47 protein-coding genes and 1 tRNA gene are annotated in these 45,876 nt (G+C 54.9%); 30 read left to right on the top strand and 18 right to left on the bottom strand.

Features of this window, described 5'->3' with window-relative positions:
* From ABJF76_RS01620 to ABJF76_RS01595, 6 genes are all read left to right on the top strand, one after another.
* Window positions 1–831 (top strand): molybdopterin cofactor-binding domain-containing protein (locus tag ABJF76_RS01620; protein WP_413822489.1); only part of this gene is annotated, 831 nt, incomplete at its 5' end.
* 44 nt (window positions 832–875) lie between these two features.
* Window positions 876–1,751, top strand: a complete 876-nt coding sequence (locus tag ABJF76_RS01615) for an AAA family ATPase (protein ID WP_413821795.1) — start codon at window positions 876–878, stop codon at window positions 1,749–1,751.
* Window positions 1,748–2,929, top strand: a complete 1,182-nt coding sequence (locus ABJF76_RS01610; protein WP_413821794.1) for a vWA domain-containing protein — start codon at window positions 1,748–1,750, stop codon at window positions 2,927–2,929. Before ABJF76_RS01615 ends, ABJF76_RS01610 begins: the two co-directional genes overlap by 4 nt.
* Window positions 2,926–3,705 (top strand): XdhC family protein, encoded by a 780-nt coding sequence (locus ABJF76_RS01605; protein WP_413821793.1) that lies wholly within the window; start codon window positions 2,926–2,928, stop codon window positions 3,703–3,705. Before ABJF76_RS01610 ends, ABJF76_RS01605 begins: the two co-directional genes overlap by 4 nt.
* Window positions 3,698–4,303 (top strand): nucleotidyltransferase family protein, encoded by a 606-nt coding sequence (locus ABJF76_RS01600; RefSeq protein WP_413821792.1) that lies wholly within the window; start codon window positions 3,698–3,700, stop codon window positions 4,301–4,303. Before ABJF76_RS01605 ends, ABJF76_RS01600 begins: the two co-directional genes overlap by 8 nt.
* Before the next feature lie 112 nt (window positions 4,304–4,415).
* The gene (locus tag ABJF76_RS01595; protein ID WP_413821791.1) at window positions 4,416–4,871 is read left to right on the top strand and encodes a CoxG family protein; all 456 of its coding nucleotides are present in this window, start codon (window positions 4,416–4,418) and stop codon (window positions 4,869–4,871) included.
* A 131-nt stretch (window positions 4,872–5,002) separates the two neighbouring features.
* Here the strand turns inward: ABJF76_RS01595 and ABJF76_RS01590 are convergent, their stop codons facing one another.
* Window positions 5,003–5,989 (bottom strand): helix-turn-helix domain-containing protein, encoded by a 987-nt coding sequence (locus ABJF76_RS01590; protein ID WP_413821790.1) that lies wholly within the window; start codon window positions 5,987–5,989, stop codon window positions 5,003–5,005.
* 135 nt (window positions 5,990–6,124) lie between these two features.
* Here ABJF76_RS01590 and ABJF76_RS01585 point away from each other — a divergent pair, with 135 nt between their 5' ends.
* A complete protein-coding gene (locus tag ABJF76_RS01585) occupies window positions 6,125–7,138 on the top strand; it encodes an alpha/beta hydrolase family protein (protein ID WP_413821789.1) in 1,014 nt (337 codons plus the stop codon).
* Between the two features lie 101 nt (window positions 7,139–7,239).
* On the opposite strand, the gene ABJF76_RS01580 is transcribed toward ABJF76_RS01585, so the two are convergent.
* The 4 genes from ABJF76_RS01580 to ugpB are packed head-to-tail and all read right to left on the bottom strand — an operon-like array spanning window position 7,240 to window position 11,404.
* Complete coding sequence (locus ABJF76_RS01580) at window positions 7,240–8,295, bottom strand: ABC transporter ATP-binding protein (protein WP_413821788.1); 1,056 nt, start codon at window positions 8,293–8,295, stop codon at window positions 7,240–7,242.
* A gap of 2 nt (window positions 8,296–8,297) precedes the next feature.
* Window positions 8,298–9,134, bottom strand: coding sequence for a sn-glycerol-3-phosphate ABC transporter permease UgpE (ugpE, locus tag ABJF76_RS01575; protein ID WP_413821950.1), 837 nt, complete (start codon window positions 9,132–9,134; stop codon window positions 8,298–8,300).
* 20 nt (window positions 9,135–9,154) lie between these two features.
* Window positions 9,155–10,036, bottom strand: a complete 882-nt coding sequence (gene ugpA / locus ABJF76_RS01570; RefSeq protein ID WP_413821787.1) for a sn-glycerol-3-phosphate ABC transporter permease UgpA — start codon at window positions 10,034–10,036, stop codon at window positions 9,155–9,157.
* A gap of 57 nt (window positions 10,037–10,093) precedes the next feature.
* Entirely contained in the window at window positions 10,094–11,404 is a 1,311-nt protein-coding gene (gene ugpB, locus ABJF76_RS01565; protein ID WP_413821786.1) for a sn-glycerol-3-phosphate ABC transporter substrate-binding protein UgpB, read from the bottom strand.
* A gap of 180 nt (window positions 11,405–11,584) precedes the next feature.
* On the opposite strand from ugpB, the gene ABJF76_RS01560 reads away from it, so the two are divergent.
* The 8 genes from ABJF76_RS01560 (at window position 11,585) to ABJF76_RS01525 (ending at window position 20,353) form a co-directional block, all read left to right on the top strand.
* Window positions 11,585–12,526 (top strand): LysR substrate-binding domain-containing protein, encoded by a 942-nt coding sequence (locus tag ABJF76_RS01560; protein ID WP_413821785.1) that lies wholly within the window; start codon window positions 11,585–11,587, stop codon window positions 12,524–12,526.
* Window positions 12,527–12,941: 415 nt separating this feature from the next.
* Entirely contained in the window at window positions 12,942–14,018 is a 1,077-nt protein-coding gene (locus tag ABJF76_RS01555; protein WP_413821784.1) for a C4-dicarboxylate TRAP transporter substrate-binding protein, read from the top strand.
* A 14-nt stretch (window positions 14,019–14,032) separates the two neighbouring features.
* Window positions 14,033–14,629 carry a TRAP transporter small permease subunit gene (locus ABJF76_RS01550; RefSeq protein ID WP_413821783.1) on the top strand — a complete coding sequence of 199 codons (597 nt, stop codon included), beginning with the start codon at window positions 14,033–14,035 and terminating at the stop codon, window positions 14,627–14,629.
* Entirely contained in the window at window positions 14,626–15,930 is a 1,305-nt protein-coding gene (locus ABJF76_RS01545) for a TRAP transporter large permease (protein ID WP_413821782.1), read from the top strand. Before ABJF76_RS01550 ends, ABJF76_RS01545 begins: the two co-directional genes overlap by 4 nt.
* A gap of 148 nt (window positions 15,931–16,078) precedes the next feature.
* A complete protein-coding gene (locus tag ABJF76_RS01540; protein ID WP_413821781.1) occupies window positions 16,079–16,495 on the top strand; it encodes a VOC family protein in 417 nt (138 codons plus the stop codon).
* 100 nt (window positions 16,496–16,595) lie between these two features.
* The gene (locus ABJF76_RS01535; RefSeq protein ID WP_413821949.1) at window positions 16,596–17,225 is read left to right on the top strand and encodes a glutathione S-transferase; all 630 of its coding nucleotides are present in this window, start codon (window positions 16,596–16,598) and stop codon (window positions 17,223–17,225) included.
* Window positions 17,226–17,460: 235 nt separating this feature from the next.
* Window positions 17,461–18,582 carry a serine/threonine protein kinase gene (locus ABJF76_RS01530; protein ID WP_413821780.1) on the top strand — a complete coding sequence of 374 codons (1,122 nt, stop codon included), beginning with the start codon at window positions 17,461–17,463 and terminating at the stop codon, window positions 18,580–18,582.
* Between the two features lie 1,288 nt (window positions 18,583–19,870).
* Window positions 19,871–20,353, top strand: a complete 483-nt coding sequence (locus tag ABJF76_RS01525) for a DUF1348 family protein (protein ID WP_413821779.1) — start codon at window positions 19,871–19,873, stop codon at window positions 20,351–20,353.
* Window positions 20,354–20,728: 375 nt separating this feature from the next.
* Here ABJF76_RS01525 and ABJF76_RS01520 read toward each other — a convergent pair whose 3' ends face one another.
* Entirely contained in the window at window positions 20,729–21,181 is a 453-nt protein-coding gene (locus tag ABJF76_RS01520) for an RrF2 family transcriptional regulator (RefSeq protein WP_413821778.1), read from the bottom strand.
* Between the two features lie 107 nt (window positions 21,182–21,288).
* Here ABJF76_RS01520 and ABJF76_RS01515 point away from each other — a divergent pair, with 107 nt between their 5' ends.
* From ABJF76_RS01515 to ABJF76_RS01495, 5 genes are read left to right on the top strand one after another with little or no spacing between them, the layout of a single operon-like run.
* Window positions 21,289–21,795, top strand: a complete 507-nt coding sequence (locus tag ABJF76_RS01515; RefSeq protein ID WP_413821777.1) for a cytochrome C oxidase subunit I — start codon at window positions 21,289–21,291, stop codon at window positions 21,793–21,795.
* A complete protein-coding gene (locus tag ABJF76_RS01510) occupies window positions 21,792–23,243 on the top strand; it encodes a cbb3-type cytochrome c oxidase subunit I (RefSeq protein ID WP_413821776.1) in 1,452 nt (483 codons plus the stop codon). Before ABJF76_RS01515 ends, ABJF76_RS01510 begins: the two co-directional genes overlap by 4 nt.
* Window positions 23,243–23,830 (top strand): SCO family protein, encoded by a 588-nt coding sequence (locus ABJF76_RS01505; RefSeq protein WP_413821775.1) that lies wholly within the window; start codon window positions 23,243–23,245, stop codon window positions 23,828–23,830. The genes ABJF76_RS01510 and ABJF76_RS01505 overlap by 1 nt, the downstream gene beginning before the upstream one ends.
* Window positions 23,827–24,402 carry a hypothetical protein gene (locus tag ABJF76_RS01500; protein ID WP_413821774.1) on the top strand — a complete coding sequence of 192 codons (576 nt, stop codon included), beginning with the start codon at window positions 23,827–23,829 and terminating at the stop codon, window positions 24,400–24,402. The genes ABJF76_RS01505 and ABJF76_RS01500 overlap by 4 nt, the downstream gene beginning before the upstream one ends.
* A complete protein-coding gene (locus ABJF76_RS01495; protein WP_413821773.1) occupies window positions 24,368–25,171 on the top strand; it encodes a formate/nitrite transporter family protein in 804 nt (267 codons plus the stop codon). Before ABJF76_RS01500 ends, ABJF76_RS01495 begins: the two co-directional genes overlap by 35 nt.
* Window positions 25,172–25,661: 490 nt before the next feature.
* On the opposite strand, the gene ABJF76_RS01490 is transcribed toward ABJF76_RS01495, so the two are convergent.
* From ABJF76_RS01490 to ABJF76_RS01470, 5 genes are all read right to left on the bottom strand, one after another.
* Window positions 25,662–26,486, bottom strand: coding sequence for a tyrosine-type recombinase/integrase (locus ABJF76_RS01490; protein WP_413821772.1), 825 nt, complete (start codon window positions 26,484–26,486; stop codon window positions 25,662–25,664).
* A 150-nt stretch (window positions 26,487–26,636) separates the two neighbouring features.
* A tRNA-Arg gene (locus tag ABJF76_RS01485) sits at window positions 26,637–26,713 on the bottom strand.
* A gap of 68 nt (window positions 26,714–26,781) precedes the next feature.
* The gene (locus tag ABJF76_RS01480) at window positions 26,782–28,164 is read right to left on the bottom strand and encodes a sensor histidine kinase (protein WP_413821771.1); all 1,383 of its coding nucleotides are present in this window, start codon (window positions 28,162–28,164) and stop codon (window positions 26,782–26,784) included.
* Window positions 28,165–28,176: 12 nt separating this feature from the next.
* Window positions 28,177–29,595, bottom strand: a complete 1,419-nt coding sequence (locus ABJF76_RS01475) for a dihydrolipoyl dehydrogenase family protein (protein ID WP_413821770.1) — start codon at window positions 29,593–29,595, stop codon at window positions 28,177–28,179.
* Window positions 29,596–29,602: 7 nt separating this feature from the next.
* Entirely contained in the window at window positions 29,603–30,334 is a 732-nt protein-coding gene (locus ABJF76_RS01470; protein ID WP_413821769.1) for a TVP38/TMEM64 family protein, read from the bottom strand.
* Window positions 30,335–30,643: 309 nt separating this feature from the next.
* Between ABJF76_RS01470 and rpmH the strand changes: the two genes are divergently transcribed.
* The 10 genes from rpmH (at window position 30,644) to ABJF76_RS01420 (ending at window position 39,152) form a co-directional block, all read left to right on the top strand.
* Window positions 30,644–30,778 carry a 50S ribosomal protein L34 gene (gene rpmH, locus ABJF76_RS01465; protein ID WP_413821768.1) on the top strand — a complete coding sequence of 45 codons (135 nt, stop codon included), beginning with the start codon at window positions 30,644–30,646 and terminating at the stop codon, window positions 30,776–30,778.
* Window positions 30,779–30,801: 23 nt separating this feature from the next.
* Window positions 30,802–31,197 carry a ribonuclease P protein component gene (gene rnpA, locus ABJF76_RS01460; protein ID WP_413821767.1) on the top strand — a complete coding sequence of 132 codons (396 nt, stop codon included), beginning with the start codon at window positions 30,802–30,804 and terminating at the stop codon, window positions 31,195–31,197.
* On the top strand, window positions 31,194–31,427 hold the full coding sequence (yidD, locus tag ABJF76_RS01455) for a membrane protein insertion efficiency factor YidD (protein WP_413821766.1): 234 nt from the start codon (window positions 31,194–31,196) through the stop codon (window positions 31,425–31,427). The genes rnpA and yidD overlap by 4 nt, the downstream gene beginning before the upstream one ends.
* 70 nt (window positions 31,428–31,497) lie before the next feature.
* Window positions 31,498–32,376, top strand: a complete 879-nt coding sequence (ttcA, locus tag ABJF76_RS01450) for a tRNA 2-thiocytidine(32) synthetase TtcA (protein WP_413821765.1) — start codon at window positions 31,498–31,500, stop codon at window positions 32,374–32,376.
* Window positions 32,377–32,452: 76 nt separating this feature from the next.
* Window positions 32,453–34,003 carry a putative bifunctional diguanylate cyclase/phosphodiesterase gene (locus ABJF76_RS01445; protein WP_413821764.1) on the top strand — a complete coding sequence of 517 codons (1,551 nt, stop codon included), beginning with the start codon at window positions 32,453–32,455 and terminating at the stop codon, window positions 34,001–34,003.
* A gap of 219 nt (window positions 34,004–34,222) precedes the next feature.
* Complete coding sequence (gene yidC / locus ABJF76_RS01440; RefSeq protein ID WP_413821763.1) at window positions 34,223–36,079, top strand: membrane protein insertase YidC; 1,857 nt, start codon at window positions 34,223–34,225, stop codon at window positions 36,077–36,079.
* Window positions 36,076–36,834, top strand: a complete 759-nt coding sequence (locus ABJF76_RS01435; protein WP_413821762.1) for an MOSC domain-containing protein — start codon at window positions 36,076–36,078, stop codon at window positions 36,832–36,834. The genes yidC and ABJF76_RS01435 overlap by 4 nt, the downstream gene beginning before the upstream one ends.
* The gene (gene yihA, locus ABJF76_RS01430) at window positions 36,831–37,484 is read left to right on the top strand and encodes a ribosome biogenesis GTP-binding protein YihA/YsxC (RefSeq protein ID WP_413821761.1); all 654 of its coding nucleotides are present in this window, start codon (window positions 36,831–36,833) and stop codon (window positions 37,482–37,484) included. The genes ABJF76_RS01435 and yihA overlap by 4 nt, the downstream gene beginning before the upstream one ends.
* Before the next feature lie 39 nt (window positions 37,485–37,523).
* Window positions 37,524–38,387 (top strand): acetylglutamate kinase, encoded by an 864-nt coding sequence (argB, locus tag ABJF76_RS01425; protein ID WP_413821760.1) that lies wholly within the window; start codon window positions 37,524–37,526, stop codon window positions 38,385–38,387.
* A gap of 144 nt (window positions 38,388–38,531) precedes the next feature.
* A complete protein-coding gene (locus ABJF76_RS01420; protein WP_413821759.1) occupies window positions 38,532–39,152 on the top strand; it encodes a ferredoxin in 621 nt (206 codons plus the stop codon).
* Window positions 39,153–39,302: 150 nt separating this feature from the next.
* On the opposite strand, the gene ABJF76_RS01415 is transcribed toward ABJF76_RS01420, so the two are convergent.
* From ABJF76_RS01415 to ABJF76_RS01385, 7 genes are all read right to left on the bottom strand, one after another.
* Window positions 39,303–40,070 carry an amino acid ABC transporter ATP-binding protein gene (locus ABJF76_RS01415; RefSeq protein ID WP_413821758.1) on the bottom strand — a complete coding sequence of 256 codons (768 nt, stop codon included), beginning with the start codon at window positions 40,068–40,070 and terminating at the stop codon, window positions 39,303–39,305.
* A 12-nt stretch (window positions 40,071–40,082) separates the two neighbouring features.
* Window positions 40,083–41,381: an amino acid ABC transporter permease gene (locus ABJF76_RS01410; protein ID WP_413821757.1), complete on the bottom strand. Its 1,299-nt coding sequence runs from the start codon at window positions 41,379–41,381 to the stop codon at window positions 40,083–40,085.
* A gap of 1 nt (window position 41,382) precedes the next feature.
* Window positions 41,383–42,612: an amino acid ABC transporter permease gene (locus ABJF76_RS01405; protein WP_413821756.1), complete on the bottom strand. Its 1,230-nt coding sequence runs from the start codon at window positions 42,610–42,612 to the stop codon at window positions 41,383–41,385.
* Between the two features lie 166 nt (window positions 42,613–42,778).
* Entirely contained in the window at window positions 42,779–43,798 is a 1,020-nt protein-coding gene (locus tag ABJF76_RS01400) for an amino acid ABC transporter substrate-binding protein (protein ID WP_413821755.1), read from the bottom strand.
* 231 nt (window positions 43,799–44,029) lie between these two features.
* Window positions 44,030–44,749, bottom strand: coding sequence for an ATP12 family chaperone protein (locus tag ABJF76_RS01395; RefSeq protein ID WP_413821754.1), 720 nt, complete (start codon window positions 44,747–44,749; stop codon window positions 44,030–44,032).
* Window positions 44,746–45,417 (bottom strand): HAD-IA family hydrolase, encoded by a 672-nt coding sequence (locus ABJF76_RS01390; protein WP_413821753.1) that lies wholly within the window; start codon window positions 45,415–45,417, stop codon window positions 44,746–44,748. Before ABJF76_RS01390 ends, ABJF76_RS01395 begins: the two co-directional genes overlap by 4 nt.
* A partial coding sequence (locus ABJF76_RS01385; RefSeq protein ID WP_413822488.1) for a pseudouridine synthase occupies window positions 45,417–45,876 on the bottom strand: 460 nt, incomplete at its 5' end. The genes ABJF76_RS01385 and ABJF76_RS01390, both read right to left, overlap by 1 nt.

Below are 45,876 nucleotides of genomic sequence, written 5' to 3'. Positions count from 1 at the left end.
ACAACTTTTGCACAAATCCTTGCCTCCGAGATTGGACTGTCGGCAGATAGCATCACGATCGAAGAGGGCGACACAGACACGGCCCCTTATGGACTTGGCACTTATGGGTCGCGTTCCACCCCGGTTGCAGGTGCTGCGGCGGCCATGGTCGGGCGCAAAATCCGCGCCAAGGCACAGATGATCGCAGCCTATCTACTTGAGGTTCACGACAACGATGTGGAATTCGATGTGGATCGGTTTGTGGTCAAAGGTGTGCCTGAAAAGTTTAAGACGATGAAAGAAATCGCCTTTGCCGCCTATAACCAAGCCATTCCCGGTCTTGAACCGGGGCTTGAGGCGGTGAGTTATTATGATCCGCCCAACATGACCTACCCGTTTGGGGCTTATGTCTGTGTCATGGACATCGACGTGGACACCGGCGTCACAGAAATCCGCCGCTTTTATGCGCTGGATGACTGCGGCACGCGGATCAATCCGATGATCATCGAAGGCCAAGTGCATGGCGGTTTGACCGAAGCCCTCGCCGTCGCTTTGGGCCAAGAGATCGCCTATGACGACATGGGCAACGTCAAAACGGGGACGTTGATGGACTTTTTCCTGCCGACGGCATGGGAAGTGCCCAACTACGAAACCGACTTCACCGTCACACCCTCGCCCCACCACCCCATCGGGGCCAAGGGCGTGGGTGAAAGCCCCCACGTGGGCGGCGTGCCGTGTTTCTCGAATGCGGTGCAGGATGCGTTCCGCCCATTTGGCAACACGCACACCGACATGCCGCATGATCACTGGCGGACTTGGCGCACTGCCAATGAACTTGGCATGCACGACTGATGGTAACGGTAAGGCGGGGTTAACCCCGCCTTACGGAGACACTTATGACTTGGACTGACTTAAAAACCGCCTTGGCGGGACAGGGCTATGTGGCCTCAGACGACTTGGCGGTTGCCTTGCAGCTTGCCTTGTCGCTTGGCCGTCCCTTATTGCTGGAAGGGGCCGCGGGCGTCGGCAAAACTGAAATTGCGCGTACGCTTTCGGCCGTCAAAGACACGCGCTTGCTGCGCCTGCAATGCTATGAAGGGCTGGACGCCGCCCAAGCCATCTATGAATGGAATTATCAGCGCCAATTGCTAACGATCCGCGCCGCCGCAGAAGACGGCGAGACGGGCAAAGCCGTCGAAGATCGCATTTTCTCTCGCGATTTCCTGCTAGAACGTCCCTTGCTGGCCGCGATCACACAAGACGTTGCACCCGTGTTGCTCATCGACGAAATCGACCGCGCGGATGAGGAATTCGAAGCTTACCTTCTTGAAATTCTGTCCGACTTTCAAATTTCGATCCCTGAACTTGGCACCATCTCGGCCACCACGCGGCCTATGGTGATCCTGACCTCCAACGGCACGCGCGATCTGTCGGATGCCCTGCGCCGTCGCTGCCTATATACCTACGTCGAATACCCCGATCGCGCGACCGAACTTGCGATCCTTAGGGCGCGTTGCCCCGAAATCGAGGCACAGCTTGGCGAACAGATCGTCGGATTTGTGCAGCGTCTGCGCCAAGAAGAGCTGGAAAAAACACCCGGCGTCGCTGAAATGCTGGACTTTGCCGCCGCCCTCATGGGCCTTGGCATTGCTGACCTCACGGATGACCCGGCTGTTTTGCAAAGTACCCTCACGACGTTGCTCAAGACGCAAAGCGATCAGGCCCAAATCACCCGCGAAGTGGCCGGCCGCATCGCAGGCAAAGCCGCATGACGCGCATCACTAAATTTGCCGGGCGTGATCCCGGGCCAGCGGCGCGGGTGGTCGGCTTCATTGCCCATCTGCGCGACAACGGCTTGCGTCTTGGCGTGGCCGAGGCAGACCTTGCTATGGCGGCTCTTGCAGAAGTTGACGCAATCCGCCCCGATGACAGCCGTCGTGCGTTGCGGGCCGTTTGCACAGGTTGCAAGGAAGAATCCGAACGTTTCGACGACCTGTTCAACAGCTATTGGATGGACATGGGGCGGGTAAAACAAAAGGTTGTCCCGACCCAATCGAGCCCGTCCAATGACAACATGCATTCCTCCCGCGATGCCAAAGGCGAAGACGCCACGACAACTGGGTCCAGCACCGCCCCCGATGACACCGGCGGCGAGGCGGACAGTGACGGAACCGGCAAGCTGATCGCCACCGAACAGCGCAACCTTGCCCGCAAAGACCTGCGCGAACTGATCCGCCCCGAAGACATCGCCGAAGCCGAAAAGGTCGCACGCCGCATTGGCGCGGCCTTGCGCGACAAACGCTCGCGCCGTCGGATCGCGGCCCGCAAAGGCGACCGGCTGCATTTTCGCAAGACCATTCGCCAAAGCCTTGCCACAGGCGGCGAACCCTTGCGCCTGCTGCGCAAGAACCGCCCCGACCGGACACACAAGATCGTCGCCCTGTGTGATGTGTCGGGATCCATGTCGGTTTACGCGCAGGTGTTTTTGGCCTTCCTTGCGGGCCTCATGCGCGCCGACACCGCCGCCGATGCCTATTTGTTTCACACCCGCCTTGTGCGCATCACCGAAGCCTTGCGTGACAAAGACGCGATGCGTGCCATCGGGCGTATGTCGCTGATGGCTGATGGATTTGGCGGGGGGTCCAAAATCGGGCCTAGCCTGATGCTCTTTGCAGATACATACGCAAAGCGTTTTGTCGATGGGCGCAGCGTCGTGCTGATCTTGTCCGATGGCTATGACACGGAAAACCCTGCGCTGATGGGGCAAGCCCTTGAAAAGCTCAAGAAACGAGGCTGCAAGGTGATCTGGTTGAACCCGTTGAAGGGTTGGAAAGATTATGCGCCCGTGGCTGAAGGGATGGCTGCTGCCCTGCCCTATCTGGACTTATTTGCCGCTGCCAATACGCTGGGCGATCTGGCCGCGCTTGATATAGAATTGGCGGCACTATGACCCCTGCAGAAGTCCTTTCGAGTGATTTGGCCGAAGCCGCCCAAGAACTACGCGCGCGGGATGAACCGTTTGCCTTTGCGACCATCGTGCGTACCGCAGGCTCAACTGCGGCCAAACCCGGCGCCAAAGCGTTGCTGAGTGCGGATGGGACAATCTTGCATGGTTGGTTGGGCGGGGGGTGCACACGCGGAGCCGTCAAGCGCGCAGCATTACAAGCCTTAAGCGATGGCGCACCCCAACTGGTGTCCGTCGCACCCGAAGACCTGTTGGCCGAAAAAGGCGTAACTGCTGGTGATGAAGTCGACGGCACGACTTTCGCGCGCAACGGATGCCCATCGCGCGGCACAGTCGATATCTTTATCGAGCCTTGCCTGCCTCTGCCGCAACTGGTCATCATGGGGGCGTCCCCGGTGGCCCAAGCGCTCAGTGCGCTGGCCCCTCAGTTCCACTATTCTGTCGCCACTGCACCAGAAAAAAACCGATCAAATCGCCCTTGCTTTGCGGTGATTGCTACCCAAGGGCAGGGTGATCTGGATGCGTTGAAAGCCACCCTTGCGGCCAAGCCCGACTATGTCGCCTTTGTCGGAAGTCGGCGGAAATACCTGACACTTGCGCAAAAACTGTCGGATGCCGACTTTGATCAAAGCGCGATCGACAGCGTAAATGCCCCGGCGGGATTGGATTTGGGCGCAGTCACTCCAGAGGAAATCGCTTTGTCCATCCTAGCGCAATTGGTGCAAGTGCGCCGATCTGCGGTGAAGCGGCCCCATGCGTGATATCTGTGCAATTATATTGGCCGCTGGCCTGTCGCGCCGCATGGGTGCGCGCAACAAGTTGTTATTGCCGATTGATGGCGTGCCGATGATCCGCCATGTTGTGGATGTGTATCGGGCCGCAATCGATGGGCCGATTATAGCAGTTACCGGCCATGAAGCCGACGCTGTAGAATCCGCTCTTGCCGGTAGTGGCATCCAAACCGTGTTCAACCCTGACTATGCCCAAGGGCAGCCAACCTCTGTGGCGTGTGGATTGCGACATGCGCCAAACGACCACGATATCTTGATCGGTCTGGGCGATCAGCCGCTGCTGACCCGCGATGATTTGCACGCCCTTCAAACGGCGCACGGCGCGGCGGACCCTGCCCGCATTTCAATTCCAATGTCGGACACGCAGCGCGGCAATCCAATTGTCATACCAGCAACGTTAAAGGCCCGCTTGCTAGAAGACCCCAGATCGCCGGGCTGCAAAAAGTTCACCCGCGAAAATCCTGATCATGTGCAATTTCACGCGTTACCTGCCCTCGGCTTTTACGCCGACGTCGACACGCCCGAAGCTTACGATCGGTTGTCCCCCCACGAGGCAAGCCTGACATGAAAACGCTAAGACGGCTTGTCACATATGCCCGCGAAAAATTCGCATTGACCCCTGAACAGGCGGATCAACTGGCCGCGATCAAATTTCCCTGTTGCTAAGAAGGATACTCTCCATGGAACTCGCCGACGAAATCATCATCAACGCACCCAAAGAACGGGTGTATGCCGCTCTCAATGACCCTGACATCCTAAAACAATGCATTCCGGGGTGCGAAGAGTTGATCAAGCATTCAGACACCGAATTAGAAGCCAAGGTTGTTCTGAAAGTCGGTCCTGTGAAGGCCCGTTTCAGTGGGGACGTCCAATTGGACACAGGGGGCGCGCCCGATGCCTTTTCGCTGACTGGGCAAGGCAATGGGGGGGCGGCCGGCCATGCCAAGGGCGGCGCTGATGTAACATTAACAGCCGATGGGCCAGACAAGACCATTCTGCGCTATGAGGCCAAGGCGCAAATCGGTGGGAAATTGGCGCAATTGGGCAGTCGCTTGATCCAAAGCACCGCCAAAAAGCTTGCCGCCAAGTTTTTCAAATCCTTTGCAGATGTGGTCAACGAAGACGCCGCAGTCTGACGACGTATCGCGCAGGGCAGCATTGAGACATGCTGCCCAACTCGAATGTAGTGCCTTGCCCCGCATTCAAGCAACGCCCCATAAAAACGCAATGGACAAACGCATCAGGTGGTTCTAGGCCTGCACGGACCCTACGCCCTTTGACGGGCTAACCATTTGCTGGGGCTGACGCCCGTTATGCGCAGAAACTCACGGTTAAAATTGGACTTCGTATTGAAGCCGGACGACAGCATCGCGGACGTGACGGTTTCGTTCCCAAGCAACGCCTTTTGTGCCGCGACGATCCTCGCGTCGTTCACATACCTAGACACGTTTTCCCCTGTGTTCTGATTGATCACGATGGAAAGCGTTTTGGCAGGAATTCCCAATTTGCGCGACAAGCGTGCCAATGTCAGATCAGGATCAAGGTAAGGTTTCTGTTCGGTCATGAAGGTTTGAACGCGCTGCCATACGGCCTGCTCGGCCTCGCTGTTGGTGCGTTGTGGTTCATCGTCTTCGTCGTCTTCTGTGCGCAGATGGCTCGACAAACTGATGATCCCAATCACCAACAGATTTCCGACAGAAAACAGGCTAACGATCCAAGGTTGCAGATGGCCGAGGTCTGCGGCGATTGCAGCGACAATCAAAACATCACTTAGCGCAGAAACGATCAACGCGGCCCCAATGATTTGCCAAATGCGCACAGGCAGATCGCCATCCGCCAAGAAGGCGCGCGGTTGTGCATCTGGACCTTTGAACGATTGATAGACGATCGCGATACCGTACAAGAAAAACGCGCCCGGCAGAAAAATGTCCAAAAAATCAGGCGCTGTGACCAAAGCGGCAATTGCAGTCACGGGCATCAGCACGTGCAATAAATCGGCCTTTCTTTTTGGCCGTGCCGCCGTCCATTGAAACGCGCACCACGCGGCGGGCGGAATGAGTGTTGCAGTGATCGGCTGCACCAACCGCATGCCCGGTACCTGATAATGCTGCGCCAGTGCAATGATCCCGATCTGCACTGAACAAATCGCCAACAGGACGGCAATCGGCGTCAATCGCCCGCGCGCGACCCACAATCGCACGAACAAAAAGAACAAAACGGCAGAGGCAAAGACGGGGATGGGAAAGCTTGGCATTGCGGCGCTACTTTATGATTCCTGCCCTTTTTTAGTCCTGAAACCGGATCGTGACGACCTAAAACCGGTTTTAGGACGCGCGGAAACCCACTTGGGGGCCATCCCTTGACCATACTCAATCAATGGAGAGATCCCGTGAAAACCCAAACCACAGCAATCGCATTGATCTGCACCGCCTCGACCGCCATGGCCGACCCCGCAGGCCTTAGGCAGACCGAAATGTACATGCCCCATCACGATACAAACGCCAGCGTTACAATTTGGTATCCAAACAGCGGCGGCGGTGATCATGAACGAGTCGCCGAAAACCCCGTTTTCAAAGGCGTTGATGCCATTATCAATGCAGATATCCAAAGTAGCACACATCCGGTCGTGATGTTCAGTCACGGGATGGGCGGCACGTCCCGTGCCCAAGCGTGGCTTGCTTCGGCGCTTGCTGATCGCGGGGCCATCGTGGTGTCCGTGGACCACGCCCATTCCACATGGAAAGACTTCAACATGGCTGAGGGGGTCAAACACTGGACCCGCGCCGCCGACTTAACAGTCGCGCTTGATCAGCTTCTTGCGGACCCGGATTTCGAAGGCCACATTGACCCCAGTCGGATCATGGCCGCTGGGTTTTCCTATGGTGGATGGACAGCACTTTCGCTAGGCGGCATGACGGGCGACCTTGCTGGCATCGTCGAAACCTGCACTGACTACATCGACACAATGGAAGCCTGCGATATGTTGCTGTCCGACAAGGTGAACATGCAAGGCATCGACGCGAACGCTTGGAACCAAAGCTATGCAGATGCACGGATCACGCATGTCGCTGCCATCGACCCCGGCTTTGTGTGGGGATTGCAGGCCTCAAACGTGGCGGACCTTGTCCCTGACGTCCTGATGGTTGGTTTCGGAGCAGGGGCAGATCGGATGAGTGCGACAAATTTTGATGACAGCGGATTGGCCGACCTGTTGCCAGACGCCAAGTTTATGCGCTTTGATCCGGCGTTTCACTTCACCGCTATGCCTTTGTGCAAGCCCGGTGCCGAAGACATCCTGATCGCAGAGAACGACGATCCGGTTTGTACGGACCCTGTCGGTACTGATCGTGCAGCGGTGCATGGCGCGATCATCCAAGCGGTCGCAGACGAATTAGGTCTGTGAACAAAACTGCCGGTCTCGCGTGCACTGTGCAGTTCGGAAAGTGATCTGTTCGTTAGAACAAACAAACACACCAGAGTAGCGGGGCCAGCGCGGCCCCCTACTCAGACGCTGCGGCGCAGGCCGGATTCCACATCAAACACGTGCGCCTTGCCCTGTTCAATGTTGAAACTGCGTGTGCCATCGTTCGACGTCAGCTCATGCACGCCTTGCAAACTTACGGTGAAACTGTCGCCTGATCCCTCAACCGCCCCGTGCAGCAAAGTATTCGCCCCAAGTGGTTCGGCAAGTTTGACCGCAACCCGCAGTGGCCCATCGTCCGCAGGCACAAGGTGTTCTGGCCTGACGCCCAATTTAACAGGCCCATCAGCGCCAATAGCGTCGGCCACGACCTGCCCTTGAAACAGAATTTTACCATCCTGCACCGTTGCATCCACGATGTTCATGGCCGGGCTTCCGATAAACTGTGCGGCGAATAATGTGCGCGGCGTTTCGTAGACCTCAAGTGGCGTGCCGATTTGTTCTGCCACACCTGCGTTCATGACGATCATACGGTCGGCCATTGTCATCGCCTCGACCTGATCGTGGGTCACATAAAGCGAGGTGATGCCCAGCTTTGATTGCAGTTCTTTGATCTCAAGACGCATCTGCACGCGCAACTTGGCATCTAGATTTGAAAGCGGTTCATCGAACAAAAAGACGGCCGGTTCGCGCACAATGGCGCGGCCCATTGCGACGCGTTGACGTTGCCCGCCGGAAAGTTGTTTGGGCTTTCGATCAAGCAGTGGTTCAAGCTGTAGCAGCTTGGCCGCCGCCACCACTTTGGCGTCGATCTGATCCTTGGGCATCTTGGCAATCTTCAGCCCATAACCCATGTTTTGACGCACCGACATATGCGGATAAAGCGCGTAATTTTGGAACACCATCGCGATGTCACGGTCCATAGGTTCCTTGTCGTTGGCAACATCATCGCCGATCAACACATCGCCCGCCGTCAGCGTTTCCAACCCGGCCACAAGGCGCAGCAACGTGGATTTGCCACAGCCCGAAGGCCCGACGATCACGATAAATTCGCCGTCCTCGATCTCGGTTGTGATGCCATGGATCACATGGGTGGCGCCAAAGCTTTTCTTGACGTCCTTAAGGGAAACCGTTGCCATATTTATTTCTCGCTATCGACAAGGCCGCGAATAAACAGCCGTTGCATACTGACCACGACAATCACCGGAGGGATCATCGCAAGGATCGACGTCGCCATAATCACCGGCCAATCCGCCACATCATCGCCCGACGGGAACATCTGTTTGATGCCCATCACGATGGTGTTCATGTCTGGATCGGTCGTGATCAAAAGGGGCCACAGATATTGGTTCCAACCAAAGATAAACAGGATCACAAACAAGGCCGCGACGTTGGTGCGGCTCATGGGGACCACGATGTCCCAAAAGAAACGCATGGGGCTTGCGCCATCGACACGGGCGGCCTCGGCCAATTCGTCCGGGATCGTGAGGAAGAATTGGCGAAACAGAAACGTGGCCGTCGCCGAGGCGATCAACGGCAGGATCAAACCGCCATAACTATTGAGCAACCCAAAGCTTGCTACGACCTCAAAGGTCGGCACAATGCGTACCTCGACGGGCAACATCAGCGTCAAAAAGATCATCCAGAAAAACAGGTTACGTGCCGGAAAACGAAAGTACACAATCGCAAATGCCGACAGCAACGAAATCACGATTTTACCGACGGCAATGCCGATCGCCATAACCAAACTGTTAAACAGCATGGTCGCCACGGGCACATTCACCCCAGAGAACAACGCTTTGCTGTAATTTTCAACGAATTGATCGCCCGGCCAAAGGGGCATCGGCGGGCGGACGATTTCCGGCTGCGTCACGGTTGACGCAACAAAGGCCAACCAGATCGGAAAAAAGATCACCAGCACGCCCAAAATCATAAAGACGTGGGTCAGCCACAGCCCAGCGCCGCGCTTTTCGACCATGCCATGCACTTCGCCCGCCATCAGTAATGCACCCGTTTTTCAATGAACTTGAACTGGATGATCGTCAGCAGTCCTACGACGAACAACAGTATGACAGATTGCGCGGAAGACGACCCAAGGTCTTGGCCGACAAAGCCGTCCGAAAACACTTTGTAGACCAGAACAGTTGTGGATTGTTGCGGGCCTCCGGCTGTGATCGTGTGGATCACCCCAAAGGTTTCAAAGAACGAATAGACGATGTTCACGACCAGCAAAAAGAAGGTGGTGGGCGACAGCAAAGGCAACACAATGGTCCAGAACCGTTTCCAAAACCGTGCCCCATCAATGGCAGCCGCTTCGATCACCGAGCGCGGGACCGCCTGCAAAGCCGCGAAGAAGAATAAGAAATTGTAGCTGATCCGCCCCCAAGCAGAGGCAACAACCACGAGGCCCATCGCCTCGCCCCCGTTTAAAACATGGTTCCAGTCATAACCAAGGTTGCCAAGATACCACGACACAACGCCGACGCGCGTGTTGAACATGAACAGCCAAAGCACGCCTGCGATGGCAGGAGCAACAGCATAGGGCCAGATCAACATGGTGCGGTAAACGCCCGAACCCTTGATCAGCCGGTCAGCGATAACGGCCAAGAACAGCGCCGGAATCATAGAACACAGGGTGACAAGGATGGAAAACAAGGCCGTCGTCACAAAGGACGAGCGGTAAAACTTGTCGCCCAGCAAGAATTCGAAATTTCCCAAGCCCACAAATTGTGAAGACAGCCCAAAGGGGTCAGGAATAAACAGCGACTGCCAGATGGCTTGGCCCGCCGGATAGAAAAAGAAAACGGCTGAAATCACGACCTGAGGTGCGATCAGCAGCAGCGGCAGTATCCAGCCGCGAAACGTTACGCGTTTTTCCATCTTTAGGCCCCGATAATGTGATAGGCAGGCCCGATAACAGGCCTGCCTTCGTTACGTTTAGCGGTTTGCAGTTTCAAACCGGCGCAACAACGCGTCGCCGCGTTCCTTGGCGCTGTCCATGGCCTCTTGGGCGGTTTTGTCGCCAGCCCAGATGCCTTCAAGTTCTTCGTCGATGATCCCACGGATCTGATCGAAGGACCCAAGGCGCAGACCTTTGGAATTGGCCGTCGGTTCATTGGCGGTCATCTGGATCACAGCAACCTCTGTTCCGACGTTCTTTTCGTAAAAGCCCGCTGCACGTGTGGCGACCCCGGCCGCTGCCGTGATGGGCAGATAACCAGTGTTTTGGTGCCAGCTGGCTTGGACATCCGACGTGGACAAGAAGCTTAGGAATTCACCAACGCCTTTATAGTCAGCCTCGTCCTGGCCTTCCATGACCCACAAAGATGCACCACCGATGATGGTGTTTTGCGGCGCATTGCCGACACCTTCCCAATAGGGCAGCGGACGCACGTCAAAGTCGAATTCAGCTTCGGCTTTGATACCGGCATACCCGGCTGAGCTTTCGGTAAACAACGCACATTCACCAGCGCGGAAGTTTGCGCCACCTTCATTGCGGCGACCCGTGTAGATGAATTTGCCATCTTTGGCCCATTCGCCCATGGCCGTTAGGTGTGCGACTTGCGCAGGACCGTTCAAAGCCAATTCTGTGTCGAGCCCGGAAAAGCCGTTGTCTTTGGTGGCAAACGGCACGTCATGATAAGCCGAGAAGTTCTCAAGGTGAATCCAGCTTTGCCATGCAGTGACAAGTCCGCATTCCTCGCCGCCCGCTTTCAATTGGTCCAGAACCGCACCCACATTTTGCCATGTGGACAGATCTGAGTCCGGGTCAACGCCCGCAGCTTCCATCGCGTTGCGGTTCACCCACAAAACTGGCGTCGATGAGTTAAACGGCAGCGACAGCATTTCGCCATTTGTGTCGGTGTAATAGCCTTTGACCGCACCGATATAGGCGTCGGGGTCAAACGCGGCACCGCTTTGTGCCATGACTTCGAAAACCGGGCGCGTCGCACCTTTGGCGGCCATCATTGTGGCAGTGCCCACTTCGAAAACCATAAGAATATCAGGCTGTTCGCCCGCACGGAACGCCGCGATACCTGCGTTCAGCGTTTCTGAATAGTTCCCTTTGTGGCTTTCCACGACGACATATTCGTCTTGGCTTGCGTTGAATTCTTCAACTTGGGCCTTCACCAATTCGCCAAGGCGGCCGGTAAACGCGTGCCAGAATTGCACTTCAGTTTCGGCCATCGCGGCAACTGGCGATAGCATTGTGGATACGGCAAGAGCGCCGATCAGTGACTTTTTCATAGTTCCTCCCAGAGCACCTGTTAGGTGCATTGTCATATGATGTTTTTCGGGCAAAACCCGCATCGGTTATCAGACTACAAAACGATACACCGCCCAAGGTATAATACAAGACGGCAAATCAAGGAAAAGTTATAACACTATGTTATGGCAATTCACCCCTTCTTCGTGTGATGAAGGCGCATGAAACAAAAGCTGCGACTGCGCCAATTCGAAGCCCTTATGGCCGTGATTCATAACAGTACTGTGACAAGTGCTGCCAAAGAGTTGGGAATCAGCCAACCCGCTGTCAGCCGCCTTTTGACTGATCTGAAGCAAACTTTGGGGTTCTCACTATTTGATCGGCGTGGCGGTCAACTGGTTCCTACGCAAGAAGTCCGCTTTCTTCAGGCCGATATCCAGCGTGTTCTCGATCTGATGGATCAGATCGGCGAAGTCAGCCAAAGCATAACAGAACGCAAAGCGGGTCATATAAAAATCGCCTGTTTGCCGGGTTTTGCGACCAGTCACCTGCCAATGGTCGTCGCACAATTCCTTAAGGATCGACCGGGGGTAAGCATCACCATTGAACCGGACCGCCCCGAACGCATTCTGGAATGGATGATTGACGAACAGTTTGATTTTGGGATCACAGACGGGTTCCGTGGGCATTCCGCCGTGGTCAGTCGGGACATTCATATGCGCACCGTGTGCATTTTTCCCAAGGGCCACATTTTGGGGCACCATGACGAAATCACTCCGACCCTGCTTTGTGATGAAAAGATCATCCACACCCGCCGCGACAGCAACTTTTTCCAAAGGCTTGAAAACGCATTTCTGGCAGAAAACACACACTTGATGACACTGGTTGAAACGCGGCAATTTACGGCCGCCTGCGAACTGGTCTCGAACGGGCTTGGCGTTGCGATTGTCAGCGAAATGGATGCGGTGAAGTTTGCCAACCGGAACATCGAAATTCGGCCCTTCGTGCCCAGCATTCCCCACCGACTTTCTTTGGTCCGCCCCATCCTAAAACAACCATCCGCCATCACTTTGGAATTTATTGACGCCTTTGCCGCCAGCCTAGCCCGCTTTGAAGGACCAGCACATCCGACGCAGGGTGCGCAACAAGCGGATCGGCCCTAATTTACTGAGACCGTCACACAGAACCCAAGGAACGCCTAGACTGCCTGTTTTTAGCGTTATCGCGCAGTGCTGTTTTCGCCACTTCATTCAGATCAAGTAACCACCCAAGGCGCCAACGTGCCTCGTTCGTTGCATTAGGTTACATGCTACTCGCCAAAAGATTTAATGATTGGTGTAAAAATAGTGCACCTTCTACCCTTACCTTTAGCACGTTGGTGCTGGGTACGTTGCGGCGCTCTGCCATCTCATTTTGACGGAATGCATCGCACTCTCAGATCACGTTGAAGGGTTGGGAGGCCAAGATCGCGACCAAAGGGAGGGCGCGTGGATCAACCAAAGGGTTGAGTGTTCACACCTCAAAACCCTCGTTGATCATGAGTTCTGGTGGCCTGTCGAAAATATTAGGGAGAGAGACATGACAAACGTCACGCAAAAACGCCTGCTCGCCGCCGCGATCGCTGGGATATCCACGCTGTCAGCGCACGGGGTCGCTGCCCAAGAGAAAATCAATGTGACCGTTCTTTCGGGTTATACGGATCGAACGGCTTGGGTCAGAACACTCAAGGAATTTTGGATGCCTGAGGTCAACAAGCGCCTTGCTGCATCGGGCAACTACGAACTGAATTACCTAGAAGCTTTTGGCACCGTGGTGCAGCCGCGTGGTGAATTTGATGCGATTGGCAACGGTATTGGCAACATTGGTCTTGTTGTTACGGCCTTTCACACGGACAAAGTCCCACTGTCGAGCGTGTCTTATGTCACCCCCTTTGTGACCGTCGACCTTGCCCTGACCTCTGAAATCAACGACGCGCTCACGTTCTCTATCCCCGAAATGCAAGCTGGTTGGGAAAAGTTCAATCTTGAATTTGTCGGCCATATGGGCGCGATCAAATCCTATAACGTCCTGTCTAAGGACCCCATCGACAGCCTTGATGACTTTGAGGGGATCAAAGTGTCTGGCGCGGGGTTGAACCTGCGTTGGCTCGAAGGGCTTGGTGCCACAGGCGTGCCGACGGCGTTGCCAAAGTTCTACCAAGAGGTAAACAGCGGTGTGTCCGATGCGTTGGTCGGATGGGCCGATGTCGTTGGTGCCTTTAAGCTGTGCGAAGTCGCGCCGCATTTCTTGTCGGCCGACATGGGTGCGGTTTCGAACTTCGCGATGGTTGCCAACAAACCGTGGTTTGATGGATTGCCCGCCGAAGTCCAAACAGCCATCCGCGAGGTCACTCCCGAATACCGCAACCTTCTGGCCGAGGTGACAACAGCCGGTGACGCAAACGGGCGCGAGGCCTGTGTGGCACAGGGTGGTTCGGTGCACGAAATTTCCGCCGAGATGCGACAGGAATGGGCTGACACATTGCCCAACATCGCCAAGGAATGGGCAAGCGCGATCGATGGCACGGGTTTACCGGGATCTGACGTGTTGGCGGCCTACATGGATTTGATGCGCGCTGCTGATCAGCCTATCGCGCGGCAATGGGACAAAGAATAGACCAGCGCGCCCAAATGTCAGATACAAAACCATTGCACCCTGTTTGGCGCGTTTTCGGCGCGCTGAACATTGTCTTAGACAAGGCCGTTGTGTCGCTCAATGCGCTTGGCACATTGATCATCATCGCTTTGATGGTGTTGATCTGTACGGATGTGGTGGGGCGCAACGTGCTTGCGACGTCATTGCCGGGCGTGATTGAGCTGGCCGAACTGGCCATCGTTTCGATTGTCTTTTTGCAAATCGCCGACACGCTGCGGTCTGGTAAACTGATGCGATCAGATGCCTTGATCCGCAAGATAAGCCGGGCCTTTCCGCGGGTTGGACTAGTGCTCAATATCGGTTTTGACGTCACCGGCGCGGTGCTGTTTTACTTTATCACATCAGGGGCCTTTGATCGATTTTCCAAAGCGTGGTCAGGCGGGTTTTACACCGGGAACTTAGGATCATTTACCGCGCCCACATGGCCGATGGAGCTTTGCGTCGCCCTTGGGTCTGGGCTGATGTGTTTGCTGTTTGTCACGCAAGCGTTCAAGGGTGGCGCAGCCTTGCTGCGTGGCTCGCCGCCCCCTGCGCCTCAAACGCCTGACTTTGGGGATGAGTACACATCATGACCGGCCTTGAAATCGGCATCCTTTCCGTCGGAGGGATTTTAGCCCTTGTTGTTATGGGCATGTATATTCCCGTCGTGCTGGCCATCGTTTCACTGGTGGGCACATGGTTCATTTCTGGCAACTTTCAGATCGCAATCTTTCTGCTGAGCCAAAAATCGGTCGAGACAATCGCAAGTCAGGAATTCGCGGTCATACCTTTGTTCGTGTTGATGGGTTTGCTGATCGCTGTTTCGGATATTGCGCGCGAAACCTTTGGCGTGGCAAACTACGTGTTTCGTAAAATTGCAGGCGGGCTTGGCATTGCCACGGTGGCGGCAAACGCGATCTTTGCGTCGATCACCGGGGTCAGCATTGCCTCTGCCGCCGTGTTCACAAAGGTCGCGGTGCCCGAGATGTTGCGCTTTGGCTATCACCCGCGCCTTGCGGTGGGGATCGTAGCTGGCAGTTCGGTGCTCGGGATGTTGATCCCCCCTAGCATCTTGTTGATTGTCTACGCTTTTATCGCAGAAGTCAGCGTAGGATCACTGTTTCTGGCCGCAGTGGTGCCCGGCCTTATGTTGGCGCTGTTTTACGTGATCGCAATCCTTGCTGTGGGCAAACTGCGCCCTAAATGGGTCGGGCGTCACCTGCCCCCTCCAAGCGACATTGAGGACATGAACCCCGGCAAAGCCCTGCGCCTTTTGGCCCCCATTGTTGCATTGGTCGCCCTTGTGATTGGCGGCATCTATACGGGCCTTTTCACCCCCACAGAATCCGGCGCGGTCGGTGCGGCAGGCGCGCTCATCTTGACCTTGTTGCGTGGTCGCCTGACCTGGTCGATATTTTGGCGTGTCACGGTCGAAACCGGGCATGTCACGGCTTCGATCTGTTTTATGATCATCGCGGCCAGTATGTATTCGTCGATGTTGGGCCTTTCTGGCGTCCCTTCTGAATTGCAGTCATGGGTCGTCTCGTCTGGCCTTGGCCTTGTGGCACTGATCCTCGTTTACGTGCTGATCGTGATCGTATTGGGAACGCTGTTGGATTCTGTTTCGATCATCCTGATCGTCTTGCCGATCTTCCTGCCGCTCTTGCAGCACTTCAACGTAGACATGATCTGGTTCGGGGTTTTGTCGATCATTGTGGTTGAAATCGGGCTTTTGACGCCCCCCCTTGGAATTGCGGTTTTCGTTGTCAAAAGTTGCCTTCCGGATGAGCAAATAACGCTGAAGGATATCTTTCTTGGCGCCCTGCCGTTCGGGCTGATTATGCTGGTGGTTGTCCTGCTTATTTCCGTGTTTCCAGCGTTGGTTGTCTACTGAGATCGACACGTGAAAACCCGTCGTTCACGAACTGATCTGGAATGCGATCCAACACCCGGCCAAACCCGTCACAGGCCAAAGGCAGTCCACGGCGCACCGCATCAGATACCCGCTTGCTTGCCGTCACAGTCTAGGCCACGCTGCCGATATGAAACTCAAGTTGCACCATATCAATCTATGCTCAAGCAATGTCGCCGCGATGGACCGCTTTTATCGTGACGTTCTAACACTCGGCGATGAAGAACCCGCGGAATTGCCCCCTTTAAACACCGAAAAAGGTCTGGTGGGTGACGTTTCCTTTGTGACGGACGGCGAAATCCAAATGCATCTGACGCCGCGCGATGTTTTGAATTCATTTCGATCCGGTCAAGTCGTAAACCCACTTGAACGCGGCCACATTGCGTATCGCACGGATGATATCGTTGCGTTCATGGCCCATTTGGACGCCCAAGGCGTGCCGTATTCCGACTGGGGCAGCAATGCCGTGAAAGGATGGCATCAGGTGTTTTTCTACGACCCCGAAGGCAACGTCATTGAAGTGCATCAACTGGTCGCCGTTGAATGACGCCGTGGGCGTTAAGAGCTGCTTTAATTGCACCCAACCCATCTTTATTGCCGCACTTTAAAGGATCGTCGGTTTTGTTTTTAGATAGGCCACCATGTCTCTGACCCCCGTACTTTGGACGTTTCGCCGCTGCCCCTATGCAATGCGGGCACGCCTTGCGATTGCCAGCGCCGGGGTCAAGGTCGAGCTGCGCGAAATCCTGTTGCGCGACAAGCCGCAGGCGTTCTTGGAAACGTCCGCCTCTGCGACAGTTCCTGCGCTGCGGCTAGACAATCGCGTTGTGGATGAAAGTAAAGACATCATGATTTGGGCACTTGAACAAAGTGACCCGCACCAGCTTTTGGACATGCCAGACGAAGGTTGGGCCCTGATTGATACAAATGACGGCCCATTCAAGGCTGCGTTGGATCACACGAAATACGCATCTCGGTTTCCAGATATCGATACAGAGACTGAGCGCCACAAAGCCGCTGCGTTTCTTATGGGCCTTGATGGGCGATTGAAGAGGCAGACGTCGTTGTTCGGGGCGCGCCCGACCATTGCTGATCTGGCGATCTTGCCGTTTGTTCGCCAATTCGCAAACATTGATCGGGAATGGTTTGATGCCCAACCTTGGCCCAACCTGATTGCCTGGTTGGATGGATTTTTGCAAAGCGAAGACCTTTCGCATGTCATGACCAAATATCCACCATGGTCAGATGGCGACCTTCCGGTCTGGTTTGGCGGTTAAAAGTCCATACCGAAAGTTATTTTTACGCGCATACGATGAATAGCCAGACCCTACCATTTGGTCAGGCAGAAGTACCGGTTATGGTTCGTCCCCGTCAAAAAATACGACGCGAATTCCAATGCTCTCGGTGTTTACAGCAAGGCGAACCTCCGCATCAAAGAAGTCCCCTGAATCCTAAGCCTTGCGACAGCAAAATGTTGCCCCTAATACTTGTGCGTCATGACAGGGGTGCAACATGCAAAAGACGATCGTCAACAGTTGGAACGAATGGGATCCGTTGAAACACGTCATCGTGGGCCGCGCCGACGATTGTCATATCCCGCCAGAAGAACCCGCGCTTGATGCAAAAGTCCCCGAAGACAGCGATATGCGCGGTCAGTGGGGACGTAGGCCGCAGGAAACGATTGATCGCGCGAACGAGCTTTTGGACAACTTCGCGACGATGTTGCAAGGGCGCGGCATTCGCGTTGACCGCCCAACATCTATTGACCACGCACTGCCTGCTGCGACACCCGATTTCCAAACTGCCAGCCAATTTGGCTGCATGCCGCCGCGAGACGTTTTGCTGACGGTCGGGTCCGAGATGCTCGAGGCGACGATGTCTTACCGCTGTCGCTGGTTTGAATATCTGAACTATCGCCCGCTTATGCAGAAATATTTCGACGAGGACCCCAAGTTCCGTCATGAAAGCGCCCCCAAACCGCGGTTGACGGATGCGGATTACCATCCTGACTATCTCAGTGATAAAATTGGTGTCGAAAAGCGCCTGAAGTGGGCCGAAGAAAAGTTCTTTGTCACCACCGAAGAAGAACCCTTGTTCGATGCCGCCGACGTGCTGCGATTTGGGCGCGATTTGGTTGTGCAACACGGCTTCACAACGAACCTCAAAGGCATTGAGTGGCTGCGCCGCCACTTTCCCGATCATCGCGTGCATACTGTGAATTTTCCGGGGGATCCCTACCCGATCCACATCGATGCGACCTTTACCCCATTGCGCCCCGGTCTGATCCTCAACAATCCACAGCGCCGTTTGCCAGAAGCCCAGCGCAAAATGTATGCGGACAATGATTGGGAAATTGTCGATGCGGCACAACCTGCACACAATGCGCCCCCTCCGCTGTGTTATTCGTCAACGTGGCTGTCGATGAATGTGCTAGTTTTGGATCCGAAAACCGTCTGTGTCGAAAAGTCCGAAGTGTATCAGGCCGAACAGATGGACAAATTGGGCATGGAGGTCGTCGAGGTTGAATTGCGCGACGCCTATGCTTTTGGGGGCGGTCTGCATTGCTGTACGGCAGATGTGTACCGCGAGGGCGAATGCCAAGATTACTTCCCCAAGATGCACAGCCAAACTTAGGCCGTCTCTCGATCCACTCTTCCGGTTCAGCTGACAAGCTTTTCGCTTCGGTCGGATATGCGAACGTGGAAGCCCGAAACGTGACAGTTAGGACGGCGGCTCTTACAACCGGCCCCGCAACTCGGCCGCCGTTAAGTGCTGAAGTGGCCCAGCAGCGAATTCAAGTCCCACATGTTGGTTTCCGTATGTTGATGGGGTTCGTAACCACTTGACCCTCCAATTTTCCCACCCATTTCAATTCTAGCCGTTGAATTTTGCGATAAAATTAATAATACATTCAAGGGCCGCAGGCAACAGAAAGAATATCAAGAAAAGCCAAATCCAAATCACTAAAAGTGAAATTGCCTCAAAGTGAACAGGAAAATTATTTCCAACATAATCCAGAAGAAATAAAGGACCAAAGCTTATGGAAATAAATGATATCAAAGTTATTGCCGGTCTGCGCACTAACATTTTTCTAATATCGTAGATTTTCTTATTAATAACACAAATCAATCTTCGCATGCGTCTTTACCATTCATGATTGCGAGAATGTCAAAATCTAGTGCTGATTTAAACATACGAAATACTGATACATAACAACCTCAAATATATGAATTATCCCAACCAAAACCCAAGCTTTGATAAACATTTGAAGGACAACAAACAAAATCTCACATTCAAGACTGAATATCTCATCCAACTTCGATATAGCATCCAAACAGTAAAACTTGAACCATGTGGAAACTCACTTGCGCTCATGTTTTACACTAGCTCAGACCGTTAGCAATCATACCGGGAAGATAAACTTTACCAAGTCGTGATTTGTGGTAATAATTTCGTCGAAAGTCAACCTAACTGACTAATATTCAACTTAGAACTTTTCTCACCCGCAAATTCGATAATCTCGTTTAGCGTTTAGCCTTTACGAATTCTACGAGGGTATCCGAGATCGATTTGACCGAGAAAGGGATCACTTCGGTTTTGTGGTGTATTGGGTTTAGATCGGATTACAGCTGGATCGACCTAGATGTCTTTGATGATCACGGCAGACCTGTCTTCCATCGCGGCGTTTGTAACGTGCCCGGTGCCTATTTCCTGGGACTAGGGTGGCTGAGCACATGGGGCTCAGGACGTTTTCTGGCGGTTGGTGAAGACGCGGATTACTTGGCAGGCTGTATCGCCGCAAGACGTCAGGTCGCCCAGAAAATGGTTTCATAAATTTGTGAACACACGCGACAGGACAAGCCGTGACTTCGACAGTTTACACCTGATAGATAATAGACAAATGATAATGACAGGCCGCCAAATGACAAATGTAAATACGCCCCGCCCTCCGTTGCCCCCCTTCAGCTATGAGGACGCTGTTACAAAAGTGCGTATGGCCGAAAACGCATGGAATAGTCGCGATGCGGCAAAGGTCGCCATGGCCTATACCCCTGACACCCGCTGGCGGAACCGGTCCCAGTTCATAAATGGCCGTACCGAAGTCGAAGCCTTTTTGATCGACAAATGGTCGACCGAAACAGATTATCGCCTGATCAAGGAAATTTGGGCCCACAGCGACAATCGCATCGCAGTCAGGTTTTGCTACGAATACCACAACGCTGAGGGCCAATGGTTTCGCGCCCATGGCAACGAAAACTGGGAATTCGACGAAAACGGTTACATGGCCGTGCGTCACGCGTCGATCAATGACGTCCCGATCGCTGAAGACGAACGCTTGTTTCATTGGCCAGTTCCAGGCCCACGGCCAGACAACCACCCCAGCTTAAGCGAACTTGGCCTTTAACCAAACACTCAATTTCAATTTTAAGAAACGGCGGGTGTTAAAAATCTCTATCGGTAAAAGAACAAGGTTCGCTTAACGCTTTAGGGCCAGCTATCATGGTTTTGCATCGGTTCATTCGCATCTGTAGCGAACAGTATCTTCCCTAATGGAGTGCCGCCGTGCTTGCAGACATTCCATTCTCCCTCACCTTCAGCTTTGATGCCGGTGCTATCTATCGGCAACAACCCGTTCAGCACCAAAGGGATCGAAACTGCCGATTAATGCAGAAGCGAAAGCTGCTGGCGTATGCGCGATCTCAGGAATGTCGTCGGTTCCAGCACTGTCTAGCGCGGTTGTGCGCACCCTGTCCGCAATTTAACACTTTAGCGAAGTCGTTCAGTTCCGGATGTTGTCGTTTAACTCAGTGAGAACCTTCGTCATGCTTGGAAACACACGCAGAGTATCTTTAATCGAGTATTTCTCAAGCTCGACAAAGAACGCTTCTTGAGCATCTTGAAGAACCATCGAAAGTCCACAGGAGGCGGCCAATGGGCATGTTCCCCCGTCAGGCGCGTGGCAATCAACCAGGGGCCGGTCCGCTTCTAAGGATCGGATCAGCTTTCCCAAATTTATCTCGGATGGGTCTAGTGCCAATCTCAAACCGCCGCCGCGGCCCCGAGACGAGGCGGCATATCCTTCCCCGACCAGCCACGCTGTTACCTTCGTAAGGTGGTTGTATTTGGCCTCATGCATCTCCGCGATTTGCCGGGTCGACATCAGATTATCCGGTGATGCAGTGAGATGCATCAAGACACGGAGCGCATAGTCAGAAAACTTTGATAGCTGCATGAGGCACTCCTTACACTTAAAATTTTCGCATTCCAATTGCGCATTTAAATTGACATATTAAATGCATATTTATAATAACCTCATAAAACCTTTGCTGGGAGATGGGGATGCAAACGACAATTCTGCTGATAACGCTGGTGCTTATGGCGGCCACTCTGGCCATGATCTTGCGCGCACTTTGGGCGACTGACGGCCCGCCGCCTTCTGAGGACGCACCCAAAACCCGCACGCGCATGATCTGGGGTCTAGTCGTGTTTGGGGTGATTGTTTCAGTGGCCTCGTTGCGCGAATGGCCACATACCAGCGCCGGCAGCGACGCAATGGTGGTAAAAATCTCCAGCGGTCAATGGTGGTGGGACACCGACACAACCGAGATCCCTTTGGGTCAGCAGATTGAGTTCCACGTGACCTCCGAAGACGTCAATCACGGTCTAGGGATCTACGATTCGAATATGCGTTTGGTCGTTCAAGTCCAAGCGATGCCGACCTACACAAACAAGGTCGTGCATACGTTCGACACGCCCGGATCGTACCGCATACTGTGCATGGAGTTTTGCGGTATCGCTCATCACGACATGGTTTCCGAATTTGAAGTGCTGGAGGGGAGCTCATGAGCGCGGTTGAAACACAAACGCAGATGGGGGGCACAAACCCACATGCCAACATCATCAAATTCACGATGTTGCTGGGCGGTGTTGTTTTCCTGCTGATGATGGTTTTCGGGTTGCTGATGCGTGCAGCCCAAGGTGGTCTGATCGATCTAGATCCGTCCCTATTCTACCTTTTACTGACAGCGCATGGTGCAGGTATGGTCGGTTCTGCGGCACTGTCTGGTGCCGCCATCCTTTGGTATTTTTGCGCGCGCCACCTTGATTTGCGTGGTAGTATTTACCTCGCATTCCTCGGGTTGTTCCTGCTGGGCGTCGTGTTGATCCTTGGCGGGATTTTCATCGGTCAATACGGGGGTGCCTGGACGTTCCTGTTTCCTTTGCCGGCATCTTCGGGCGGAGCATGGGGCGCAGGGGCTGCAGTGTCGTTCCTTCTCGGTTACCTGCTGATCGGCGTCGGTTTTCTGCTGTTTTACTTAGAGATCGGGTTGAAAGTCTCGGCACGGTATCGCGGATTGCTGGGCGGGCTTGGCTGGCGTTATCTGTTCGGCGGCGCTTCCGACGATCTGCCACCGCCGACAATCGTGGCCGCCTCTTCGGTCGTGGTGTTCAACACGATCGGGATTGTTTTCGGAGCCGCAGTGATCGCCGCGACCATCGTGAACCTATTGTTCCCAAGCTTCGCCGTTGATCCGCTGCTTGCCAAAAACGCGACCTATTTCTTTGGTCACGTGTTCATCAATGCATCGATCTACATGGCTGTGGTGGCAGTTTATGAACTGTTGCCCGATTACACCGGGCGCCCGTGGAAAACCTCCAAGCTGTTTGTCGGCGCTTGGGCCGCTGTCGTGATATTTGTGCAGGCGGTCTATTTCCACCATTTGCTGCAAGACGTGAATATGCCGGCTTGGACACTGGCTTTGGGCCAGATTATTTCCTATGCGTCTGGCGTTCCGCTGATCGGTGTAACAGTGTTTTCACTGTTGCTTTATGTCAAAGGGTCCGGCCTGAAATGGGATCTACCCATCAGCTTGCTTGTGCTTGGCACCGTTGGATGGGGTATCGGGTCGATCCCGGCGATCATCGATGGGATGCTGGCGGTCAACAAGCTGATGCACAACACGCAATGGGTGCCCGGACACTTCCACATCTACCTATTGCTGGGCGAGGTTGCGATGGCATTCGGCTTTGCCGCTTGGTTGGTCAAAGACCGCAGCCAGGCGGAGATGTCCGGCCTCGATAAACTGGTGTTCCGCGCATACACGCTGGGCGGCGTCGGGTTTGTCCTGATGTTCCTATGGTCGGGCGCCAGCTCTATTCCGCGTCGCTGGGCGGTGCATTATGAGGAATGGCAATTGCAAAGCCAGCTTGCCAGCCTGTTTGCCTTGGTGGTCGTTCTTGCGACGGCTGGAATGGTGATCCGCTATACGCTCAGCTTGATGCGCAGGTCGTGATGCGCGGTGCGCTTTATACCATTGGTGCCGCCCTTTTGGGCGGTGCCGCGCTATGGCACGCCACTGACGGGTTGCAGGCGATTACGGCCGAGGGCGCGCGACGGGTCGCGATTGCTCAATCACCCGAACCTGTGTCTCCGATCGTTCTGGAAACCATGACTGGCGCGCATCGCGACCTTGTGGACGGGCGGCCAACGCTGGTCGAATTCATCTACACAACTTGCCCCACGATCTGCCAAGCCTCTGGCGGAGATTTCGCGGAACTGCGCGACCATCTTAGGGCGGCGAATTTGCAGGTTCCTATGATCTCGATCAGTTTCGATCCGATCAAGGATGACCCGCAGGCCCTTCAAAACTACGCTGACATCCACACAGCGACCGGAACTCCGTGGACAGTTGCGCGTCCGAGTCCCGAAGACCTTCAAACCCTGCTCGACACGTTCCGTGTGACCGTCATTCCCGACATTTGGGGCGGGTATGAGCACAACGTAGCGGTGTTGTTGATCGACCGCGGTGGGCGGTTTGCAGGTATCTTTGACACGCGTGCCTTTGCGGACATCGCATCGGCTCTTGAAAGCGCGTTGTGAGCAGGTTCGTTGCCTCCGGCGTTTTGTTCGCGCTTGGCTGTTTGGCGCAGATCTGGGTCGCCGCTGATCCGGTCATTCACGTGCTGGTACAGATGCCGCTGCTCGCAGCTGCGGGTTATGTCCTACCCCGTCGTTTCATCTTGCCACGTTCGGGGGTGGGGCCTGTTTTAATCCTTGCCTTTGTAGCCCTCACGATCTGGATGTTGCCACGTTCGGTGGATGCTGCACTGTCTTCCTACACTTGGCACCTCGCCAAGTTCGTGACGATTCCGCTGGGCATCGGTTTCGCCCTTTCGCTCAGCTGGCCATGCATCGGCCCGGTATTGCGCGGTTTCATCAAGGCCCAGCTTGTCTCCATGCTTTTATTCCTTGGGTTTCTTTATACTCATGCCCCGATCCGCATCTGCAATTCTTATCTAATCGACGACCAACACCGTCTTGGACTGGGGTTTGCTTATGTCGCCATTGGGTTGGCCTTGTACTGGATCGTCCCTGTTTTCATAGGCCCCCCCACATCCGCACAGAAAGGCAATACGCATGACATTCGTGGACACGGTTACCGGCTTTTCTAAAACCGCAGTGGCCAAACGCCAGCATCTGAGGTCCGATCCGCTTGGATTTTTCACCCTCACAATGATGGCCGGAGCCTATGTAGGACTCGGTATTCTTCTGATATTCTCGGTCGGACAAGGGGTCGATCCTGGGGTAAGGCCCATCGTCATGGGTGCAAGTTTCGGGCTTGCACTGATGCTTGTCATCTTTGCAGGATCCGAACTGTTCACGGGTCACACGATGTATATGACCCACGGGGTTTTGACAGGCCGCACTAGCATCGGTGACCTCGTGAAATGCTGGCTGGTCAGTTGGGGTGGTAACCTGATCGGAGCGGCCTTCCTTGCGGTTCTGTTTGTCTATGGCGGCGGCGGCTTGGTGCTTGGAGCTCAAGAAGACAACCTGTTGCACAATGTGGCGGCCAAGAAGATGTCCGCCGACGGTATGGTGTTGTTTTTGAACGGAGTGTTGTGCAATTGGCTTGTCTGCTTGGCCATTTGGACCGCATCGCGCGCCGACAACGATATGGCAAAGATCGCATTGATCTGGTTCTGCCTGTACGCTTTTATCGCCGCCGGTTTTGAGCATTCCGTGGCCAACATGACTGTGTTCTCTGTTGCTCTTCTATCAGAACATCCCGAAAGCATTACCTTTGCAGGTGCCATGCGCAATCTGACCTATGTCAGTGCAGGCAACGCAGCAGCTGGCGCTGGGATCATGGGATTTGGCTATTGGATTGCCGCAGGAAGACCAAACTCCAATTCTGATGCAAAAACAGACGCAATATAATTCCCAACTAGAGGTAAGGTCCCCGGGGCAAGTTGAAGTTGATCATAATGAATAATGTGATCCACAGACTTACCTTCGATGTTTCAATCGAAGGACTATGCAGATGGAATCCAGGCGACCGCTTGCCCTTACCGTTAGAGTTCTCGACAGCCTGCTACCGCTTTGGGCATTCTACCGTACGCGGTACTTACGACTGGAATGAAAACTTTGGCCGCGGCCCAGACCCCCAACTTCCACGGGCCCGTTTTGAGGAAATGTTCCTCTTTACGGGATCAAGCCCGACCCCAATGGGCGGTTTGGGCACAAAGCTTCCCGCCAATTGGGGGGCCGATTGGGACCGTCTGGTACATCCATTGTCTGCTTTTGCTGACCGCTCGACGCGCCTAATCGACACAGCCTTATGCGGCGCGACGCCCAACGCATCGCCAGCTTCGTCATAGCTATAAAGGCGGTGTTTTTTTGATTTTGCGTGTTGAGACACGCTTGGCCATCAGACCTGCCCGCCCTTGAAAGGTTCTGGGCATGTCCAAACCCGTTCCTCAAGATCAACCTCATCCCAACGCACCCCCAACACTTCGCCCGTCCGTGACCCTGTCAGGCAAGTGAACATCAGCACCTTTGCCGCCATAGCATTGCGCGATTTCAGGTCGGCGTAGAACGCGCGGACATCGCGCCAAGCCATCGCCTTGTGATGTTTCACCTTGGCTTTAACCTTGGGCAAGGCTTGGGCGTCTTTGATCGCGGTGACTGGGTTTTCGCCAGATCGAAACCCCTTGGACTTCGCCACATCCAACACGGTCTTTATCCGCTGGGACAGCCGTTTGGCTGTTTCGTGTTTTTCGGTCCAAATTGGCGCAAGGCACATCATGACCTCAGGCTGATCAATGCTATCAATCGGCATGCGGCCAATCTTGGGAAAGGCATAGTCGCGCAAGGTGTTGATCCATTGCTGTCCATGCTTGGCGTTCTTCCAAGTCGGTATCCGGTCGATGTGGACCTGTTGCGCCACCTCTTCAAAGGTTGGCACCTCTTGGCGGGCATTGAAACGCGGGTTTAACCCTTGCTTGGCCATGCGGCGATATTCCAGCGCCCGTTCACGCGCTTGGTTGAGTGTGACCACATCAGCGCCACCTAACCCAAAGTCTGTTCGCAGCCGCGCGCCTTTCTTGTTCTTTTGGCCTTTGACCACAACACGCACGATCCAACGCCGCGCATCGGACGGATCGACCACCAGATACAAACCACTGCCATCGCCGTGCCGCTCAGGCCCAAAGTTCTCAACGAGATTCTTTGTCAGCGTACCAGAAAGGGCCATTCAAAATATCACTTTCCGTACCACTCAAGGAGCGAATATTGGCGCTATCGAAAGAAACTCAGGACAACCGACAAAAACGGGCTAAACTTAACGATACAAAGAGAAAAGGCCGCCCAAGGCGACCAGATCAAATCGTAGAAAATGTGGTAGTGGCGGACCGAGGAGGATTCGAACCCCCGACCCCCTGATTCGTAGTCAGGTACTCTATCCAGCTGAGCTATCGGTCCGCGTTTGGGCGGTTTAGTCCTGTGCCCGCATCTTTGCAAGAGGGATAATTACCAAAACAACGCCTTTGTTAAATCTCTTCGCCCTTGGGCAAGCGAATGGAGAATACAGTACCGCCAGGTCCAGTGCGATCTAGTTCCAAAGCACCGCCGTGGGCGCGGATCAGCTCGGACGCAATTGCCAGGCCAAGACCCGTACCCCCTTTGCTTGCGCCGCCTTGAAATGGGGTAAACAGATGCTCTTGCGCCTTTGGAGGCAGGCCCGGGCCGGTGTCCGCAATCTCGACCCACCAATTGTCATTGTCCTCGTAGGCAGACACGTTGATTTCACCGTTGTCCCCACTTGCTACGATCGCCTGACGGGCGTTGCGCACAAGGTTTGACACGACGCGGAACAGTTGTTCTGGGTCAGCGCGCAAAGTGAATTGCGGCGGTATGTTCTCGGACAGAATCAAATCACCGTCGCCGACCGCCAAACGTTCACCGTCCAACACATCCGCAACCAAATCATCCAACGTCAGTAGCGTCAGCGTTGGGCTCGGTTCTTCTGCCTTTCCAAAGGCCAGTGTGCTTTCACATAAGTGAACAGCCCGCGTGATCGAGCCAACAAGTTTAGGCGCCATCCGCCGCACTAGCGGGTCTTCGGAACTTCCAATCCGGTCTGTGAATAGCTGTGCAGAGGTCAGGATATTACGCAAGTCGTGACTGATTTTGGAAACGGCAGTGCCAAGCTGCGCCAAGCGGTCCTTTTGGCGCAATGCCGCAATCAGTTCAGTTTGCATCGCACGCAGCGCTTCTTCTGCTTCGCGTAGTTCGGTGACGCTGGCACTTGGGGCGATGATGCGTCGCGCATCCTCGGGAGAGGCCGCGTAGTGCTGCATGTGCCCCACAACTCTGCGAATGGGGATCACGATCAGCGCACGGACCGCGATAAATAATAAAAAAGCGGTGAAGATTGAAATGACGGCGGACAGCACCAGAATGCGCACCCCATAGTCTAGCATGGCATCGCGCATCGGCTCCGTCTCGACAGTAACTTCGATCAAGAGTCCGGCTTCCTGCACAGGTGCACCGATGACACGGATCATTTTATTCTCGGGCTCCCGCAGCCGCCGCATCGCATCACGGATCAACACCATCGCCGTACCATCACGCAGATCATAGGTCGCATCGATATCAAGAGGCATCGGCGTCGACAGCATCAGTTGACGTACCTCGTCCCGCCGCAGCACCACGTTAAAGACACCAGCATTTTCTAGCAGCTCTTCTTCCAGATCGCTGTCGATCATGTCGTCTGCCAGCAACGCCAAAGACGCAATTTGTGCGCGTTCCAAACGGTTCTGTAAATAGTCTTCTCGGAACCGTGCAATCGACGGAACAAAGATCATAATTTCTGCCAACATCACGAAGATCGTGGTCAAGATCAGAAAGCGGCCGGAAAGTGTGTTCAACATAATGCTATCTGGTCAGGGAATGAAGCGTTGCACAAGTCCGACCACGCGTTTGACCAGATCACTTTTAAACAATCTTGGCCCAAAATACGCTCCGACGGCCCGTTTATTGACCTCACCGATGGTTGGGTAAGGCGAAACCATTGCCGCGACTTGACTCATTTTCAGATTATTTGCCAACACGAGCGACCACAGATTGATCAATTCGCCCGCCTGATACCCCGCAATCGAGGCCCCAACAGGGCGCCCTTTAACCACCATCACTTTGATCAGCCCGGTGGTCTTACGCTCGGCAATCGCGCGGTCGTTGTGTTCGTATTCAAACCGCACCACTTCCAATTTGTCGCCATGCGCGTCGCGCGCCTGTGCTTCGGTTAGGCCAGCTTGCGCCAGTTCGGGGTCCGTAAAAGTCGCCCAAGGAATGTGCGAAGTCTTCGCCTTGGAGGGCAAGCCAAACAGCATCGAGCGGATGATGACACCCGCGTGGTACCCGGCCATATGGGTGAATTGCAGCCCACCTGCAACGTCCCCAATCGCATAGACACGGCGGTTGGTCGTGCGCATCCCGTCATCCACCTTGATCCCAGTCTTGGTGGTTTCGATGCCAGCGGCATCGAGATTCAGTTCGTCAGTGTTGCTGACACGCCCCGCCGCAATCAACAGGTGAGACCCGGTAAAGCTGCGTTCATCCTGCGCGTGAACTGTAATCTGATCGCCACTTTTTTCGATCCGCGAGACAAAGGTGTCTTCGATGATTTCGATGCCTTCGGCGCGTAGATTGTCCAACACAACCGCGGCCAGTTCTGGGTCATCCTTGCCCAACGCTTTGGCGCCTTCAAGCACCGTAACTTTCGCACCAAGCCGTGCATGCGCCTGCGCCATTTCAAGGCCGATGGGGCCGCCACCGATGACCAACAGATGTTCGGGCTTGTCGCGCAATTCCCAAAGGGTTTCATTGGTTAGGTATGGCACCGTATCAACGCCGTCGATGGGCGGTACAAGTGGCGAAGATCCCGTCGCAACCACAATCCGGCGCGCAGTGATGATGTTATCACCGGCCTGCACTTCTGTATCCGAGATAAAGCGGCCAAATTCGCGGATGACCTCGATCCCAAACCCTTCAAAGCGTTCTTGACTGTCCACTGGTGCAATCGTGGCAATGACGTTGTTCACATGATCCTTAGCAGCGGCGTAATCCACGGTTGGCGCCACATCAGCGACACCAAAAGGGGCACTGTGATTTTGGGCATACGCCGCCTTGCCGCTGGCGATCAGCGCTTTGGATGGCACACAACCATAGTTCAGGCAATCGCCGCCCATGTTGTGGCCTTCAAGAAGGACCACATTGGCCCCCATCTGTGAAGCGCCCGCAGCGACCGACAGGCCACCGGACCCGGCGCCAATCACCAAGACATCAGTTTTGATACGTTTCATACTTTACTTACAGACCTTTTTTACCGCGCACGGCTTTCAGAACGATGGGAAGGGCGGCAAGCGCACACAAGCCCAAAATAGGCAATAGGATCGATGGTTCAAAGATGATCCCCAAGTTAGGTGTCTCTCCGCGATCAAAGACCGCACCCAGCCCCGCACCGACAGAGGTGAAGACGACGGCACCAGGGATGATGCCAAAGAAGGTCGAAATCGCGAAACGGCTGACAGGCACGCCAACCAGCGCAGGCACCAAGTTGGCCACAAAGAACGGTACCGCGGGCACAAGGCGAATAAGAAACAGCATGGACCATTGGTTTTCATCAATGCCCTCTTTCATCTTCTTCACAATGCCTTCGCCTGTATCCATCTTGGCCGCAAGTTTGTCACCAAGACCCCAACGCGCCGCCAAAAAGATGCCGATGGCCCCGACGGTTGCGCCCGTGACGTTGAACAATGCTCCGGGGAAGGTTGCAAACAAAAAACCCCCAGTCAGCGTCATCACGGTGGCACCGGGCAAAGAAAAGGCAACGACAGCGGCATAGGCGGCCATAAAGGCAAACGCCGTCAAAACATAGTTATTGTCGCGGAAGGATAGCAAAGCTTCGCGGTTTTCTGCGAGGGTTTCGAAATTCATGTAATCACGCAACGTGAATGCACCGATCGCGGCCACACAAAGGATGACAATGATGGGCAGCTTGCGCGCAAAACCGCCGCTTGTTGGTTGGCTAGGCTCACTCATCGTCTCTTCCTTTTTTGCTTCGCTCGTCATACGGCCTCTGGCCTTGCACTGTTGTGACGTTAATTTGTCGGCATCACATCCCCGAAAACAGAGGTATCACGGGCGGTTGAACCAATTTACAAGATTTGCGCCCGTTTTTGCAAAGACTGAAACATATGCCACGGTTCGCAAACGTTTTGTTGCAGACATTCTATTTTTCCGTGCCCAAGGGTTTGACTTGCCCGCAGGGGCGCTTTAGAGGACGGGCTTGAAATATCGCCCTGCCCCCGATTCCGTGGGACGTGGGTCATCATATCCGGAGCCAAAGCGATGAAACGCACTTTTCAACCTTCGAACCTCGTGCGCAAACGGCGTCACGGTTTCCGTGCTCGCATGGCAACCAAAGCCGGCCGCAAAATCCTGAACAACCGCCGCGCTCGCGGCCGGAAGTCACTGAGCGCGTAATTCGCGCCAGTACAGGTTTTCAAATGACCCCGCCGAAGGCCCCACTTTCCAACGACTCTGTTGGGATTGGCTCGCCTCCGGCGGGACGTTTGTGTTTACAGGTACTAAAATCGCGGGCGGACTTTCTGCGTGCGGCCCGTGCGCGACGTGTCGTTATGCCAGCCTTTGTGCTGCAATACCGCCCACACGACGACGGGGATTCGATCCGCGTGGGGTTCACCTGTTCGAAAAAGGTCGGCAATGCCGTGGCGCGCAATCGGGCCAAGCGGCGGTTACGTGAAATTGCACGGCTTGTACTGCCTACCCTTGGCACACCCGGCGTCGATTATGTCTTGATCGGACGCGCTAAAGTGACGGCACAACGCCCATTCGAAGACCTGTTAGACGATTTGCGTGATGCGGTGGCACGCGCAACATGAGCCCGCTGGCCTTTATCTTTTCACTGCCCGTGCGCGCCTATCGCCTGCTTTTTTCGCCTTGGGTGGGTTTCAACTGCCGCTACCAACCCACGTGCAGCGCCTATGCTATGGATGCATTACAAAAACACGGCGCGATAAAAGGCTCATGGATGGCAGCACGCCGCATTGGACGATGCCACCCTTGGGGCGGAGACGGCTTTGACCCTGTTCCAGAACGCGATGACCCTTAATCCCCGCCTCTTTTGAGAGGTCTCCAAGCCGTGTTACATTCTGAAAACTAAACCCAAAAAGGCCAGCGCCATGCGAGACGAAAGTGACGACATCCACGCGCTTTTTGCCGGCGCGCCAAGAACAACTGAATTTAAGAAGCTGCGCAAACGCATCGTCCGCAACACCCGCGAAGCCATTCAACAGTATGGGATGGTGGATGAAAACGCCCCCCGTCAAAAGTGGCTGGTGTGTTTATCGGGCGGCAAGGACAGCTATACGTTGCTTGCGGTTTTGTATGAATTGCAATGGCGTGATCTGCTTCCGGTCGACATTTTAGCCTGCAATCTTGATCAAGGGCAGCCCGGCTTTCCCGCAACCGTCTTGCCAGAATTTTTGACGGCCATGGGCGTACCGCACCGCATCGAATACCAAGACACGTATTCTATCGTCATGGATAAAATCCCTGCCGGGCGTACGTTCTGTGCGCTTTGCTCCCGGCTGCGGCGCGGCAATCTTTACCGCATTGCGCGCGAGGAAGGGTGTTCGGCCGTGGTGCTTGGCCATCATCGCGACGACATTCTAGAGACGTTCTTTATGAACCTCTTTCATGGCGGGCGGTTGGCTACAATGCCACCGAAATTGGTAAACGAAGAAGGTGATTTGTTTCTGTATCGCCCCCTTGCACACGTCGCCGAAGCCGATTGCGATAAATTTGCGCAAGCGATGCAATATCCCATTATTCCCTGTGACTTGTGTGGCAGTCAGGATGGATTGCAGCGGCAACAAGTTAAACAGATTCTTGACGGTTGGGAAACCAACAGCCCCGGACGCCGACAAGTCATGTTTCGCGCACTTATGAACGCACGTCCTTCGCATTTGCTTGATCCAAAAATCTTTGATTTTCAGGCGCTCTCACTGCGAACGGATCAAGTTGAAGAAAATTCGAAAGAGATTCCCAGCCTGCGTTAAAGACCGACTTACCTCCTTGCCGTACCTCTTTTCTGGCCTGCTCACCTTAGGGTCGGTCGCTCGAAAAGGGATCATAATGCGTTTTCGCCTGCCAAATTCCGCAACTGAATTTAAAGAACGGATTATTGCCGCACTGTCGGGGCCACAAATGCTGACCTTTATGCCCGCGGTTTGCCTTGCTGGGTTTTGGCTTGGGGGCGAAGTTGCGCTTGTCGTCATCGCATTGGGCGTACCGATCACCTGGGCACTCCTCGGCGGTTTTGAGGGAATCGTTCAACGTCGTATTGCGCGGGTACCCGTGTCTGGCGTGATGGCGTCGGATGCGTTCCGGCCCAAAGTACAAGTGGTACGCGAAGATGCACGTGGTAAAGATCAATCAAGTGCTGTGTTTGCAATCGAACTCGATGACTTTGCGACTCTTGCCGGGCGTTTTGAACCGGAGGCTTTGGACAAAATCTTAAAATCAATCGGGCAGCGTATCCAATCCGCTGCACGGAACACCGACGCGATTAGCCGCATCGGCGATAGTCGTTTTGCAGTCTGTTTGGCCCCCGTAAAACACCTTGATCTCGAAAGTTGCATTCAGTTAAGCGGTCGCATTCAGCAAGCTATTGAAGAACCGATCGGCATAGACGGCACAGCAGTCTACGTGTCTGCGTGTGTCGGATTTTGTCTATTGCCCCGTGCGCCCGGGACGTCAGGGCAGGATTGGATAAACGCCGCCATCGCGGCCCTGAACGAAGCACAAAGACGCGGCCCGACGTCGGTTCGGGCGTATTCCACAGAACTGCATTCACGCCTTAAAAATCGTGCCAATCTACGTGATGAAGTTGTCATCGCACTTGAGCATGGTCAAATACAGCCATGGTTCCAACCTCAGATTTCCAATGACACAGGTAAGGTCACTGGGTTCGAAGCGCTTGCAAGATGGATGCACATTGATCGCGGCGCTATTTCCCCCGCAGAATTCCTTCCCTCCATAGAAGAAGCCGGTCTGTTGGAGCGTTTGGCCGAGGTGATGATGTATCACACCTTTACCGCTCTCAAGGCATGGGACGCCGCTGGCGTCAAAGTGCCCCATGTCGGCGTCAATTTCAGCGGCGCCGAACTTAGTAACCCTCGGCTGGTGGACAAAATACGTTGGGAACTGGATCGGTTTGATTTGACCCCGGATCGACTGGCCGTGGAAATCCTTGAGACTGTTGTGACGAGCGGTTTGGACGATACGATGACACGAAACATAAACGGATTGAGCGAGCTTGGATGTCGCATCGATCTGGACGATTTCGGCACAGGGCACGCTTCGATCTCTTCCATACGCCGTTTCGGTGTCGGTCGGATCAAAATTGATCGCTCATTTGTCATGAAAGCGGACCGCGACCCCGAACAACAAAGAATGATCAGTGCCGTCCTGACGATGGCCGAACGCCTTGGCATCGAAACCCTTGCAGAAGGCGTCGAAACGGTCGGCGAGCACGCCTTGTTGGCGCAATTGGGCTGCGATTACGTGCAGGGTTTCGGCATTTCACGCCCAATGCCCTTCGAAAAAACACTAGATTGGATGCGCGCACACGAAGCAAAACTGCAAGACGCACCCGAAATACCACTGCGGCGTTCCACCAAATAAGCCGCTGCAATTTCCTCACCGTCGGGTGCGCAACAATGTTTGTCGCTCAATCCGATTCTTCATCCGTGGTCGGACATGAACGCAAAATGGATCAAAAAACGCTTACGCGAATGGCGGTGCGGTGTCGCATACCCTTGGAAACTGGGCGAATCCGCTTGACCTTTGGCCCTGCACTCTGTTGAACCCGTCCAAAGTTTCAGACAGCAGGTGGCGGTCCCAATGGACGATCAAAACAAGAACCTTATCCTTGCAACGGCGTTAAGTTTCATCGTGATTCTGGTCTGGTTCGTCCTGTTTCCACCAGTCGAACCCGATACTGCACTTGACGTGACACCCCCACCCGCGTCCTCCGCGCAGTCCGGTGACGCGATTGTGCCCGCTCCGGCTTCGGACGGCAGTACAATTACAGCCGCTCCTTCGGATGATGCCACGACCGAAACCGCTGACGCTCCGCGCATCGATATCGATACGGATCGCATTAGCGGATCCATTTCGCTTGCCGGTGGTCGCATCGATGATCTGCGCCTGAAGGATTACCGTGACACGATCGAACCCGGGTCTGACATTGTCACGATGCTGGCCCCTGTTGGATCCCCTGACGCATATTACGCCTTACACGGTTGGGCCCCCGGCAGCGGTTTGGGCGCTGATGCCGTTCCCACACCCAACACGCTTTGGCAGTTGGTCGAAGGCGAAACGCTAAGCACGGACAGCCCCATAACGCTGGAATGGGACAACGGGGCTGGGCAGATCTTTCGTCGCACCATCGGCGTTGACGACAATTACATGTTCAACATTACGCAATCAGTGACGAACACATCCGATGCCCCCGTGCGTGCCGCCCCTTATGGCATGATCACGCGCCATGGCATCCCCGCAGACACGCGCAACTTCTTTATCTTGCATGAAGGTGCCGTCGCCATGGCCAACGGAGAGTTGGCTGAAACCGATTGGGACGACATCCAAGACGCCGATTTTGACGCCGAGTGGGGCCGCCCCGCCGTGGTGACCAACAATGTAACCCAAGGCTGGGTTGGTTTTACCGACCACTTTTGGCAAGCAATCTTGATCCCAACAGGTGTTTCCAGCTTCGAACAGGCGCTCACCTACGCGCCGCGCGCGGATGTGTTCCGCGCCGTCACACGTCTGCCCACACAGGACATCGCGCCCGGCGCAACTGTCAGCGTCGACACACAGCTGTTTGCCGGCGCAAAAGAATGGGAAGCGATCCGCGCCTATCAAGACGAAGGCGCGCAGAATTTCATCGACAGCATCGACTGGGGTTGGTTCTTTTTCCTGACCAAACCGATTTTCTGGTTGCTGCACGAAATGAACAAATTGATCGGCAACATGGGCGTGTCCATCATCGGTCTGACTTTGATCATCAAGGCGATCCTTTTGCCACTGGCCTACAAATCCTACGTTTCGATGGCCAAGATGAAAGAGCTTCAGCCGCAAATGGAGAAGCTCAAAGAAAACGCGGGCGACGACAAACAGAAGCTGCAAAAGGGCATGATGGAGCTCTATAAAAAGGAAAAGGTAAACCCCGCTGCGGGCTGTTTGCCAATCCTGTTGCAAATTCCGATCTTTTTCTCGCTCTACAAAGTTATCTTTGTCACCATCGAATTGCGTCACGCACCGTTCTTTGGCCCCTTCCAAGATCTAAGTGCACCAGACCCAACCAGCATTCTGAACCTGTTCGGTCTTTTGCCTATCGATGCACCGGACCCGACGTCTGTCATGGCGCTGATCTTTATTGGCGTACTGCCGATCCTATTGGGCATCTCGATGTTCTTGCAGCAAAAGCTGAACCCGGCGCCCACTGACCCCACGCAAAAGATGATCTTTGCATGGATGCCATGGGTCTTTATGTTCATGCTTGGCGGTTTTGCCAGCGGATTGGTCGTGTACTGGATCGCCAACAACACGATCACCTTCACGCAACAATATCTGATCATGCGCAGCCAAGGGTACAAACCAGACCTGATGGGCAACATCAAAAGCACGTTCAAAAAGAAACCTGCCGAAGATGCCGCCAACAGCACCAAAGCGCCCAAGAAAAAGGGCGGCAAGTGACCATGCGCGTCGCCTCGTTGTGTCGCTATCCGATCAAAAGTCACGGACGCGAGCGCATTGAACAGGTGACGTTGAGCGCGGGCAAAACGATGCCTTTGGACCGCATGTGGGCTGTCACCCATGAAGCGACCAAATTTGACACCGCGTCGCCTGCATGGGCAAGTTGCCGCAACTTTATGCGCGGCGCAGGTACGCCGGGCCTGGCCGCGATTTCTGCGACCTTGATCGAAGAAACACGTACCGTCACACTATCCCATCCTGATTTGGATGACATCACCTTTCGCCCGGACGATGCCGTAGATGTCGTCCGCTTTTTGGCGTGGGTCGCGCCGCTGTGTTCGGATGATCGCGCGGGCCCGCGGGGTATCGTCAGCGCACCCGATCAGGGCATGACAGATAGCCCGTTCCCATCGGTCTCTATCATGAATGTCGCCAGCCACGACGCCGTCGCGAAGCACATGCAAACGCCCTTCGATATCGAACGCTGGCGCGGCAACATTTGGCTAGAAGGTCTGCCAGCGTGGGCAGAAATGGATTGGATTGGTCGCGATCTGCGCATTAGCGGCGCGATATTACGGGTGCGCGAACGCATCCAACGGTGTTCGCTGACCAATGCCAATCCCTCCACTGGGGTGCGTGACACGGATACACTTGGCGCGCTCAACACACATTTTGGCCACCAAGACTTTGGCATCAACGCCGAGGTCATGACCTCTGGCCCCCTAACCACCGGCGCACCGGCGGAGCTGATATGACCCAATTGCCCTTTCCCATCGCCGAAACCCCTGATCCACAAACTGAAGAACGCGGTCGCCTATTGTTCGCGGGCGAAACCGAGTTCGTCAAAGGTGTGGTCGCGATGTCCGGTCTGCCACCAGCGGATCGGCTCGAAGTCTGCTTTGCTGGTCGTTCGAATGTCGGAAAATCAAGCCTTATTAACGCCTTGACCGGTCGCAAAGGGTTGGCACGTGCATCGAACACCCCCGGTCGTACGCAGGAAATCAACTATTTCACGGCGCAAGAAAGTCACTATCTGGTCGACTTGCCCGGCTATGGTTATGCGAATGCGCCCCTGCCTGTCGTTGAAAAATGGCAAAAGCTGCTCAAACAATATTTGTCGGGTCGCCAAACCCTGCGCCGCGCCTTTGTGTTGATCGACGCTCGTCATGGCGTCAAAAAAGTAGACGAAGAAATCATGTCCCTGCTCGACAGCTCAGCTGTGACATTTCAGGCGGTTTTGACAAAGGCAGACAAAGTGAAAGCCATCGACCGCGACAAGGTTCTAAGCGTTACCCGAACCGCCTTGTCCAAACACCCCGCGGCGTTCCCGGAAATCGTGATGACATCGAGCGAAAAGGGCGACGGGATCGCCACGTTGCGCGCCATCATTGCCACGCTGGTCTAACCTACGCCGCCCCCTTAAGTTGCCGCAAAAGGTCTAAGGATGAAAAGACAGGATATGAACCGCGATTGGATCGCCACCGCCCGCACACTCAGCGCGGCTTTGCCCTATTTCCAGCGCTTTGTGGACGCGACTGTAGTCATCAAGCTGGGCGGTCACGCGATGGGCAGCGACGAAGCCATGGACGAATTCGCCCGCGACGTTGCTCTCATGCGTCAGGTTGGTGTGAACCCAGTCGTCGTGCATGGCGGCGGCCCGATGATCAACGACATGCTCAAACGCCTTAACATCGTGTCCGAGTTCGTGGACGGCAAACGGGTCACCGATGCTGCAACGATGGAAGTGGTCGAGATGGTCCTTTCCGGCGTTGTGAACAGCCGCATTGTGCAGGCCATTACAGAACAAGGCGGACGCGCCGTGGGTGTGTCAGGCAAGGACGACGGTTTGATCATTTGCGATCAGGAAAACCCCGAACTTGGTCTTGTCGGGCGCCCGACCGAGGTCAACCCGGCTTTGTTACGCGATTTTGCAGACAAGGGGATCATCCCCGTAATCGCGCCCCTTGGAATGGGTCGCAATGGCGAAACGTTCAACGTCAACGGTGACACGGCCGCCGGCGCAATCGCTGCCGCATTGAAGGCTGATCGCCTGCTGCTGCTTACAGACGTGGCTGGTGTCAAAAACGCCGATGGCGAAGTGCTGACCGAACTGACAGCCACACAGATCGGCGAGTTGATTGCGGATGGCACCATTGCTGGCGGCATGATTCCCAAGACGCAGACTGCGCTTGATGCCCTTACAGGTGGGGTGCGGGCCGCCGTTATCCTAGACGGACGCGCCCCGAATGCTTGCCTTTTGGAACTGTTCACCGAGCACGGTGCAGGGTCCATCATCCGGCCACAGTGACGTGCGTTCATCAGCTGGCTGTTGCGGTCTTGGTACTTTGCAATAGGGCGTTGTTGATCAGGAAACAGGGGATCTCGACTTGAAATCGCATCGCCCCCGCCCTGCCCGTTTGTACAGGCTTTTTGACCGACGGATTGCGCGTCAGTGACGGTGCTCGACATTTCCGACACGTTGCGCCCACATGGCCTGTTCATCATGGGGCAAGACGGTGTGCGGATTTTGATTGGCACGGACGCCGAATGGTGGAATGTTTTCACCTCAAGTCCGGAATTTAACGATCAGGTCAAAGACCCCGTAGACCGTTGGTCGAAACGCATTCTCGGCGATTTGGCGACCAGATTGGGCGCTCAGGCATTCTTTCCGTCAGATGGCCCACCCTATGCACCGTTCATTGCATGGGCGCTCGCGACAGGGCGCTTTTGGCAAAGTCCGACCGGCATGATGGTGCATGATACGGCAGGTTTGATGATCTCGATCCGAGGGGCATTGGAATTGCCTACCCCACATGCGTCAACGGGGATACCTAAGGCTATTAACCCGTGCGACAGCTGCGCAGCGCGCCCTTGTGTCTCTGCCTGCCCCGTCGATGCACTCAGCGCAGACATGGCCTATGACGTGCCCGCTTGTAAGACGTACCTTGCTGCGCCGGGTGGAGCAGACTGCATGGCCCAAGGCTGTCGCGTACGCCGCGCCTGCCCAATCAGTCAAAGCTTTGCCCGTTCGGATGCTCAAAGCGCGTTTCACATGAAAGCCTTTCGCGGGTGACCCCAATCTAACGGATCATGGACGCCTCAGAACGACGGCATCTTTATCCCTGAAATGGAAATGGGCTAACACAAAGGCCAGCCCATAAATGCAGGAATGGCCTGCGAAAGTACGTTGTAAGGCGGATTTAAATCCGCCTTACCTGAAAAATCAGTGTCCCAGAATCTGGCTTAGGAACAATTGTGTCCGTGGTGATTGCGGATTGTTAAAGAACTCTTCTGGCTCGTTCTGTTCAACGATTTGCCCTTCGTCCATAAAGATCACGCGGTTGGCAACCTGACGGGCAAAACCCATTTCGTGTGTCACGCACAACATGGTCATGCCTTCTTCAGCAAGCTCGACCATCGTGTCCAGAACCTCTTTGATCATCTCAGGGTCCAACGCAGACGTCGGTTCATCAAACAACATGATGCGCGGGCGCATGCAAAGCGAACGGGCAATCGCCACACGCTGTTGCTGGCCACCTGACAATTGACCAGGATACTTGTCGGCCTGATCAGGGATCTTCACCTTTTCAAGAAAGTGCATCGCAATCTCTTCGGCTTCCTTTTTGGGCGTCTTGCGCACCCAAATCGGAGCCAGCGTACAATTCTCTAGGATCGATAGGTGTGGAAACAGGTTGAAGTGCTGGAAACACATGCCCACTTCCGACCGGATCTTGTCGATGTTCTTGAGGTCCGAAGACAGCAACGTCCCGTCCACAGTGATCTTGCCTTGCTGGTGTTCTTCCAGCGCATTGATGCAACGGATCAGCGTCGATTTACCGGAGCCCGAGGGGCCCGCAATGACGATTCGCTCGCCCTGGTAAACGGTCAGATCGATATCGCGCAGCACGTGGAAAGTGCCGTACCACTTGTTCATGTTCTCGATCGACACGGCGACGTCGGTCGAAATTTTCTGTGCAACTTGAGTATTCATGTCAGCCACTCCTTAGCGGTGATCGGTCGCAAGTTGGCGTTCCAGCCACTGCGAATATTGTGAGATGCCGTAGCAGACGACAAAGAAAAGAAGCGCGGCAAAGCCCAGCAGTTCCCAATAGACCCCATTCCAATCGGTCGAGGCAAGAATGGGTCCACGGATCATACCAAGGATGTCGAACATCGAAATCACCGACACCAGTGTGGTGTCTTTGAACAGACCCACCGCGATGTTGACGATTCCTGGGATCGAAATCTTAAGCGCTTGGGGCAGGATGATCAGACGCATGGCCTGCGCATAATCCAGCCCCAGCGAATCCGCCGCCTCGTATTGCCCACGTGGCAAGGCAGCAAGGCCGCCCCGGATCACTTCGGCGATATAGGCTGCCGAGAACATAGTGATCATGATCACCACGCGCAGGAACAAATCCGTCGTCGATTCAGGCGGCAAGAAATACGCCAGCATCACGCTAGCAACGAACAGCAATGTGATCAGTGGCACACCGCGAATAAATTCGATGAACACCACGCAAATCCATTTGATCAGCGGCATAGACGACTGACGCCCCAGCGCCAAAGCAATACCCAAAGGCACCGACAGTGACACACAGACAACACCCAACATCATGTTGAGCAAAAAGCCCCCAAGATCTCGGCTTGCGACCTGTGACAGCCAGGCATTGTCACTGGCTGTTTCAGGGATCAACGCCCCCCCAATCCACCAGACGACGATTGCAGCAGCCAACCCACCAAAGAAACCAGCGGCAAAGCTTGTGTTTACCAATTTCGCATAAGCCAGATAACCCACGACAAAACCAACCAGCGCCAAAATCGGCGTTAAAATGGTTCCACCCCAGATCAACCAAAAGGCCACAAACGGATAGAGCGCTGTGATGACCAGCAACTTGCGTGGCAACTTAAAGAACAGCACAGGTGCTGCGGCTGCGAACAAGAACAGAAAGGCCAGCGCCGGGCGCCAATATTCCGTCTCGGGATACTGGAACCCAAAGATCAGTTGGTTCCAACGCTCTGTCAGAACGGCAAAACAGCCTCCCGACACACCATTCAAAATCTCACGGCATTCCGCAAGGCTGTTGGCTCCCCAAACACCACGGAAAATCCAAGGTATCGTATTGGCAAGGATCGAAAAGATCACATAGGCCGCAGCAATTGTCAGCGCGATGTAGGCAGGCGAAGAGAACAGGTTGTCCTTGGCCCACTTCACCGGACCTGACGTCGTGAATGGCGGCGCTTTAGGAGGAAGCGATTCAGTACGCACGAAAGCGACAGAGTTTGCAGATGAATCTGACATATCAGCGCTCCTTCAACTTAACAGAGTTGTTGTAGACGTTCATGATCGCCGAAATGCTCAGCGAGATCGTGAGATAGAACAACATCAACAGCAAAATGCATTCGATGGCGCGCCCCGTCTGGTTCAGCGTGATGCCGCCCAGAGTGGCCGTGATATCGGCATAGCCCACCGCAATCGCCAGTGACGAGTTTTTGGTGATGTTGAGGTACTGCGAGATCAGCGGCGGGATGATCACCCGCAACGCTTGGGGCAGCACCACAAGGTTCATGATCCGACCCTGACGCAGGCCCAAGGCCCCTGCAGCTTCGGATTGCCCTTTGGAAATCGCCTGAATACCTGCACGCACGTTTTCAGCGATGAAAGCGCCGGTATAGATCGACAAGGCGAACCACAGCGCGATCAGCGGACCACCGACTTTGATGCCGCCAGAAAAGTTGAAACCCTTAAGCGCAGGAACGTCCCATGTCAGCCCCATGATCAAGCAAAGCGCGATGACAGGAACAAGCCAAATCGCCAGATTGGCGTACAGTGTGTTTGGACGATCACCAGTGGTTTCTTGGATAAGATCAGCACGTTTGTTGTTCCAGCGTGCTGCGAACCATGATCCCACGAGCGCTGCCAGGATCACCAACCCGTTCAAAGCTCCAGACGCAAAGCCATTTTCAAAATTTGGTCCGGGAACATAAACGCCTCGGTTCGTGAACGCGAAAAGGTCCAGAACCATACTGGCTGATGCGTCGTCACCGCGGAATTCGCGCGGTCCAGGCATAACAGCAATCATGATCGTGAAGATGATGATGATCCAGATCAGCACGGGGATGTTGCGAAAGATCTCGACGTAAAAAGACATCAACTTGCTGATCAACCAGTTGTTAGACAGGCGCAGAACCCCGGCGACAACGCCAAAGATGGTGGCCGTCACACAGGCCAGAAATGCCACCAAAAGCGTATTTAGGATGCCGACAAGGGCAGCACGCGCATTGGTTGACTGACTGGAATATTCGATCAGCGTTTGGTTAATATCATACCCGGCAGGCGACCCAAGAAAATCATACGAGATGTTCAGGCCAGCGGCTGCAAGGTTGGTGAAAAGGTTCGACCCCAGATAGGCAAATGCCGCAATCAGCGCGATCAGCGCGATAAACTGGAATGTATATGATCGGTACCGTGTGTCGTTGATTAGCATCGACAGGCGGAACGCGCCCTGTGGAGGGTCGGTCATCGTGGTCATGCAGATGTTCCCCGTGTTCCGGCCAACAATTGTTGCGCAAAGCAGCGCGGGGCCGGTTTTACATTTGTGTCTGTCAGTCAGGCGACTGTGCCACTGTTTTCAGCGGTCTTGCGCCCCAGATGCGCAAGGGGCGCAGGTTTTACCCTGCGCCCCTTGGCTAGATATTTTAGCGGAACGGAGGCGAGTAGATCAGGCCGCCGTCTGTCCACTGAGCGTTCAGGCCGCGGGCCAGACCGATCGGAGTGGATTCGCCGATGTTGTTTTCGAAGACTTCGCCGTAGTTACCAGCAACCGCAATCGCTTGCTTTGCCCATGTGGCGTCCAGACCAAGCATCGCGCCCAGTTCACCTTCGGTGCCGAGCAGACGGTTGACTTCTGGGTTGCCACCAGCAGCGGCGCCCAGCTCTTCAACGTTGGCTGCTGTTACACCCAGCTCTTCAGCTGTGATCAGTGCGTTCAGCGTCCAGCGTACGACGTCGCCCCATTCGTTGTCACCGTGACGGACCAGTGGGCCGAGTGGCTCTTTGGAAACGATTTCGGGCAGCAACACGTGCTCACCAGGTGCTTCGAATGTGGCGCGTGTAGAGGCCAAACCAGAAGCGTCTGTTGTGTAAACGTCGCATGCACCGGCAAGGTACTGCTGCTGCGCTTCAGCGTTGGTTTCGATTGGCACGGGCTCGTAGCTGATGTTGTTGGAACGGAAGTAATCCGCCAAGTTCAACTCGGTTGTTGTACCAGTTTGGATACAAACAGTTGCGCCGTCCAGCTCGGAAGCCGAAGAAACGCCCAGCTCTTTTGGAACCATGAAGCCTTGGCCGTCATAGTAGTTCACACCAACGAAGGTGAACTTCAGATCGACGTCGCGGCTGAAGGTCCATGTGGTGTTACGTGCCAGCATGTCGATTTCGCCCGACGCAAGCGCGGTGAAACGTGTTTTGCCGGTTGTAGGTACGAATTGTACGGCACTTGCATCACCCAGAACGGCGGCTGCAACAGCACGACATACAGAAACGTCAAAGCCTTCCCATTCGCCATTGGCGTCGGGAGCAGCAAAACCAACCAGACCGGTGGTCACGCCGCAGTTCAAAGTGCCACGTGCTTTCACATCATCAAGTGTGCCAGCTGCGGCTGCACCGGCGGCTGCGCTTGCGAGCGTTAGCGCGCCAACGAATACGGATTTTTTCATTAGTTACCTCTTCCTGATTTTCCGCCATGTTTTGACGGTTCGACCGACGTGTCACGAGTGAACGCTTGTGCCGGAGGGTGTCCCAGCGGGGTTTGTCCCCAACCAGTGGTCAAGAGTGTGGTCGGATTCATCCTTAGACGTCAAGGGCACCTTCGTAAAATCCATCCGGAAACGACGTAATTTTAGGCAATTTACCCTGCGTCACCTTAAGTTCACTGAAGCACTAAAAGTTCAGGTTGAAGACTGCCGTACCGCGTCCAGAAAAGACTTAGCGTGCAAAAACGACGCTTTCTTAATTTCAGCGACATTTTGCGCCTCTTCGTCTTCTCCCCATTGTTCTTCTTGCCACATTTCATCAACGCGGCTGGCCGCCCAAATGGTGGGCGCTGGGTGCAAGTCTTGAGCAGCCGCGAAACCAAGGATCAGTGACCCGGACAGGCTGACAAGATCGTGAAAAGCGGCCAATTCAAATTCTGTCAAAGCGTGAACCCGTTTTGACAGTTCGGCCAGGGCTACGCTGTCTTGTGATTCGTGTATCACCCCTGTGCGCGGGTGCAGGCGGGCCATCAAAGTTTCAGCTGCCCATTCCAGATATGGGTTCCACATCGCATTTTGCCGTTCGACCAATTCAGTCGGCGCATCCGCGCGGTAGCACAACAAATCCGCATCACCGTAAGCCGCCAGCATGTCGGCCACTTCGCCATGTTGGGTCGCAACCTTGTCGATGGCTGCATTGGCAGATCGCGTAAAAGGCATAGAGCTTGGGTCGATGTCGCCATCTTGCGCGTCCCATTCGGCAGCAACCGCCTGTGCCAGCGCGCCTGTGGGCAAGGTCAACGTCACTTTGGCCGGCGTCTTAAGTACCCTGCCATCAAGGTGCACGGTCCAGCCCGCGGCCCCTCGTTCGGCCGTCGTGTCCGTCCAGAACCGTTTCTTTTTCCACTCGCTCATGGGTGTTCTCTCCAGATGTCGTTCAATGTGGTCGGAAGCGCATCAAAGCTGTCGATAATATGGTGCGCAGCAGACAATCGCGTGCGCGGGTGATACCCCCACGTGACGCCAATGCCCGTGACCCGGGCATTGGCGGCCATATCCATGTCATAACTTGTGTCGCCAATCATCACAGCATGCTGCGCAAGCACACCAGTTTCGGCCAATGCGGTTTCGATCATCGCAGGGTGCGGTTTGGATGGGTGGAAATCAGCCACTTGGCGGGTGACAAACATGCCTTCAAGCCCATGTGCTTCGATCAACCCATCAAGCCCGCGTTTGGATTTTCCAGTGGCAACCCCCAGCAACACATGATCCAGCGCCGCGATCTGCTCCAAAGCGGCCCGCGCACCGGGATATAACGGCGAAGACGCGGCGCCCTTGCTGACCCGCAGCGCCGCATAGCTATCCTTATAGGCCCGCACCATTCGGTCGGTATCGCCGTCCGGCGCAAGACGCGACATAGCGACATCAAGTGACAAGCCGACGATGCTTAGTATCTTTGGACGCGTCGGCACTGGCAGGTCAGCATCCTCAAACGCCGTTGTCATCGAGGCGACGATATCGCCCTGACTGTCGACAAGCGTGCCATCCACATCAAAGATCACCAGACGCAACGGCCCAGACATCAGATATCCTCGAACGGATCTTCCGCGGCCAAATCTTCGCTCCAACCAAACGTGTCCCAGCTATGGGCCATATGATCGGGCATCGGTGCGGTGATCGTGACAGGTTTGCGCGTGTGGGGGTGTTCAAAGCGCATTGTGCGCGCGTGCAGGTGCAGCTTTTTAGAAATAATGCCACCCAATTGAGCGCCCCAGCCGTCCCCCATGTTTTCTTGACCAGAGCCACCGTATTTGCCATCGCCAATGATCGGATGGCCAATTTCGGCCATATGGGCACGAAGCTGGTGCGTGCGGCCCGTAATGGGTTCCATCGCCACCCAAGCCGCGCGCGACGCCACGCGAAACAGGGTCGCATAAAGCGTGCTGGCGCGTTTGGCACCGGGTGTGGATTCAACATCGCGCGGATGCACGGCGATCATCTTTTCGCCCTCGCCGCCCTTGCCACGGCCACCGGCCTTAACA

The organism is Tateyamaria sp., from assembly GCF_039940735.1.
GTDB lineage: Bacteria > Pseudomonadota > Alphaproteobacteria > Rhodobacterales > Rhodobacteraceae > Tateyamaria.
Note: the sequence above shows the minus strand (reverse complement) of the source record. Positions and strands in the feature narration are given on the sequence as shown.

What these genes read in the sequence shown, in the direction of transcription:
- ABJF76_RS01615 (WP_413821795.1), top strand. Translation starts at nt 876, where the DNA reads ATGACTTGGACTGACTTAAAAACCGCCTTGGCGGGACAGGGCTATGTG.
- ABJF76_RS01610 (WP_413821794.1), top strand. Translation starts at nt 1,748, where the DNA reads ATGACGCGCATCACTAAATTTGCCGGGCGTGATCCCGGGCCAGCGGCG.
- ABJF76_RS01605 (WP_413821793.1), top strand. Translation starts at nt 2,926, where the DNA reads ATGACCCCTGCAGAAGTCCTTTCGAGTGATTTGGCCGAAGCCGCCCAA.
- ABJF76_RS01600 (WP_413821792.1), top strand. Translation starts at nt 3,698, where the DNA reads ATGCGTGATATCTGTGCAATTATATTGGCCGCTGGCCTGTCGCGCCGC.
- ABJF76_RS01595 (WP_413821791.1), top strand. Translation starts at nt 4,416, where the DNA reads ATGGAACTCGCCGACGAAATCATCATCAACGCACCCAAAGAACGGGTG.
- ABJF76_RS01590 (WP_413821790.1), bottom strand. Translation starts at nt 5,989, where the DNA reads ATGCCAAGCTTTCCCATCCCCGTCTTTGCCTCTGCCGTTTTGTTCTTT.
- ABJF76_RS01580 (WP_413821788.1), bottom strand. Translation starts at nt 8,295, where the DNA reads ATGGCAACGGTTTCCCTTAAGGACGTCAAGAAAAGCTTTGGCGCCACC.
- ugpE (WP_413821950.1), bottom strand. Translation starts at nt 9,134, where the DNA reads ATGGTCGAAAAGCGCGGCGCTGGGCTGTGGCTGACCCACGTCTTTATG.
- ugpA (WP_413821787.1), bottom strand. Translation starts at nt 10,036, where the DNA reads ATGGAAAAACGCGTAACGTTTCGCGGCTGGATACTGCCGCTGCTGCTG.
- ugpB (WP_413821786.1), bottom strand. Translation starts at nt 11,404, where the DNA reads ATGAAAAAGTCACTGATCGGCGCTCTTGCCGTATCCACAATGCTATCG.
- ABJF76_RS01560 (WP_413821785.1), top strand. Translation starts at nt 11,585, where the DNA reads ATGAAACAAAAGCTGCGACTGCGCCAATTCGAAGCCCTTATGGCCGTG.
- ABJF76_RS01555 (WP_413821784.1), top strand. Translation starts at nt 12,942, where the DNA reads ATGACAAACGTCACGCAAAAACGCCTGCTCGCCGCCGCGATCGCTGGG.
- ABJF76_RS01550 (WP_413821783.1), top strand. Translation starts at nt 14,033, where the DNA reads ATGTCAGATACAAAACCATTGCACCCTGTTTGGCGCGTTTTCGGCGCG.
- ABJF76_RS01545 (WP_413821782.1), top strand. Translation starts at nt 14,626, where the DNA reads ATGACCGGCCTTGAAATCGGCATCCTTTCCGTCGGAGGGATTTTAGCC.
- ABJF76_RS01540 (WP_413821781.1), top strand. Translation starts at nt 16,079, where the DNA reads ATGAAACTCAAGTTGCACCATATCAATCTATGCTCAAGCAATGTCGCC.
- ABJF76_RS01530 (WP_413821780.1), top strand. Translation starts at nt 17,461, where the DNA reads ATGCAAAAGACGATCGTCAACAGTTGGAACGAATGGGATCCGTTGAAA.
- ABJF76_RS01525 (WP_413821779.1), top strand. Translation starts at nt 19,871, where the DNA reads ATGACAAATGTAAATACGCCCCGCCCTCCGTTGCCCCCCTTCAGCTAT.
- ABJF76_RS01520 (WP_413821778.1), bottom strand. Translation starts at nt 21,181, where the DNA reads ATGCAGCTATCAAAGTTTTCTGACTATGCGCTCCGTGTCTTGATGCAT.
- ABJF76_RS01515 (WP_413821777.1), top strand. Translation starts at nt 21,289, where the DNA reads ATGCAAACGACAATTCTGCTGATAACGCTGGTGCTTATGGCGGCCACT.
- ABJF76_RS01510 (WP_413821776.1), top strand. Translation starts at nt 21,792, where the DNA reads ATGAGCGCGGTTGAAACACAAACGCAGATGGGGGGCACAAACCCACAT.
- ABJF76_RS01505 (WP_413821775.1), top strand. Translation starts at nt 23,243, where the DNA reads ATGCGCGGTGCGCTTTATACCATTGGTGCCGCCCTTTTGGGCGGTGCC.
- ABJF76_RS01495 (WP_413821773.1), top strand. Translation starts at nt 24,368, where the DNA reads ATGACATTCGTGGACACGGTTACCGGCTTTTCTAAAACCGCAGTGGCC.
- ABJF76_RS01490 (WP_413821772.1), bottom strand. Translation starts at nt 26,486, where the DNA reads ATGGCCCTTTCTGGTACGCTGACAAAGAATCTCGTTGAGAACTTTGGG.
- ABJF76_RS01480 (WP_413821771.1), bottom strand. Translation starts at nt 28,164, where the DNA reads ATGTTGAACACACTTTCCGGCCGCTTTCTGATCTTGACCACGATCTTC.
- ABJF76_RS01475 (WP_413821770.1), bottom strand. Translation starts at nt 29,595, where the DNA reads ATGAAACGTATCAAAACTGATGTCTTGGTGATTGGCGCCGGGTCCGGT.
- ABJF76_RS01470 (WP_413821769.1), bottom strand. Translation starts at nt 30,334, where the DNA reads ATGAGTGAGCCTAGCCAACCAACAAGCGGCGGTTTTGCGCGCAAGCTG.
- rpmH (WP_413821768.1), top strand. Translation starts at nt 30,644, where the DNA reads ATGAAACGCACTTTTCAACCTTCGAACCTCGTGCGCAAACGGCGTCAC.
- rnpA (WP_413821767.1), top strand. Translation starts at nt 30,802, where the DNA reads ATGACCCCGCCGAAGGCCCCACTTTCCAACGACTCTGTTGGGATTGGC.
- yidD (WP_413821766.1), top strand. Translation starts at nt 31,194, where the DNA reads ATGAGCCCGCTGGCCTTTATCTTTTCACTGCCCGTGCGCGCCTATCGC.
- ttcA (WP_413821765.1), top strand. Translation starts at nt 31,498, where the DNA reads ATGCGAGACGAAAGTGACGACATCCACGCGCTTTTTGCCGGCGCGCCA.
- ABJF76_RS01445 (WP_413821764.1), top strand. Translation starts at nt 32,453, where the DNA reads ATGCGTTTTCGCCTGCCAAATTCCGCAACTGAATTTAAAGAACGGATT.
- yidC (WP_413821763.1), top strand. Translation starts at nt 34,223, where the DNA reads ATGGACGATCAAAACAAGAACCTTATCCTTGCAACGGCGTTAAGTTTC.
- yihA (WP_413821761.1), top strand. Translation starts at nt 36,831, where the DNA reads ATGACCCAATTGCCCTTTCCCATCGCCGAAACCCCTGATCCACAAACT.
- argB (WP_413821760.1), top strand. Translation starts at nt 37,524, where the DNA reads ATGAAAAGACAGGATATGAACCGCGATTGGATCGCCACCGCCCGCACA.
- ABJF76_RS01415 (WP_413821758.1), bottom strand. Translation starts at nt 40,070, where the DNA reads ATGAATACTCAAGTTGCACAGAAAATTTCGACCGACGTCGCCGTGTCG.
- ABJF76_RS01410 (WP_413821757.1), bottom strand. Translation starts at nt 41,381, where the DNA reads ATGTCAGATTCATCTGCAAACTCTGTCGCTTTCGTGCGTACTGAATCG.
- ABJF76_RS01405 (WP_413821756.1), bottom strand. Translation starts at nt 42,612, where the DNA reads ATGACCACGATGACCGACCCTCCACAGGGCGCGTTCCGCCTGTCGATG.
- ABJF76_RS01400 (WP_413821755.1), bottom strand. Translation starts at nt 43,798, where the DNA reads ATGAAAAAATCCGTATTCGTTGGCGCGCTAACGCTCGCAAGCGCAGCC.
- ABJF76_RS01395 (WP_413821754.1), bottom strand. Translation starts at nt 44,749, where the DNA reads ATGAGCGAGTGGAAAAAGAAACGGTTCTGGACGGACACGACGGCCGAA.
- ABJF76_RS01390 (WP_413821753.1), bottom strand. Translation starts at nt 45,417, where the DNA reads ATGTCTGGGCCGTTGCGTCTGGTGATCTTTGATGTGGATGGCACGCTT.